Annotated in this window: 54 protein-coding genes (2 of these 54 cut by a window edge); 26 read left to right on the top strand and 28 right to left on the bottom strand. The window is 69.3% G+C overall.

Annotated elements, in window-relative coordinates:
• On the top strand, positions 1–765 hold the 3' end of the coding sequence (locus tag EIZ44_RS08395; RefSeq protein WP_037817037.1) for an FAD-binding oxidoreductase. 786 nt of this gene lie to the left of the window's left edge; 765 of the gene's 1,551 nt are visible here — the last part of the coding sequence; its start codon lies beyond the left edge, outside the window; it ends in the stop codon at positions 763–765.
• Positions 766–769: 4 nt separating this feature from the next.
• On the opposite strand, the gene EIZ44_RS08390 is transcribed toward EIZ44_RS08395, so the two are convergent.
• The 3 genes from EIZ44_RS08390 to EIZ44_RS08380 form a co-directional block, all read right to left on the bottom strand.
• Positions 770–2,185: a phytoene desaturase family protein gene (locus EIZ44_RS08390; RefSeq protein WP_134728167.1), complete on the bottom strand. Its 1,416-nt coding sequence runs from the start codon at positions 2,183–2,185 to the stop codon at positions 770–772.
• Complete coding sequence (locus EIZ44_RS08385; protein ID WP_134728166.1) at positions 2,182–3,966, bottom strand: DUF3556 domain-containing protein; 1,785 nt, start codon at positions 3,964–3,966, stop codon at positions 2,182–2,184. The genes EIZ44_RS08390 and EIZ44_RS08385 overlap by 4 nt, the downstream gene beginning before the upstream one ends.
• A gap of 74 nt (positions 3,967–4,040) precedes the next feature.
• Complete coding sequence (locus EIZ44_RS08380; protein WP_037817039.1) at positions 4,041–5,483, bottom strand: class I adenylate-forming enzyme family protein; 1,443 nt, start codon at positions 5,481–5,483, stop codon at positions 4,041–4,043.
• Positions 5,484–5,671: 188 nt separating this feature from the next.
• On the opposite strand from EIZ44_RS08380, the gene EIZ44_RS08375 reads away from it, so the two are divergent.
• From EIZ44_RS08375 to EIZ44_RS08360, 4 genes are all read left to right on the top strand, one after another.
• Positions 5,672–6,913 carry a PucR family transcriptional regulator gene (locus EIZ44_RS08375; RefSeq protein WP_134728165.1) on the top strand — a complete coding sequence of 414 codons (1,242 nt, stop codon included), beginning with the start codon at positions 5,672–5,674 and terminating at the stop codon, positions 6,911–6,913.
• Positions 6,914–7,114: 201 nt separating this feature from the next.
• Positions 7,115–7,399, top strand: coding sequence for a hypothetical protein (locus EIZ44_RS08370; RefSeq protein ID WP_037817040.1), 285 nt, complete (start codon positions 7,115–7,117; stop codon positions 7,397–7,399).
• A gap of 60 nt (positions 7,400–7,459) precedes the next feature.
• Positions 7,460–8,212 carry an SDR family NAD(P)-dependent oxidoreductase gene (locus EIZ44_RS08365; RefSeq protein WP_134728164.1) on the top strand — a complete coding sequence of 251 codons (753 nt, stop codon included), beginning with the start codon at positions 7,460–7,462 and terminating at the stop codon, positions 8,210–8,212.
• Positions 8,213–8,784: 572 nt separating this feature from the next.
• Complete coding sequence (locus EIZ44_RS08360; protein WP_037817042.1) at positions 8,785–9,642, top strand: LysR family transcriptional regulator; 858 nt, start codon at positions 8,785–8,787, stop codon at positions 9,640–9,642.
• Here the strand turns inward: EIZ44_RS08360 and EIZ44_RS08355 are convergent.
• The 4 genes from EIZ44_RS08355 to wzm all read right to left on the bottom strand — a co-directional run bounded on the left by EIZ44_RS08355 (position 9,596) and on the right by wzm (position 14,790).
• Positions 9,596–10,507: a hypothetical protein gene (locus EIZ44_RS08355; protein ID WP_134728163.1), complete on the bottom strand. Its 912-nt coding sequence runs from the start codon at positions 10,505–10,507 to the stop codon at positions 9,596–9,598. The genes EIZ44_RS08360 and EIZ44_RS08355 overlap by 47 nt on opposite strands.
• Positions 10,508–10,636: 129 nt before the next feature.
• Complete coding sequence (locus EIZ44_RS08350; protein WP_134728162.1) at positions 10,637–11,146, bottom strand: isochorismatase family protein; 510 nt, start codon at positions 11,144–11,146, stop codon at positions 10,637–10,639.
• Positions 11,147–12,151: 1,005 nt separating this feature from the next.
• Positions 12,152–13,231, bottom strand: a complete 1,080-nt coding sequence (locus EIZ44_RS08345) for a glycoside hydrolase family 3 N-terminal domain-containing protein (protein WP_134728161.1) — start codon at positions 13,229–13,231, stop codon at positions 12,152–12,154.
• Positions 13,232–13,881: 650 nt separating this feature from the next.
• Positions 13,882–14,790: a galactan export ABC transporter permease subunit Wzm/RfbD gene (gene wzm, locus EIZ44_RS08335; protein WP_134728159.1), complete on the bottom strand. Its 909-nt coding sequence runs from the start codon at positions 14,788–14,790 to the stop codon at positions 13,882–13,884.
• 58 nt (positions 14,791–14,848) lie between these two features.
• Between wzm and EIZ44_RS08330 the strand changes: the two genes are divergently transcribed.
• Entirely contained in the window at positions 14,849–16,177 is a 1,329-nt protein-coding gene (locus tag EIZ44_RS08330; protein WP_134728223.1) for a class I adenylate-forming enzyme family protein, read from the top strand.
• On the opposite strand, the gene EIZ44_RS08325 is transcribed toward EIZ44_RS08330, so the two are convergent.
• Together EIZ44_RS08325 and EIZ44_RS08320 are read right to left on the bottom strand one after the other, a co-directional pair.
• A complete protein-coding gene (locus tag EIZ44_RS08325; RefSeq protein WP_134669820.1) occupies positions 16,167–17,711 on the bottom strand; it encodes a chloride channel protein in 1,545 nt (514 codons plus the stop codon). The two genes, EIZ44_RS08330 and EIZ44_RS08325, sit on opposite strands and share 11 nt — an antisense overlap.
• 50 nt (positions 17,712–17,761) lie before the next feature.
• Positions 17,762–18,205 carry a MarR family winged helix-turn-helix transcriptional regulator gene (locus tag EIZ44_RS08320; RefSeq protein ID WP_235146747.1) on the bottom strand — a complete coding sequence of 148 codons (444 nt, stop codon included), beginning with the start codon at positions 18,203–18,205 and terminating at the stop codon, positions 17,762–17,764.
• A 250-nt stretch (positions 18,206–18,455) separates the two neighbouring features.
• Here EIZ44_RS08320 and EIZ44_RS08315 point away from each other — a divergent pair, with 250 nt between their 5' ends.
• Entirely contained in the window at positions 18,456–19,508 is a 1,053-nt protein-coding gene (locus EIZ44_RS08315; protein ID WP_134728158.1) for a reverse transcriptase family protein, read from the top strand.
• 10 nt (positions 19,509–19,518) lie between these two features.
• Here the strand turns inward: EIZ44_RS08315 and EIZ44_RS08310 are convergent, their stop codons facing one another.
• Positions 19,519–19,974 (bottom strand): hypothetical protein, encoded by a 456-nt coding sequence (locus EIZ44_RS08310; protein WP_205673073.1) that lies wholly within the window; start codon positions 19,972–19,974, stop codon positions 19,519–19,521.
• A 1,108-nt stretch (positions 19,975–21,082) separates the two neighbouring features.
• Complete coding sequence (locus EIZ44_RS08305) at positions 21,083–21,277, bottom strand: hypothetical protein (protein WP_037715467.1); 195 nt, start codon at positions 21,275–21,277, stop codon at positions 21,083–21,085.
• Between the two features lie 270 nt (positions 21,278–21,547).
• Between EIZ44_RS08305 and EIZ44_RS08300 the strand changes: the two genes are divergently transcribed.
• Entirely contained in the window at positions 21,548–22,528 is a 981-nt protein-coding gene (locus EIZ44_RS08300; RefSeq protein ID WP_167754038.1) for an MCE family protein, read from the top strand.
• Here EIZ44_RS08300 and EIZ44_RS08295 read toward each other — a convergent pair.
• Together EIZ44_RS08295 and EIZ44_RS08290 are read right to left on the bottom strand one after the other, a co-directional pair.
• Positions 22,518–23,399: a class I SAM-dependent methyltransferase gene (locus EIZ44_RS08295; protein ID WP_240691242.1), complete on the bottom strand. Its 882-nt coding sequence runs from the start codon at positions 23,397–23,399 to the stop codon at positions 22,518–22,520. The two genes, EIZ44_RS08300 and EIZ44_RS08295, sit on opposite strands and share 11 nt — an antisense overlap.
• Before the next feature lie 46 nt (positions 23,400–23,445).
• Positions 23,446–23,865: a PaaI family thioesterase gene (locus EIZ44_RS08290; protein WP_134669808.1), complete on the bottom strand. Its 420-nt coding sequence runs from the start codon at positions 23,863–23,865 to the stop codon at positions 23,446–23,448.
• An 83-nt stretch (positions 23,866–23,948) separates the two neighbouring features.
• On the opposite strand from EIZ44_RS08290, the gene EIZ44_RS08285 reads away from it, so the two are divergent.
• Complete coding sequence (locus EIZ44_RS08285; protein WP_037817063.1) at positions 23,949–24,368, top strand: MarR family winged helix-turn-helix transcriptional regulator; 420 nt, start codon at positions 23,949–23,951, stop codon at positions 24,366–24,368.
• A gap of 345 nt (positions 24,369–24,713) precedes the next feature.
• Here the strand turns inward: EIZ44_RS08285 and EIZ44_RS08280 are convergent, their stop codons facing one another.
• Positions 24,714–25,628, bottom strand: coding sequence for a proteasome assembly chaperone family protein (locus tag EIZ44_RS08280; RefSeq protein WP_134728155.1), 915 nt, complete (start codon positions 25,626–25,628; stop codon positions 24,714–24,716).
• 174 nt (positions 25,629–25,802) lie between these two features.
• On the opposite strand from EIZ44_RS08280, the gene EIZ44_RS08275 reads away from it, so the two are divergent.
• From EIZ44_RS08275 to EIZ44_RS08250, 6 genes are all read left to right on the top strand, one after another.
• A complete protein-coding gene (locus EIZ44_RS08275; protein ID WP_199817936.1) occupies positions 25,803–26,315 on the top strand; it encodes a PH domain-containing protein in 513 nt (170 codons plus the stop codon).
• Positions 26,316–26,389: 74 nt separating this feature from the next.
• Positions 26,390–27,841 (top strand): PH domain-containing protein, encoded by a 1,452-nt coding sequence (locus EIZ44_RS08270; RefSeq protein WP_205673072.1) that lies wholly within the window; start codon positions 26,390–26,392, stop codon positions 27,839–27,841.
• Positions 27,842–27,903: 62 nt separating this feature from the next.
• A complete protein-coding gene (locus tag EIZ44_RS08265; RefSeq protein ID WP_134728153.1) occupies positions 27,904–28,659 on the top strand; it encodes an IclR family transcriptional regulator in 756 nt (251 codons plus the stop codon).
• A 16-nt stretch (positions 28,660–28,675) separates the two neighbouring features.
• Positions 28,676–29,194 carry a GNAT family N-acetyltransferase gene (locus EIZ44_RS08260; protein WP_134728152.1) on the top strand — a complete coding sequence of 173 codons (519 nt, stop codon included), beginning with the start codon at positions 28,676–28,678 and terminating at the stop codon, positions 29,192–29,194.
• A 354-nt stretch (positions 29,195–29,548) separates the two neighbouring features.
• Positions 29,549–29,746, top strand: a complete 198-nt coding sequence (locus EIZ44_RS08255; RefSeq protein ID WP_037715481.1) for a hypothetical protein — start codon at positions 29,549–29,551, stop codon at positions 29,744–29,746.
• A gap of 1,368 nt (positions 29,747–31,114) precedes the next feature.
• The gene (locus EIZ44_RS08250) at positions 31,115–31,996 is read left to right on the top strand and encodes an SdiA-regulated/phytase-like domain-containing protein (RefSeq protein ID WP_338081054.1); all 882 of its coding nucleotides are present in this window, start codon (positions 31,115–31,117) and stop codon (positions 31,994–31,996) included.
• Positions 31,997–32,062: 66 nt separating this feature from the next.
• Here EIZ44_RS08250 and EIZ44_RS08245 read toward each other — a convergent pair whose 3' ends face one another.
• The 3 genes from EIZ44_RS08245 to EIZ44_RS08235 all read right to left on the bottom strand — a co-directional run bounded on the left by EIZ44_RS08245 (position 32,063) and on the right by EIZ44_RS08235 (position 35,031).
• Positions 32,063–33,334, bottom strand: coding sequence for an aminotransferase family protein (locus EIZ44_RS08245; RefSeq protein WP_134728150.1), 1,272 nt, complete (start codon positions 33,332–33,334; stop codon positions 32,063–32,065).
• A 70-nt stretch (positions 33,335–33,404) separates the two neighbouring features.
• Positions 33,405–33,689, bottom strand: coding sequence for a hypothetical protein (locus EIZ44_RS08240; RefSeq protein ID WP_037817077.1), 285 nt, complete (start codon positions 33,687–33,689; stop codon positions 33,405–33,407).
• Between the two features lie 13 nt (positions 33,690–33,702).
• Positions 33,703–35,031 carry an MFS transporter gene (locus tag EIZ44_RS08235; protein ID WP_037817078.1) on the bottom strand — a complete coding sequence of 443 codons (1,329 nt, stop codon included), beginning with the start codon at positions 35,029–35,031 and terminating at the stop codon, positions 33,703–33,705.
• 247 nt (positions 35,032–35,278) lie between these two features.
• Between EIZ44_RS08235 and EIZ44_RS08230 the strand changes: the two genes are divergently transcribed.
• Complete coding sequence (locus tag EIZ44_RS08230) at positions 35,279–35,956, top strand: GntR family transcriptional regulator (protein WP_037817079.1); 678 nt, start codon at positions 35,279–35,281, stop codon at positions 35,954–35,956.
• A gap of 2 nt (positions 35,957–35,958) precedes the next feature.
• On the opposite strand, the gene EIZ44_RS08225 is transcribed toward EIZ44_RS08230, so the two are convergent.
• Genes EIZ44_RS08225 through EIZ44_RS08215 form a run of 3 tightly spaced genes read right to left on the bottom strand, consistent with a single transcriptional unit; the run spans position 35,959 to position 37,596 of the window.
• On the bottom strand, positions 35,959–36,387 hold the full coding sequence (locus EIZ44_RS08225; RefSeq protein ID WP_134728149.1) for an EVE domain-containing protein: 429 nt from the start codon (positions 36,385–36,387) through the stop codon (positions 35,959–35,961).
• Positions 36,384–37,235 (bottom strand): NAD(P)H-binding protein, encoded by an 852-nt coding sequence (locus EIZ44_RS08220; RefSeq protein WP_134728148.1) that lies wholly within the window; start codon positions 37,233–37,235, stop codon positions 36,384–36,386. The genes EIZ44_RS08225 and EIZ44_RS08220 overlap by 4 nt, the downstream gene beginning before the upstream one ends.
• Positions 37,228–37,596 carry a VOC family protein gene (locus tag EIZ44_RS08215; RefSeq protein WP_134728147.1) on the bottom strand — a complete coding sequence of 123 codons (369 nt, stop codon included), beginning with the start codon at positions 37,594–37,596 and terminating at the stop codon, positions 37,228–37,230. The genes EIZ44_RS08220 and EIZ44_RS08215 overlap by 8 nt, the downstream gene beginning before the upstream one ends.
• Positions 37,597–37,659: 63 nt before the next feature.
• Between EIZ44_RS08215 and EIZ44_RS08210 the strand changes: the two genes are divergently transcribed.
• Positions 37,660–38,109 carry a MarR family winged helix-turn-helix transcriptional regulator gene (locus EIZ44_RS08210; protein WP_134728146.1) on the top strand — a complete coding sequence of 150 codons (450 nt, stop codon included), beginning with the start codon at positions 37,660–37,662 and terminating at the stop codon, positions 38,107–38,109.
• A gap of 1 nt (position 38,110) precedes the next feature.
• On the opposite strand, the gene EIZ44_RS08205 is transcribed toward EIZ44_RS08210, so the two are convergent.
• Entirely contained in the window at positions 38,111–39,757 is a 1,647-nt protein-coding gene (locus EIZ44_RS08205) for a thiamine pyrophosphate-binding protein (protein ID WP_167754036.1), read from the bottom strand.
• A 184-nt stretch (positions 39,758–39,941) separates the two neighbouring features.
• Between EIZ44_RS08205 and EIZ44_RS08200 the strand changes: the two genes are divergently transcribed.
• Together EIZ44_RS08200 and EIZ44_RS08195 are read left to right on the top strand one after the other, a co-directional pair.
• Positions 39,942–41,309 (top strand): WS/DGAT/MGAT family O-acyltransferase, encoded by a 1,368-nt coding sequence (locus EIZ44_RS08200; protein ID WP_037817087.1) that lies wholly within the window; start codon positions 39,942–39,944, stop codon positions 41,307–41,309.
• Positions 41,310–41,375: 66 nt separating this feature from the next.
• The gene (locus EIZ44_RS08195) at positions 41,376–42,605 is read left to right on the top strand and encodes an MFS transporter (RefSeq protein ID WP_134728145.1); all 1,230 of its coding nucleotides are present in this window, start codon (positions 41,376–41,378) and stop codon (positions 42,603–42,605) included.
• Here EIZ44_RS08195 and EIZ44_RS08190 read toward each other — a convergent pair.
• The 3 genes from EIZ44_RS08190 to EIZ44_RS08180 all read right to left on the bottom strand — a co-directional run bounded on the left by EIZ44_RS08190 (position 42,562) and on the right by EIZ44_RS08180 (position 45,420).
• Positions 42,562–43,047 carry a MaoC family dehydratase gene (locus tag EIZ44_RS08190; RefSeq protein WP_134728144.1) on the bottom strand — a complete coding sequence of 162 codons (486 nt, stop codon included), beginning with the start codon at positions 43,045–43,047 and terminating at the stop codon, positions 42,562–42,564. The two genes, EIZ44_RS08195 and EIZ44_RS08190, sit on opposite strands and share 44 nt — an antisense overlap.
• A gap of 61 nt (positions 43,048–43,108) precedes the next feature.
• On the bottom strand, positions 43,109–44,491 hold the full coding sequence (locus tag EIZ44_RS08185; RefSeq protein WP_037817092.1) for an amidase: 1,383 nt from the start codon (positions 44,489–44,491) through the stop codon (positions 43,109–43,111).
• The gene (locus tag EIZ44_RS08180; protein ID WP_439098588.1) at positions 44,473–45,420 is read right to left on the bottom strand and encodes a D-2-hydroxyacid dehydrogenase; all 948 of its coding nucleotides are present in this window, start codon (positions 45,418–45,420) and stop codon (positions 44,473–44,475) included. Before EIZ44_RS08180 ends, EIZ44_RS08185 begins: the two co-directional genes overlap by 19 nt.
• Before the next feature lie 162 nt (positions 45,421–45,582).
• On the opposite strand from EIZ44_RS08180, the gene EIZ44_RS08175 reads away from it, so the two are divergent.
• Genes EIZ44_RS08175 through EIZ44_RS08165 form a run of 3 tightly spaced genes read left to right on the top strand, consistent with a single transcriptional unit; the run spans position 45,583 to position 47,785 of the window.
• A complete protein-coding gene (locus EIZ44_RS08175; protein ID WP_037817095.1) occupies positions 45,583–46,323 on the top strand; it encodes a maleate cis-trans isomerase family protein in 741 nt (246 codons plus the stop codon).
• A gap of 46 nt (positions 46,324–46,369) precedes the next feature.
• Positions 46,370–47,095: a maleate cis-trans isomerase family protein gene (locus tag EIZ44_RS08170; RefSeq protein WP_043832785.1), complete on the top strand. Its 726-nt coding sequence runs from the start codon at positions 46,370–46,372 to the stop codon at positions 47,093–47,095.
• Between the two features lie 3 nt (positions 47,096–47,098).
• Entirely contained in the window at positions 47,099–47,785 is a 687-nt protein-coding gene (locus EIZ44_RS08165; protein ID WP_043832787.1) for a GntR family transcriptional regulator, read from the top strand.
• Between the two features lie 299 nt (positions 47,786–48,084).
• Here EIZ44_RS08165 and EIZ44_RS08160 read toward each other — a convergent pair whose 3' ends face one another.
• From EIZ44_RS08160 to EIZ44_RS08145, 4 genes are all read right to left on the bottom strand, one after another.
• Complete coding sequence (locus tag EIZ44_RS08160) at positions 48,085–48,585, bottom strand: GNAT family N-acetyltransferase (RefSeq protein ID WP_134728143.1); 501 nt, start codon at positions 48,583–48,585, stop codon at positions 48,085–48,087.
• Positions 48,586–48,638: 53 nt separating this feature from the next.
• Positions 48,639–49,106 (bottom strand): DUF4262 domain-containing protein, encoded by a 468-nt coding sequence (locus tag EIZ44_RS08155; protein WP_037817103.1) that lies wholly within the window; start codon positions 49,104–49,106, stop codon positions 48,639–48,641.
• A gap of 70 nt (positions 49,107–49,176) precedes the next feature.
• Positions 49,177–50,232: a tartrate dehydrogenase gene (locus tag EIZ44_RS08150; protein WP_134728142.1), complete on the bottom strand. Its 1,056-nt coding sequence runs from the start codon at positions 50,230–50,232 to the stop codon at positions 49,177–49,179.
• Positions 50,229–51,692 carry an NAD-dependent succinate-semialdehyde dehydrogenase gene (locus EIZ44_RS08145; protein ID WP_134669777.1) on the bottom strand — a complete coding sequence of 488 codons (1,464 nt, stop codon included), beginning with the start codon at positions 51,690–51,692 and terminating at the stop codon, positions 50,229–50,231. Before EIZ44_RS08145 ends, EIZ44_RS08150 begins: the two co-directional genes overlap by 4 nt.
• 93 nt (positions 51,693–51,785) lie before the next feature.
• Between EIZ44_RS08145 and EIZ44_RS08140 the strand changes: the two genes are divergently transcribed.
• The 4 genes from EIZ44_RS08140 to EIZ44_RS08125 form a co-directional block, all read left to right on the top strand.
• Positions 51,786–53,042, top strand: a complete 1,257-nt coding sequence (locus EIZ44_RS08140) for an aspartate aminotransferase family protein (RefSeq protein ID WP_037817109.1) — start codon at positions 51,786–51,788, stop codon at positions 53,040–53,042.
• 3 nt (positions 53,043–53,045) lie between these two features.
• On the top strand, positions 53,046–53,546 hold the full coding sequence (locus tag EIZ44_RS08135) for a DUF3830 family protein (RefSeq protein WP_037817111.1): 501 nt from the start codon (positions 53,046–53,048) through the stop codon (positions 53,544–53,546).
• A 779-nt stretch (positions 53,547–54,325) separates the two neighbouring features.
• Positions 54,326–55,711: an FAD-binding oxidoreductase gene (locus tag EIZ44_RS08130; RefSeq protein ID WP_134728141.1), complete on the top strand. Its 1,386-nt coding sequence runs from the start codon at positions 54,326–54,328 to the stop codon at positions 55,709–55,711.
• A gap of 5 nt (positions 55,712–55,716) precedes the next feature.
• Positions 55,717–56,434, top strand: the start of a protein-coding gene (locus EIZ44_RS08125; RefSeq protein WP_134728140.1) for an acetolactate synthase large subunit. The gene runs 845 nt beyond the window's last position; the window shows 718 of its 1,563 coding nt (coding positions 1–718); the start codon lies at positions 55,717–55,719; the stop codon falls past the right edge of the window.

Genomic DNA, 56,434 nt, shown 5'->3' with positions numbered 1-56,434 from the left:
GCCTGGATGCGGCTGCAAGAACGCCCTCGCTGGCAAGCGAAAGCGTCAGTCAGCTTCGCCCGGTACTCCGACGCGGTGCAAGCGACCCGGGCGATCGCCCAGTCCGGCCTCTACCCGGCGAACTGCCGTCTCCTTGACGCCGCCGAAGCGTTCCTCAACACCGGCGTCCAGGCAGACGGCTTGCTGCTGCTCGCGTTCGAGTCTGCCGACCATCCGGTGGACGCCTGGCTGGACCGCGCCCTCGAACTCACCGCCGACCACGGCGGCACCGTCACCGCCCGCCGCGGCGAGTCGGGTTCGACGTGGCGTTCGGCGTTCCTGCGCATGCCGTACCAGCGCGACGCCCTCGCCCGCCGGTCGATGGTGGTGGAGACCTTCGAGACCGCCTGCACCTGGGACGCGTTCGAGACCCTGCACGAAGCGATCACGACGGCCGCGAACGCGGCGATCGCCGAGATCTGCGGCGCGGGCGTGGTGACCTGCCGGTTCACCCACGTCTACCCGGACGGCCCCGCGCCGTACTACGGCATCTACGCGACCGGACGCTGGAGCAGCACCGTCGCACAGTGGGACGAGCTGAAAACCGCGGTGTCCGAAGCGATCCTGGCCAACGGCGGCACGATCACCCACCACCATTCGGTCGGCCGCGACCACCGCCCGTGGTACGACCGGCAGCGCCCGGACCCGTTCGCCGCCGCCCTCTCCGCGGCGAAAAACGCCCTCGACCCAGCCGGGATCCTGAACCCGGGCGTCCTTCTCCGCTGACCCGTCACCGCCGCAGATACCGCAACGCCCGCGCCGCCGCGTGGCTGCCGCACATCCCGTGCGCACCCGGTCCCGGCGGCGTGGCCGCGGAACAAACGAAATGCCCGGGGACACCCACGTCATACGGCTGCAACGTCGTCCGCGGGCCGAAAACCAGCTGCCGCAGGTCTTTCGCGCCGGTGAGGATGTTGCCGCCGACGAAATTCGGGTTCTCCGCAGCGAATTCCGCCGACGACGTCGTCACCGAACCAATGACCCGCTCCCGGAAACCCGGCGCGAACCGTTCGATCTGCGCAGTGATCGCCTCAGTAGCGTCACCGGTGAATCCATGCGGCACATGCGCGTACGCCCACACCGGATGCACATCCCCGACCGAACGCGTCGGATCAGCCAGATACTGCTGTCCCAGCAAAACGAACGGTCGCTCCGGCATCCGTCCACTGTGTACATCACGTTCGCCAGCAACGACCTCCGTCGCCGATCCTCCCAAGTGGACAGTCCCGGACGCCCGCGCTTCCGGTGACCGCCACGGAATCCCGCCCTTCACCGCGAAGTCCACTTTGAACGCGCCGGGACCGTAGCGAAACTTCTCGTACGCCCGTCGAATCCGCGGCGGCAACCGGTCGCCGAGCACCTGCGCGAGAGCGCTCGGGCCGACGTCCCACACCACCACGTCCGCTCGCGGCAGCTGCGAAACCGACTCCACCCGCACGCCAGTCTCGATCTTCCCGCCGAAGTCGGCGATCAGTGCGGCCAAGGCGTCGCTGATCGCCCGCGACCCGCCCTCGGCGACCGCCCAGCCGTGCCGGTGACCAGCGGTGAGGATGCCGAGCCCGATCGCCGACGACAGCGGACGGTCGAGCGGCCGGAACGCGTGCGCCGCCACCCCGAGCCACAGCGCACGAGCCTGGGGAGTGCGGAAGTACCGGGCCAGCACGGTCGCCGGCGCGACCGTCGGCAGACCGAACCGACCCAGCAGCAACGGATGTTTCGGCACTCGCAACAGTGGCCCGAGGATGTCCTCGCTCAGCGCGTCGTAGTTCTGCGCGGGCGAGGAGAACAGCGCTGACCAGCGACGTTCGTCCGCGCCGAGCCCGGCGGCGGTGCCGGAGACCGAGCGTCGCAGGACACCGGCGGTGCCGTCGTCGAGCGGATGCACGCAGTCGATTTCCGGCAGCCGCCAGCGCAGGCCGTACCGGTCGAGCCCGAGGTCGGTCAGCACCGGGGAGCCGACCGCCATCGGATGCGTCGCGGAGCAGTGGTCGTGGCGCAGGCCGGGGACGATCGCCTCGTAGGTGCGGGTGCCGCCGCCGATCTCGTCGGCGGCCTCCAGCACCGTCACGTCGACCCCGGCGCGAGCCAGCACAGCCGCCGCGGCGAGCCCGTTGGGTCCGCTGCCGACCACCACCGCCGTAGTCATGCCAGCACGCTGCTCGTCGTCGCCGGGCTCGCGGTCCAGGTGACGGTGAGCGGGATCGGTCCGTTCGGCAGCCACGGCTGTTCGTTGACCGCGTCGCCCACCGTCCAGTGGCCGCGTTCGATCACGCCCAGCGCCGCGTCAATCACCTGGTAATGCTGCACCTTCGAGTGGATGGCCTGCGACTCGACCCACACCACGATCCATTCGCCAGGCGCGAAGCCGACCCGCTTCTGCACCGCGTTGACGAAGCTGAGGTCGTGCAGGTGCCCGTCGCCGAAGTTGAACCCGATGATCGAGTTGCAGCCGAACTCGGCCTCGCGCACGGTCCGCGTCTCGAGGTCCGGCAGGTTCTTCGCCAGCACCGAGAACAGCCCGCGGCCCTGGCTGTGCATCGACCGCCAGGCGATCGTCTGCTGCATGGTGATCTCGGCGACCTCCGCCGGATAACCCATCGCCTGCAACTGGTCGACCTGGTTCTTCGTCGGCCGGTGCGGCAGCGTGTTCAGCTTCGCCTCGGCCCCCGGCGCGAACGCCCACAGCGCCGACGCCCAGTTGCCCGCGTACTGCCGCATAGACGGCAGGAACGACACCAGGTCCGGCCGCAGATTGCCCAAGATCGGGAAGAACAGCAGCGCGGCCGCGATCACGACGGCGAGCCAGCCCGGCGTCATGTCGCCGACGCCGTACCCAGCGCTCGCCGGGAAGCCGAGGAACAGGAAGATCGCGAGGTAGCCGAAGAGAATGTTCCACTCCAGCGGCACCGCCAGCGGGAACGTGGACGTGATGAAGAGGTGGAACACCACCATCAGCGCGACCCCGGCGAGCGTGACCCAGTGATTGGTGGAGAACAGCAAAACCAGCGGCGTGATGATTTCCACCGTCGTCCCGCCGACGTGCGCCATGAACGACGCGAGCTTCGACGGACGGATATCGTTCGGGAAATTCCGGTAATGCGCGCGCTTCAACCACTTGAACGGAACACACGGACTGTTGGACACCATCGGCGGCACCACATTCGTGAAGTGCTTGCCGAACTTCGAGACGCCCGCGCCGATCCAGACAGTGCAGATCAGCAGTTTCGCGGCGATGATCATGTTCACGAACGGCAGGAAGGCGAAGAACACCAACGCGGGCAGATACTGTTCACCGCGAGCGGCGAGGAAAATTGTCTTGTCCCGCAATCCATTCAGCACGTACAGCACGATCGGCGCGATCAGCAATGCCGGACGCACGAGTCCGGAGGTGTTGCCGGGCAATGCGGCCGACAACGCGGCGTCCGGGACACCGGGAAGCACGACCGCGGTCAGCAGTGTGGCGAGGAAAGCCAGGTACAGCAGCACATCGAAGCCGTTCCGCCGGTCGCCCGCGGTGAACGGCACACGCTTCCACGGCCGCAACCGGATCGTTCCGGGCCGCGCCCAGAACAGGATCCCGCCGGTCATCGGCTTGAACTTGCCCGCGATCGGACCCCAGGAGCCGGCGACGCCGACCGTTTCCAGGAATACCGTCCACAGCACGAGCTTTTGGTAAACCACTGGTTCGTGCCACCACGCGGCGACGTCCCAGAACGGGCCGACACCGGACGTCGCGGTCGCCAACGCGACCCCGGCCAGCACGTAGAGGAAAACCAGCTTCACCACGTACGTGGCCGGAATCATCTTGGGCGAGCCGAATCCGAACTGGACCCAGTGCAGTGCGAGTGCCTTGGTTCGTTCGAACAGTGGCTTCCGCAGGAAGGTTTCCGGATCGACCGGGGGAAAGTCCCCTGTCTTGAACCCCATTGTTCTCCGCCTTTCTCCGGGCAGCATCGACCGGGCCCGTCACTGCGGGCACGGATTTTTCTTTCAGATTCGGATCAGCTGGCCGCGGCGAGTACCCGGCGCAGCGCGGGTTTGTCGATTTTGCCGACTGGGTTCCGCGGCAGCGCGGGCACGATGTCGATCCGCACCGGCACCTTGACCCTGGTCAGCCGTTCCCGGCAGTGTGCAAGCAGTTCGGCCTCGCTCGCTGTCCTGGACGGGTACAGCGTCACGGTCGCCACCGGCAGTTCGCCGAGCACCGGATGCGGCGCGCCGACCACCGCGGCTTCCAGCACCGCCGGGTGTGCGTGCAATGCGTTCTCGATCTCCTTGGGGTAGAGGTTCTCCCCGCCCCGGATGATCATGTCCTTGATGCGGTCGACGAGGACGAGGTAGCCGTCCTCGTCGAACCGCCCGACGTCGCCGGTGTGCAGCCAGCCGTCGACGATCGTGGCGGCGGTCGCATCGGGCCGGTTGAGGTAGCCGCGCATCACGTTCGGACCGCGGACCACGACCTCGCCGGGACCATCGGTCACCAGCTGTCCTCGTGGGTCCATCAGCGCGACTTCCTGCCCGGGCAGCGGAAGCCCGACGGTGCCCGGTTTACGCGGCCCAGCCAGCGGATTCAGCGTGGAAGCACAACTTCCCTCGGACAGTCCGTAGCCCTCGACGACCACCACGTCGAACCGTTCCTCGACGCGCTGGATCAGCTCGGCGGGCATCGGCGCGGCACCGCAAACCGCCAGCCGCAGCGACGAAGTGTCCGGCCGCACGGTGTCCGGCAGACCTGCCAACCGGGCGTAAATCGCTGGCACGGCAGAGAAATACGTCGGACGGACGCGTTCGATTGTGTCGAAGAAGTCGTCGGCGCGGAATCTCGCAGTGATCGTCGAGCGGCCACCAGCGAGCAGCGGCGCGAGCACGCTGACCACGATTCCGTTGACATGGAACAGCGGCAGAATCAGCAAACTGTGGTCTGCTGGGCCGAGTTCGAGCGCGTCGACGATCATTTCGGTCATCACTCGCACGTTGCGGTGGTCGAGCACCACGCCTTTCGGCTGTCCCGTGGTGCCGCTGGTGTAGATGAGCAGCGCGACCGCGTGGTCGTCGTCGGCCACCGGACCGTCGTCGGGAGCGGCGGTCGCCAGTTCCTCGACCCGCATCGTCACCAGGTCCGAATCACCGTGTCCCACCACGACTTTCGCCCGCGCGTCGGCGATCTGGAACGAGGCTTCGCCGTCGGTCAGCTCCGGGTTCACCGGCGTGACCGCGGCACCGAGCCGCCAGGCAGCGAACAACACCACCGCGAACTCGACGCGATTCGGCAGCAGCACCGCGACGACGTCGCCAGCGCCGACCCCGCGGGCCCGCAACGCGGCCGCCGCGCTGCGCACCCGCACCGCGAAACCGGCGTTGCCGAGTTCGCCGTGTTCGTCAGCGAGACACGGCCGGTTCGGGTTTCGCCGGGCCCGTTCCTCAGGCAGCGCCGCGAGGTGCATCGTCGAAGTCCTTTCCCAGTGCGGCTCAGGTGGGAAATGACGGTAAGGACGGGCCGTGACCCAGGCCATAGGCCGCAGAACCGAAGGGTCCGCCGGTCGTTGTGCCGGGGTCACAACCGCCTGCACCGAGGGGGTGAACGACGCCGCTCGCCTGTCGCTGAGGCGGTCCGGTGGTTACCCTGACCGCCATGTCCGACGCCGTCGACGCCGTCGTGGCCGAGATCGCGCACGCCATCGACGCCGACCTCGCCGCCCGCACCACCGAACTCACCGACTGGTTCGTCGAGATGATCCCGGAATTCCGGCACGACGAGACGGTCCGCAAGCTCATGATCGCCAGCACCTCGGCGAATCTGGTCGCGATCCTCGACATGCTGTCGCATTCCATCCCGCTCGACCGGATCACCGTCCCGCCCGCCGCGGCCGAGTACGCGCGCCGGTTCGCCCAGCACGAGCTGTCACTGGAGGCGCTGCTGCGCGCGTACCGGCTCGGCGAGCACCGGTTCGAGCAGTGGGCGATCGAGGCGCTGGAACGGCAGCCGAACATCGACACCCAGCTGGCGCTCGCGGTGCTCGCCGAACTGTCGCGGCGCACCAACCGCTACATCGACCAGGTCATCGAGGGCCTGATCGACATCTTCGAAACCGAACGCCGGCGCTGGAGCAGCCGCACCGGAGCCGCACGGGCGGCGCAGATCCGTCTGGTGCTCGATTCGGACACGCTGACCGAGGACGCCGCGCAGCAGTTGCTCGCCTTCCCGATGCGGCAGTGGCACTGCGCGGCCGTCGCGTGGCTGCCCGCCGAGGGCGCGGGCGAACTGCAGGCCGCGGCGCGATTGCTCCAGGAGGTGTGCGGGCGAGGTCCAGCCCTGACCATGCTGGCCGACGACCGCACACTGTGGAGCTGGACAGTCAGCACGGAACGTGACGACATCGAGGTCGAACGCCTCCACTCGGGCGTGACAACCATCGGCGGCGGCCTGCGACTGGCCCTCGGCGCGCCCGGCTACGGGCTGGCCGGATTCCGCGGCTCCCTGCGCGAGGCGGTCCGGGCACGGGCGGTCGCGGAGACCGACGAGGACCAGAGCCAGAACGTGGTGCTGTTCGACGACGTCGCGATCGCCGCCCTGCTCACCGAACAGTCCGACGACGTCTACCGCTGGATCGCGCGCGTCCTGGGAGACCTCGTCGCCGACGATCCCGGCACCGAGCAACTGCGCGAGACGCTGCGAGTCTTCCTCGACACCGACGGCAGCTACACGCACGCCGCCGCCCGGCTGCACCTGCACAAGAACACCGTTCACTATCGCGTCCGCAAGGCCGAGGAACTGTGCGGACGACCGCTCGCCGAGCATCGGCTGGAAGTGGAAGTCGCCCTGCGTGCGGCCACTTCGCTGCGCAAGCGGCTGCCGTGGAACGAGCCCGGCTGAGCCGTCAGTCCATTGTGGATTCTTTTGCCTTCGCGCGGCGCCGTGTTAGCCTGTCGCCGTGCTGCGCCTCATGACGTCCGAGCGACTCGTAACCCGGCGCGCCGGCTGAACCAGGCTGCCGGCGCGCGATGCCGGTATGCGGTTTTTGCTTCGGGACCTGGCCCTTCTTTCCCTCGCCAGAACTTCCTCCCGGAGTACGCCATGTCCTTGAGCACCTTTTCCTCCGCCCCGTACACCTCGGCCCCGGCGATGTTGGTCCGCCGCCGGATCGCGACGTACTTCGTCGGCGGCATCGACCAGATCCCCGCCTTGGTCGCGACGCTGACCCAGCACGGGAAGCTGATCCACGAGCTGTCCGTCGACGTCCGCGAGGGAGTCCGGGAAAGCAGCATGGTCAGCACGGTCCTGGTCAGCCCCGACGCACTCGACGCCCTGCTGGACGCGCTGCGGGCCCTCTCGTCGGTCGTCTCCGCCGAACTGGCCTGATCCCGCCCGCCCCGCGACCCGGCGGCAGACTGGGGTCCCCACCAGCGAAAGGCACCCCACATGCGATTGGCGGACAAGATCGCCCTGATCACCGGCGCTTCGAGCGGCATGGGCAAGGCAGCAGCCCTGACCTTCGCCCGCGAAGGCGCGACGGTCGTCGTCACCGACGTCGAAGACGCTGACGGCACCGCCGTGGCCGAAGAGATCCGCGCCAACGGCGGCCAGGCCGAATACCGCCGCCTGGACGTCACCGACGAAACTTCCTGGACCACCGCCATCGCCGCCGTCCTGGCCCAGCACGGACGCCTCGACGTGCTGGTCAACAACGCCGGCATCAGCGGCACCTTCGACCCCGACCTGACCAGCACGGCGTTCTACGACCGCCTGCTGCAAGTCAACGCCCGCGGAGTGTTCCTGGGCATCAAACACGGCGCCGCGGCGATGTCCGGCCGAGGCGGAGGTTCAATCGTGAACCTGACCTCGATCTCGGCGTCCATCGGACAAGTCGGCGTGCATCTGGGATACGCCGCCTCGAAAGGCGCGATCAAGTCGATGACCACCACCGCAGCCGTCCACTATGCGGCCGAGGGCATCCGGGTCAACGCGGTAGCCCCCGGTTTGCTGCCCCCGATGCGAACGTCCCGCGGCTCGACGGATCCGGTGTGGCGGGCGAAGCAGGTCGAGGGCGTGCCGATGGGACGGACTGGGGAGGTGCAGGAGGTCGCTGACGTGATCCTGTTCCTGGCCTCGGCAGAGTCCTCGTATGTAACCGGAGTGGAAATCCTGGCTGACGGGGGTTATACGGCCCAGTAGGCGGCTGTTTTGGACGCTGGGGCTCCTGAGGGAGGCGGCGGGAGTCCCAGCGCCGTGAAGGTGACATCGTGCCGCCGCCTAGCCGCTGTCTCGCACCGACTCCTGTTTCGGCCTGGGCTTCCCCGACCCGCCCTCTGACCACCGCTTGTCCCTCGCCCAACCGGCGCTCAGGACCTTCCGACCCCTCCGCCTCGCGCCGATCCCAGCGGCCGATCACGCCCGCTCCGAAACGGCCCCGATTCGCCCACAGGTCATCGCTGGCCTCGCCCTCCGACACCCGCCTCCTCCCGCAGCCCCTCCGCCTCACGCCACCTCGTCCCACCGCCTCGCATCACCTTCTCCCGCTGCTCCTCCGCCTCACGCCACTCATCCGCCTCCCGCAACGCCTCCTGCCTTCCTCCGCCTCGCACCAGTTCCTCCAGTCCTCCAGCCGAGCCCTTCGCACCCACCCCTGCCCACCATCGAACTCCGCTGCCGTGATCCCCGCATCTGCCTCAACCGGCCGTCACCGACCGGCCCGCGCGGTACGTTCACCGGACCACCCCCGGGGTGGCGAGACGGAGGCGAAGCCGGTGGAACTGAGGCAGGTCGAACACTTCCTGGCGGTAGTCCGGCACGGCAACTTCACCCGCGCCGCCCAGGACGTGCACGTCGTGCAGTCCGCGCTCAGCGCGTCCATCCGGAAGCTCGAAGCCGACCTCGGCGCGGAACTGTTCGACCGCACCACGCGCCGGGTCACCCTCACCCCCGCGGGCGAGGCCCTGCTGCCGCTGGCCCGCCAAATTGCCGCGGACGTCGACTCCGCCCGAGGCGAGGTAGCCGCCGTGACCGGCCTCGCGCGCGGCCGGGTGTCGATCGGGACCATCCAGACCCTGACCGTCATCGACCTGCCCGCGAAGCTGGGCGAATTCCGCGTCCGCTACCCGGGAATCCGGCTGCGCGTCCGGGAAGGCACCATCCCCGGGCTGACCGCAGCAGTGTCCGACGGCGAACTGGATCTGTCCTATGTGGGCGGTCCGCTGCCGGAGGAGCTGGCCGAATTCGCCAGCTGGCAGCAGAACCTGGTCCTGCTCACCCACCCCGGACACCGCCTGTCGCCGCGCCGCCGAGTCCGGCTCGCGGAACTGGACGGCGAACCTTTCGTAGATTTCACCGGCAGCGGCCTGCAAGCCCTGGTTGACCGAGCTTTCACCGAGGCCGGTGTCCGCCGCGATCAGGTCTGCGAGGCGACAAACGTCCCCCTGCTGATCGACCTGGTCGCGGCCGGCCTAGGCGTCACCGTGGTCCCAGAGCAGGTCGCCGCCCGGTCCGGGCTGCCGTTCGCCCACCTCACCCAGCCAACGCTGTCCCGCACGATCTACCTGACCGGCCGCTCGGCAAACCTCACCAACCCGGCGGCACGGGCGCTGCTGGCCCACCTCCTCGCCTGACCCCGCGCACCGGCGCGAGCACCAACGCGAACCCAACCAACCCCAACACCAGAGCGACGGTCGTCAACCCGGTAATCCCGGCAACGAACGCCAACGCGAACGCCCTCCCGCCAAACCGCCGCAGCAACCGGACAACATCCCGAGTAGCTCCGTCGACCTGCTCGACCTCGACTGCCAGGTTGATGCTGGCCGCCGAGCCGACGTCAGTCGCAGACCCGGCGCTAACCGCCGCCTCGACGCCGACCATCGGATTGGCGCTGGGCACCCGGCGGTCGCTCGCCACCGGCTCACCGCAAGCCGACGGGTCGACGTTGGCCACCAAGTCGCCGTCGGACGCAGGCTCGGCACTAGCCACCAATTCGACGTCGGCTGCAAGCCCGGCGCTAGCTACCGATTCGGCACCGGCCGCAGATTCGGGGCCAGCCGCAGATTCGATCTCGGCCACAAACCCAGCTCTAGCCACCGACCCGATCTGGTACGCAAGCCCGGTGCCAGCCACCGACTCGACGTGCGCCGCGGGCTCAGGGCTCGCCACCGGCCCGACGCCGACTGCCGACTCGACCTGCGCCGCGGACTCGGGGCTCGCCACCGGGCCGACGGCCGACACGTCACGCGTCGCCTCATTGACGCTGGCCGCCACGCAATCACCCGCCGCCGCGAGGGTGGCGTCCTCAGGTGCGCTCCCACGCTCGTCTGTCGCGCCGAGGGCAGCGCCGCATGGTGCGATCCCGCGGGCGTCCACGTCTCCCCCACCGACTAGGCCGGTTTCGGTGTCGGCGGACCGGTCCGTCGACACGTCGCCGTCGAGGTGCCGGTCGTCGTTTCGGCCGGAGTTCTCGGCGGGATCGTCAGGCGCAGACGTCATGCGCTGAGTATTGGCGTGCGTCGACCTCCCAGTCCAACACCTGTTTTCGCTGCGATTCAGCGATGAAATCGATCGCCCGCGCGGAGGCGGATCGACGTGACAGTCGCCGTCGGCTCGACGGCACCAGGGTCAGGCAAAGACCACCTCCTCGCTTCCGACCAGCTTCACGCCTGCCGTGGACAGTTCCTCGTTCACGCGGGCGCTCTCCACGGCGGCGGAGAGTTCGTTGTCGTACGTGGCGTGGGCATCCTGGACCAGCGTGACTTCATGACCTCGGTTGAGGGCGGCCAAGGCGGTGGCTCGGACGCAGAAGTCGCTCTGCATTCCGACCACGACCAGCGGGGTCGACTCCGGCAGCAGGGAGCCCAACTGTGTGTCAGCGAAGGAGTCGGGTGTCTGTTTGTCGACTACGTGCTCGCCGGGGCGGACCTCGTGCACTAGTTCCCAGCCGGAGGTCCCAGGCACGTCGGGATCGTCGCCGGTGCCGTTGTTCCGGATGTGCACCACCTGCGCGCCCGCGGCCCGCGCCCGTTCCAGGACCTGCGTGATCGCGGCGACGATTCGGTCGGCATCTGGTACGGGGGTGGGCGGGAGAAGCATGTTGTTCTGGACGTCGATGAGAAGCAGCGCGGGAACCATGCCGGAAGCATCTCAGCGGGCACCGACAAAAACTGGGCCTCGGCGTTCGCCCACAAGGATGAACACAGGACGAGGCTTTCGCAGTGGTCCGACGGCACAGGTATCTGGAGGGCGGCTCCTCGGCATCGTCAAGCTGGCCCCGGATTCGTGCGCGCTACGAGTCTCGCCGTTCCCGGGCGGATTCCTGCTGGGGCGACGGTCGTGGATGCCGCATCGGGCGTTGCCGGGCGACTGGGTAGCGCGCCAGGGGGTGCGCCTCGTCCAATCGGTGGCGGGCGCGGCGGGGTACGTCGTCCGATGGGGAGACCCAGCGGCGCGTCGAGTCGTCAGGCGGGGAGGTTCGCGGAGCATTCGGCGGCGGAACGGCAGAGCGACGCCGGGCGGCGCGGCGCAGGAAAACTACGGCCAGCACCACGAACACCGCGGCGACGGCCACCAGGAGCCACCAAGCTTGCATTCGTCCTCCCGTCGTGGGTGGGTCGCACGCAAGGGTGCCCGTTCAGCCTGAGGACAGCGCGATGTCCACACCGCCGGGTGTCACCGGAACGGGGGTTGTTTGCTGGATAATCGCGGAGTTGCCGGACGGGTCCTGCGTTACCGACGCTAACAGCGCCGCATAACAACGAGGCTTCCGCTAACAGCTGCCGCATAACGGCGGGCTTCGCAGCGAAGCACACGGACGGGCCGTGAGGAGGCAACGCTCCGGGTGCGAAGAACCTCGTCGGGCAGCAACTCTCGCGGAGTTTGGCATCGAGAGCGACCCGTCACGCAACAAGGATGTCGGCTGGAATGGAAAACACGCGACTCGTGACGCTGAGCGCCTGAACTCGCAGCGACGCCGAGGCCTCCACCCAAAAATCTCGTCGGAGGGCGTGTTCAGGAACGGCGCGTCCGGGTTCTACGTCCTCGGCACGGTCGTGCTGACCGCAGCGGTCGGCTCCTGGGTGGTGTCGAAAATCTGGCGCACGGTTTCACCGCGTCCCGCGACATCCACCCGCGGACGACTCACTTCACCCCATCCCGAAGCGCCGAAACCCGATCTACCGCCGCAGTGAAATCCGCGCTCGGCAGGGATCCGTCCGACAACCCGGCGGCCAGCGCGGAAGCGGCATCGTCCCCCTGGCTCACGTCTCGGGCCGAGGCCAGGATCAGGTCCATCCCCGCCTTCGCGGCCAGCACCGCGCGGTTTCCCGGTCCGCCATAGGACTTCAGTGCGCCAGCTTCCAAGGCATCCGTCACGGTCACCCCGGCGAAGTTTGTCTTGGTTCGGAGTTCCTGCACGGCCGTCGGCGAGAGTCCGGCGGGGCGGGAGGCGTCCAGAGCTGGGTACGCAGCCCACGAGAGCATCACGAGCTTCACGCCAGCGTCGACGACTGGGTGGTAGGGAGCCTCGTCCTTGGCACGCAGTTCGGACAGGGGCACGTTCAGCGTCACCGGGCCGACGTCCGTGTTGCTTCCGGCGGGGACTGCGCCCAGGCCGGGGAAGTGCTTGGCCGTCGCGGCGACGCCTGTCGACTGCTGTGCCGTGACGAAATCCCGGCCCAGTGCGCCGGCCACCTGAGGGTCCTGGCTGTAAGAGCGGCCGTATTTGTCGATGAAATTCCCCGGTTGGCGGTAGACATCCAGAACCGGCGCGAGGTTGACGTTCATACCTACCCCGGCGAGGTTCTGGCCCGCACCAGTACCCGCGGCTTTGGCTGCGGCAGACGGATCCGCGGACTGGGCTACCTGCTTCTCCGACAGCACGGGTTCGCCGGGCAGCCGACGGACCTTGCCGCCTTCCTGATCGGTCATCAGCAGCAACGGACGGTGCACCGGGCTTTGCGCGTTCGCGTCCCGGAATTGTCGTACCACGTTGGTAATCTGCTGGGAGCTTGAGATGTTTTCGCCGAAGAAGATCACGCCCGCTGCCTCGCCGGCGCGGATTCGTTGCAGCAACGAGGCTGGCGGCGTCAGACCAGGATAGGAGTAGATCACCCGCTGCCCGGCCAGTTGCCGCGGCGTGAGTCCAGAGGGAGTGGCGGCGACCGTGCTCATCGCGAGCACCGTCACGGCCATAGCCAGCAATGCCTTCCGACGCTTCATGCGACCTCCGTTCGCGAGCCCTAGGACAACGCTAACCCCCGGCGGGCGGGCGTGCTCAGCTGCCGATGGGGGTTAGCGCGGCGAACGAGTTCGCGGTGAGGCGGAAGGATGGCGGGCAATACGATAGGAGGCGGGCTCGGGCAACGCGATGGCTGGCGAGCTTGGACAGAGCGACAGCTGGCGGGCTCCGGCAGAGCGACAGTCGGCGAACTCAGACAAAGCGATAGCTGGTGAGCTCGGGCAGAGCGATAGTTGGCGGGCTCCGGCAAAGCGATAGATGACGGGCTCGGGCAAAGCGGCAGTCGGCGGGCTCCGACAAAGCGACAGATGACGGGCTCGCGCAAACGACAGTCGGCGAGCTCCGACAAAGCGGCAGATGGCGAGCCTGGACAAAGCGACAGTCGGCGGGCTTGGGTGCGCGGCGGGTCGTTCGCATGCCCGCGCCTGGCCAGGACCGAGCAGAGCTGGGCGTCCCGGCTCCCGGCTCCCGGCTCCCGGCTCCCGGCTCCCGGCTCCCGGCTCCCGGCTCCCGGCTCCCGGCTCCCGGCGACAGTGCAGCAGCTCGCTGCTGCCCGCACCCGCGGACGCCGCCAGTACCGGCACCTGGCCGTTCCTCGCAACGAACCACTCCGACAGTCCTCAATGGACAATCAAACCCAGTAAGCCACCCGAGCCCGGTAATTGCGCAGCACCAGCATCGCCAGCGACCAACCGACCACAGTCACCACACCGGCGACCAGCCAGTGCGTCCAGCTTTGCTGCTGCCCGACCAGCGGCGCGCGCACGATCTCGACGAAGTGGTAAACCGGATTGAGCTGCAGCAAATTCACCGCGAGCGACCCGAATCCTTCGTGCGAGGTCTGGTTCATCGCCCGGACCTGGTCCATCGACCACATGATCGGCGTGGCGTAGAAGAGCATCGTGATGAAGCTCTGGATCACCGGCGGGATGTCGCGGAACCTCGTCGACACCACGCCGAACAGCAGCACCACCCACGCACCGTTCAGCACGACCAGGGCCAGTGCGGGCACGGCGAGCAGCATTCCCCAGCCGAGTCCGGGATGCAGCAACGCGTATCCCTTGTCCACCAAACGATACGGGTGCGAGAGCTTGCCGAAGAAGATCGCCAGCACTATTACGTACACGACGAGGTTGTGCGCCAGATACAACGCCTGCCGCCACACCGTGCGCAGCGCGTACACCGACACCGGAGCCGGCAGCTGCTTGATCATCCCTTCGTTCGCGATGAACGTTTCCGAGCCTTCAACGATGCAGCCGTTCATGAAGTTCCACAGGATGAGCCCGGTGGTGATGCTCGGCAGCAGGGTCGAGATGGAAGTGCCGAACAACGCGGAGTTCACCACGCCCAGCGCGAGCGCGGTGACTGCCATCCCGACAGTGATCCACAACGGCCCCAGCGACGAACGCCGGTAGCGCTGCTTGATGTCCTGCCACGCGAGCAACGCCCACAGTTCCCGGGCACGCAACCCGGCCTGCAGATCAGCGAAGGCTCGACGCCAGCTTCTCGGGTCCGCGTCGATCGCGGGCGGAGCGGTCATGACGACGAACCTAGCCGCGATCGCCGTTCTCGGCCAACACGCGACTACGGTGTGCCGGGTGAGCTTTTTCCTGTCCCGCGTCCTTTCCGCACTTCGTGACGGCGGCGACACTGTGCTGTTCCACCACGACGACACCACCATGACGTACCAGGCGGCGGCAGACCTGCTGTCGCGGCTGTACAGCGGACTTGCCGAGGTACGCGGCATGGTGGCGATCGACGCCGCCAATCGGCCGGAAGTGGTGCTCACTCAGCTTGCCGCGCAGCTGCGGGGGCTGGAAGTCGTGCTGATCGCGGCGTCCGCGAGCCGTCCGGCGCGAGCGGCGGCGCTCGCGGCGACCGGGGCGACCTTGCTCACCGATGTCGAACTCGACACACTCGCCGCGGCACAACCGTCTATTCCGGACACTTTGCCCAATAGCGTCACGGCGATTTTCCCCAGCGGCGGCACCACCGGCACACCGAAACTGATCCGGCACAGCGGGATCTACGATGGCGTGGCCCACATCTTCCAACCGGACGGCACCAAAACCGCGCTCGTCACCGCGCCGCTCACACACATGACCGGCAACGTGGCCGTTCTGGGCGCGCTCTGCTGCGGCAACACCGTGGTACTGCACCGGGAGTTCAACGCCGAGAAGCTTCTCTCCGATGTGGAGTGTCATCGCATCACGACGCTTTCCCTTACCCCTCCCCGACTCGCCGCCGTACTCGACCATCCACAGCTGTCCACTACGGACGTATCCAGCGTGCAGCAGCTTTCCCTCGGCGCTGCACCGCTGCCGCCGAGCCGGTTGGCCGAGGCGCTCAAGGTGTTCGGTCCGGTCGTCGGACAGGGCTACGGGCTCACCGAAGCGCCGATGATCGCCAGCATCTCCGCGGACGAAGTCCTTGCCCGGCCGGAACTCCTCGGTTCCGTCGGCCGCATCGTGCCCGGGATGGAGGCCCGGATCGAGGACGGCGAAGTGCTCGTCCGCGGACTGTCCATGATGGACGGCTACCACGGACAGCCGCCGATCGGCGACGGCTGGCTGCGCACCGGCGACCTCGGCCGCTTCGACGAGGACGGCTACCTCTACCTCGAGGACCGGATCGACGACGTCATCGTCACCGGCGAGCACGGCACGAAGGTCTCCTCGACCACAGTGGAGCACGCACTTCTCAGCCACCCCAAGGTGAAAGCCGCCGCGGTCGTCCCCGCACCGGGCCCGGACGGAACCCTGCTGCACGCCGTGGTGGTCGCCGAAGACACCACCGCTGACGAACTGCGCGACCAGGTCCGCGCCGAACTCGGCGGCGAGCACTTCGTACCGTCCACTGTGGAGTTCAGCGACGAGCTGCCGCTGACCCCAGTGGGCAAAGTGGACAAACAGCGGCTCAAGCGCTGACCGACCGGCCCAGCAACCGTTCCCGGTGATGTTCCTCGTGCAGGTCCCGCCGCCGGGCATGCAGCAGCTGCGCCAATGTCACCTTGCCGAGCACCCGCGACGGATCATGCCGGTCGACCACCAGCGCCTGCGTCGTGTGCCCGAGCGCCAGTTCGTTCGCAACGTCGCGCAGAGTGTCGTCCCCGAACACGACGACATCAGCCGACATCTGCACGTCCGGTTGGTGCGTCATCACTTCATGCACGAAGAACGTCTCAAGTGGATCAGTTGTGTACTCCCGAGTGAGGTGCAGCCGACGCCGCGCGATCTTCTCCGTGAGCACAGAACGCTTGAGCAGCAACACCGAAAGCGCGTACGCCGAGAACGAGGCGACGACGAGCGGCAGCAGATAACTCCACGCGTGGGTCAGCTCCAAAGTGAACACAATGCCGGTGAACGGCGACCGCATCACGCCGCCGACGACCGCGGCCAGCCCGCACGTCGCCCAGAACCCGGGCGCGACGTGCGGCAGCAAACCGCCTTCCGCGGCGCCCAGCGCGGCGCCGATCATGAACACCGGCGCCAGCACGCCGCCGGAAGTCCCTGATCCCAGAGAAAGCGCCCAGATCAGCGTTTTCACAACCAGGATCCCGACGATCAGCGACGCGGTCGCGTGCCCGGTGAGCAGCGTGTCGATCACGTCGTAGCCGACGCCGAGCGCGTGCGGTTCGATCAGGCCGCCAATGCCGATCACCAGGCCGCCGATCGCGGGCCACCACATCCAGTGCACGGGCAGCCGTCCGAAAAGATCCTCGGCGAAGTAGACGAGCGCGGTCGCGCCGATCGCCAGCAACCCGCCGGTCAGACCGGGGACGAGCGCGAGACCGTCGGCGGCCGGGCCGGGGTTGGCCCCGGTGAACGGGACCCCGAAGACCGGTCCGGTGCCGAGCAGGAACCCGCGGCACACCGTCGCGACGCACACCGCGGCAGCCACCGGAACCAGACTGCGCGGCCGCCACTCGAACAGCAGCAACTCCACCGCCAGCAGGACGGACGCGAGCGGTGCGTTGAACGTCGCCGCCATCCCGCCCGCGGCACCGGCGACCAGCAGCGTCTTGCGTTCGTCCGCCGACAGCTTCAGCAGCTGCGCGAGGATCGAACCGACCGCGCCGCCGGTCATGATGATCGGCCCCTCGGCCCCGAACGGACCACCGGTGCCGATGCTGACCGCCGCCGACACCGGCTTCAGCACCGCGACACGCGGGGCCACCCGGCTGCCGCCGGTGAGGATCGCTTCGATCGCCTCCGGCATGCCGTGCCCGCGGATCTTCTCCGAGCCGTAGCGCGCCATCAGGCCGATCACGAGCCCGCCGACGACCGGCGCGAGCAGCACGAGCCACCACGGGTGGTGCTGCGCGCCCGGCGCGACGAGATCCGTGGCGACGCGTTGGTAAAAGACCAGGTTGGTGATCAAGCCGATGAGCTTGAGCAGGGCGAACGCCGCCACCGCCGCCGCGCCGCCCACCGGCAGCGCGATCGCGGTGATCAACAGCATTCGAGGATTGACTGCGAAGTCGCCGAGGTGCGCGGCCCGCGCTGGAACCTTCACAGCCGGCCCGGTCCCGCCGTGGGCACGCCCGGTGCCGATTCCGCCGCCAGGACCAGGTCGCGGACCGCGGTCGAGACCGCCTCGTTCCGCGCGGCCGGGATTTCCGTCAGCAGTTCGGACAACGCGCGCTGGCGTCGGCCGACGACCCCGGCGACGACCTCACGCCCGGCAGCGGTGACCTCCATGGTCACCACCGTGCGGCGGTGCTCGTCCTCGCCGCGCACGACGTACCCGTGCGCCTCGAGCTTGTCGGCCAGCCGGGTGACCGACGACGCGTTCACGCCCATCGCCTCGGCGAGCCGGGAGCACGGCACGCGTCCCAGGCTGTCGAGCACCACCAGCAATCGCACCTGCGGGAAGGTCACGCCGCGCGGGGCGGCGTGCGCGCTGTCCCAGGCCACGGCCACGAGCACGCGAGTCAGCCGCTCGAGATCGGCCACGTCATCCGACAAACCTTGCATAGTGCAAAAGTTGCTATAGACAAGGCTTCAGGTCAAGGGTGTGTTCGGTCACCAGGGGTTCCTCCCCGGGCGCCGGTTTTGTCGGTGATCTTGGCTAGGGTGGGGTCCGGCGACGCGGAGGTGAGCCGGTGGAGCACCACCCACTCCGGGGCAACCCCGGGGAGCAGCACGACACGTACCCACAGCGCCCCGCGCAGCGGCGGCACGCTCCGCGTGCGAGACAGCGCGGATGAACGGAGAACGAGTCGCCTCCGCGTCGCTGCTCGAACCGATGCCGGTGTGGCGATGGCCGGTCGCCCGGTGGACCACGTTCGACGAATGCGCCGCCGCCCTCGACCTCACGCCGGGCGAACTGTCCTGGTTCGCCGACGAACGCGGCTGGCACCGGCGGTCCCGGCCGGTGCTGCGGCATTACCGCTACCGCTGGATCCCCACGTCCACCGGCGGCGCGCGGCTCATCGAACAGCCGAAACCCCGGCTGGCCGAGGTGCAGCGCCGGGTCCGCAGGCACGTCCTCGACGCGCTGCCGGTCCACGAGGCCGCGCACGGTTTCCGCCGCGGCCGCTCGATCCACACCTGCGCCCGTCCGCACTCCGGGCAGGACATGGTGGTGCGGCTGGATCTGGCCGGCTTCTTCCCGACCGTGACCGCGACGCGGGTGCGGTCGCTGCTCGACTTGGCCGGTTACCCGCCTGCCGTCGCGGCCGCCATCGCCGGGATCCTTACGACGCGCACGCCGGTCGACGTCCTGCGCTCCGCGCCCGCCCGATCGGCCATGCTGGGCCATCTCGCCGGCACGCACCTCCCGCAAGGCGCGCCGTCGTCGCCTTCGGTCGCCAACGCGGTCACCCATCACCTGGATCGCAGGCTCTCCGGCCTCGCCGACGTGCTGGGCGCGAACTACACCCGCTACGCCGACGATCTGGCCTTCTCCGGCGACGCGAGCCTGCCGCTGCACCGGCTGCTGCCGGGCGTCCGGCGGATCGTGACCGACGAGGGCTTCCGCCTGCGCGACGACAAGACGTCAGTGAAACCGGCTTACCGGCAACAGCGCGTCGCCGGATTGGTGGTGAACGCCGCTCCGGCCGTCGCCCGCGCCGAGTACGACGAACTGCGGGCCCTACTGCACAACTGCGCCCGCACCGGCCCGGCGCCGCAGAACCGCGCGGAGCACCCGGACTTCCGCGCGCACCTGCTGGGCCGGATCGCGTGGGTCAGCGCCACGAACGCGACCCGCGGCACGAAATTGCGCGGCCTGTTCGACCGGATCGACTGGTCGTGAACGCGCCGGTTCAGACCGATAACAGGCTGAGATTCCGCTCCATCTCAGCCCACCATCCGGCCGCCGGAACATCCCGCGGCTGAATCATCGAGGCTTTGACCAGAATGTCGGGCCGGTTTTCTCGCCAAGCGTAGGAAAAAAGCTCGTCATAATGCACCCGGGGAAGCCATCCCTGTTCCCGGCCCGCTTCCAAACGCATGAGCTGCCGAGCAAGATCCATGCTGCTTCGCTCACAACGGCGAAACGCGCTCGAAAACCTTTGCACGGCCGCCGCGTCACCCCGCCGAACCGCCTGGCAGGCAAGGAAAAGCGCCGTCACGGCCAGGACGTCCGACCGGTACACCCCGCCCTCCGCCGCCAGATGTTCCGCCAGCTGAAAACTGCGCTTCCGCCGCCCCAGGCGCACCATTTCCGCCAGAGCTCGCTGCTGCCGAATGAGATATTCGTCTTCCCACAGGTTCTGCACAGCGTTTCCTCCCCTGCGCCCGGTCCCGACCCAGGCCGCTTCCCGGTACAGGATGCTCCACCAGGGTGACAGATACGTCGGCGACACTCAGCCGTTCGGAGCAAAATATCACCCGGGGGCATCGACAGTACCCGACCGCGCAAGTCCGGGAATCCTTGTTGTGCCTCAGGAATCGGGCCACTCTGGGTGGTTGACGGGAATTCGGGGCGTGGGCCGGTTTCCGCAACGGACTCGCGGCTTGGGTCGGGTTGCCGGTGCAGATGGGTCGGGTTGCTGCGGAATCCGCATTCTTTGGGTGACTGGCCTTAGTGGACACCCGCGCGTGGGCGGGGTGGTGATTGCGAAACGCTTTCATGGCAAGGGCTTGTTGCCTGCAAGCGGAGCGGGCCTCCGGGCGGTTCGTGTCTTGGTTGCCTTGGGCGGCATGGTTTTCGGGTTTGATTTACGGGCTCGATTTCACCCGTTTGGCGCAGTCGGGGGCGCGGGATCGGGGCGGTGGGCTGCTCTCAGGCGAGCGATGAAGCGTTGGGAGGGAAGGCTTGCGCGCGGAAGAGGTCCGGCACGCGGCAGCCGGGCGACACGGAGAGCGGGCGAAGCTAGTGGCGGCCAATTGGCGGCCCGGCAACGTGAAGAAGTTTGCGGTGCCAGGGCTGAGTTTGCTCAGGCACGATCCAACCCCGCCAGATCCCGTCGGGAACTGAGTTGCTCAGGCAAAGACGCAACCCCCACCGGGCACCGGGCACCGGGCACCGGGCACCGGGCACCGGGCACCGGGCACCGGGCACCGGGCACCGGGCACCGGGCACCGGGCACCGGGCACCGGGCACCGATGGTCGTTCAGCCAAGCTGCAGCCCCGCAAGGTCGCCAGGCGCGCTCAACCGCCCGGTCAGCCCGTCGCTGACCGAACTCCCGGCGGGGTTACCCCACCCGCCAGTGTCGAAACCCCCGCATCGAACGCCGGGCCGTCCAGCCCGTCAGAACCCGGCGGCGGCCAGCCCAGCCCTCCCCAGGGCCAGGCTGGCGCATCAGACAATCCCGCGACCGGCCCGCACCGGCAGCGGCGTCTTCCCCCGGAACCTCGGGACAACCCGGCGGAACCGGAGCGCCTCAGGCGACCTCGGTGCGGCTGCCGCCGGGGGCGTGCAGCCCCAGCATGTCCAGCAGCAGGGCGCATTCCTGCGCGTCCTTGGCCCGCGACGCGACGGCCAGCGCTGCCTTGCGGCGGCGTTCCTCCTGCCGGGCCGCGTCCGTGTCGTCCACGAGGTCTGGCGCCGGGTGCAATCCGGTGGTCAGGTCTCGCATGGTGGCTCCTCCCCGATCGGCGTGGGCGCGGGTTGTCCGCGCTCCCTGCACACCCCTTCAACGGCCGACCCGCACCGGATGTTCCGATGACTCCGGTCACGTCAGCCAGTCAGGCCAGAATGGCACACGACGGGAGCCGCCGGGTGCGACGCCGGAAACGGGCCGTGCGCAGGGCGGGAAGTCCAAGCGTCCTAAGTGGACACAGCGGGAAAGCGCCCATTCGGGTGGCGTGAGTGGCCTCACCCGGCCGGGCGAGCCACTATCCACGCTGTGCATCCCGACCGGCGCCCCGTGCGCACCGCTCTCGTCGGGTTGACCGTGCTCGTCCTCGGCGTCCTCACCGCGCTCCAGGCGCCGAATCTGCCGATCATCGGCGACGGCACGGCGTATGCCGCCGAGTTCAGCGAGGCCGCGGGGCTCCAGACCGGCAACGACGTGCGGGTCGCGGGGGTGAAAGTCGGCCGGGTGTCGGAGGTTTCGCTCGACGGCGCGTCCGTCCGGGTGTCGTTCCGGGTGTCGGGGGCGTGGCTCGGGGACCGGACATCCGCGTCGATCCGGATCAAAACGTTGCTCGGGCAGAAGTATCTCGCGCTCGATCCGGTCGGCGTCGGGTCGCTCGATCCGGACACTCCGATTCCGCGCGACCGGACCACGGTTCCGTATGACGTCCTGCCCGCGTTCCGGCAGCTGGCCACGACCGTCGACGCCATCGACACCACTCAGCTCTCACAGAGCTTCCGCGCCATTTCCGACACGTTCGCGCACACCCCGGCCGACGTCCGCGCCACGCTGACCGGACTGTCGCGGCTGTCCGATTCCCTCTCCGCCCGCGATACGAAACTGGCTCACCTTTTGGCTCAGGCACGCACGGTTTCCGCCACTCTCGCCGACCGCGACACCCAGCTGACCCGGCTTCTCACCGACGGCAACCAGCTGCTGGACGAGGTACAGAAACGCGAATCGGTTATTCAGTCACTGCTCGACGGAGCCCGCCGGTTGAGCAGCGAGGTGTCCGGACTCGTCGCCGACAACGACCGCGAACTGGGCCCGGTGCTCGCCCAGCTCGACCAGCTCACCGCGTTGCTCGAACGAAACCGCGTCTCGCTCGCGGACGGAATCCGCGAACTGGCCCCGCTCGTCCGCTTCGCCGCGAATCTCACCGGCAACGGCCGATGGATCGACGGTTACCTGTGCGGCCTGATCCTTCCCGCGATCGGACCGGTCAACGAGCACGGCTGCTTCAGTCCATGAGCCCCGGCCCGCCGGTGATCCGCACGGTGACCTGGTTGTCGTTGTACGTGTAGGCCTCGTAAGAGAACTCGACGCCGGTCTTCTCGACGTGCTCGGTCCACGCCCGGTACTCGTGCCGTTTCCAGCCGGGGAAGTTGAAGAACTCGTCGAAGTGCACGATGCTGCCGACGCGCAGCCGCGGGCCGACGTTGTCCAGCACCGTCTTCGCCGAGCTGTAGAGATCGCCGTCGACGTGCACGAAATCGACCGGACCGGAGTGCTTCTCGAGGAATCCGGGCAGGCTGTCGGAGAACAGTCCGACGACGAGTTCGGCTCCCGGCACGTCGGGCAGATCGTCGCGGGCGAAGGCACCGGCGGGCATGCCGTTGAGCCACGCTTCGGGCAGGCCGTCGAACGAATCGAAGCCGTACACCTCGGTCGCCTCGCGCGCGGCGGCGATGGTGCGCAACGTGTTTCCGGACGCGACGCCGAACTCCAGCGCCATCCCGCCGGTGGGCGCGAGGGAAAGCGCATATTCCAGTGTTTCCTTCGGGCTGCCGAAATGCTGTGCCCCGATCAGGCTTTCGCGCGCGAAGACGTTGCTCTCCAACGCCGCGTCCTGATCGCCGGCGTACACGATGTCGCGACGGCTGCGGATCTCGAACTCGACCACGCGGTCCAGCAGGCGGTCGCCCTGCCTAACGACCTCCGACCGCAGGTCCTCGCGCGTCCGTTCCAGTTCCGCGCGCAATTCCGCGCGCAGTTCGGTGATCTGCTCGGCGTGGGGATCGTGCAGGCGGGCCGCGGCCCGGCGCAGCACCAGGCCGGCCTTCCGGCGCAGCGCAGGGCCCAAAGTCCTTGTCGTCAGCCGATCTTGGCTTTCCTGGTTCATCCCGGGACGATAGCGGACAACCGGAAACCCGTCCGAACTGCCCGGTCTACCCGGAAGCCGCCGACCGCCTGACCACCGCGGATCCTTGTGCCGCCGCGCATAACGTCGCGTTTCCTTCTCCGTCCACTGTGTACAGATCACAGCGGCACGTTGCCCGCGAACGGCTTGCTTGGACGACCGTCGCTTCCGCCCGCAGCAGCACGCCGTCCGCGGGCACGAGGTAGTCGATGGAAAAGCCGCTCGTCAGCAATTGCGGACCGAGCACGGTTCCGGCGGCGAAGGTGAGCGCGTTGTCGGCGGCGTAGGCGAGGACGCCGCCGTGCAGATAGCCGTTCTGCTGCCGCAGGTCGTCGCGGACGTCCAGTTCCAGCACCGCCCGTCCGTCGCCGAATTCCTCGATCCGCGCGCCGAGCAGAACGCTGAACGGTTGCGCGGCCAGCCCGGCGCGCGCGAAGTCTATGTCCATTTTCAGTCCTCACTTCAGTAGTGAAGTACTTCAGTAGTGAAGTGAGGATGGCGGCGCGGAGAGAACACTGTCAAGATCCCCGCATGGCCGCCGACGAACGTCTTTTCTTCCTGCTGCAGAGCGCGGCGCACCGGCTGCGCGTCGAGGGCGACCGCCGCTGCCTCGCCGCGGGCGGCGTGACGACCGCGCAGCTCGGCGCTCTGCTCGCGGTGCACGACCAGCCCGGGCTCACCCAGCGGGAATTGGCCACTGAGCTGGGCCAGCGCGAATCGGCGATCACCGCGATGACCGGACGGCTGGTCGACGCGGGGCTGATCGTCCGGCAGCAGCATCCGGAACAGCACCGGGCGCTGGTCCTGGACCTGACGGCGGAGGGGAACGCGACGATCGCCCGGTTGCGGCCGGTGATCGAGTCGTTCAACCGCGAGTTGCACGCGCTGCTCGGGGACGCGTTCGGGCCGACCAGCGAGGCGTTGCGGTATCTCGCTGGCTGGCCGGGCTGACTCGGCCCCAAGCCACGCTCATACGGCGCACGCTGGGTGAACCCGCTGGCCGGTGCGCCTCCTCGCGACGCGACTGTGCGTGAGGGGAACCCTGACGGAATCAGATTCCCTGAGGGGCCCCCTCACGCACAGTCGCGGAAGCGCGCCGGGCAGCGTTAGGGGCCGGTCCGGGTGCCAGGCCGCCCAACGCACCGGCTAGCTTCACCAGATGTCACCCGCCACACGCGCCCCCGCAGCCTCGCGGCAACGTGCGGGCCGCACCATGTCCGGTGTGGCGATCATGGCGGCCCGGCTCTGGTGGGCTTGGCAGACGGTCCGGTCCGCAGGCGTTGCTTACCTCGCGGCTCAGCGTTCGGAGCCGTCCCCGCCCTGTTCGGCGAGGAATCGTTCGAACTGCGAGCCCAGTTCGTCCGCGGTCGGCATGTGTTCCTGCGATTCGGCGAGCAGGCTGTGCCCGGACGCTTCGGTGAACGTGTCGTACTGACGTTCCAGCGCGCGCACCACGTCGGCGGATTCCTCGGATTCGGCCACCTGACGGTCGATTTCCGCCTTGGCCACCTCGGCCGCGGTGCGGAGTTCGCCGTCGGGCAGGCGCAGGCCGGTGGCCTTGCCGATCGAGTCGAGGATCGTCAGCGCGGCGGCCGGGTAGGTCGACTGCGCCAGGTAGTGCGGCACGTGCGCGGCGAAGCCCATCGCGTCGTGGCCCCATTCGCCGAAGCGGTACTCCAGCATCGCGGCGGCGCTGCCCGGGACCTGCATGCGGTTCGGCAGCGGCTGGTGCTCGCCGACCAGGTGTTCGCGGGTCGCGTGCGCGGTGACGCCGAGCGGGCGCGTGTGCGGGGCGCCCATCGGGATCCCGTGGTACCCGACGGTGAGCCGCACGCCCCAGCGCTCCACCAGCTGCCGCACGGCGGCCGCGAACAGCTCCCATTCGCGGTCCGGCTCAGGGCCGGACAGCAGCAGGAACGGGATGCCGTCGTCGTCGTGCAGCAGGCGCACGACCAGCTCGGGGGCCTCGTATTCCTCCCAGTGGTCGACCGCGTAGATCATCGACGGGCGGCGCGACCGGTAGTCGATGAGCCGGTCGACGTCGAACCGCGCGATGACCCGGTTCTCCACCTCGCCGGCAAGGTGGTCAGTGACCAGCTGCCCGGCCGACCCCGCGTCCATGAAGCCCTCGAAGAAGTGCAGAAGCACCGCTCCGTCCAGGTCGGGGACGTCCGAGTCCACCTCGTACAGTTCCTCGGGATCGAGTCCCACCGGATCCTCCTGCTGCTCGCTTGCACGGACGTACGCGATACAACGCGGCCCGGCTGCGAATCCATCCCGCGCGCGGCCGAAATAGTAACGCCCCGCACTCACCAGCCACCCCGGATCGGGGCATCGTGACACTTGTCGTGGGCATCGACCCCCGCGCTCAGGCACTCTGAGCACGTGAACATCGAGGAATCCACCACGCTTGAACTGCGGCTGCGCCCGCCCGAACACCGGGTGAGCCGCCGGGCGATCGGCCACTGGGCGGCGTCCGCGGGGGCGGGCTGGCTGCTCGTGCTCGCGGTGCAGGCGGTGGTGGTCGCGACCGCGGACGACCCGCCGTCGTGGCTCACGGTGACGCTGCTGCTCTCCTGCGTGCTGACCCCGCTGCATCTGCTCGTCATGCCGCAGTGGCGCTACCGCGTGCACCGCTGGGAAGTCACCGGCGAGGCCGTCTACACCCAGTCCGGCTGGCTGAAGCAGGAGTGGCGGATCGCGCCGATCTCGCGGATCCAGACCGTCGACGTCGAACGCGGCCCGCTGGAGCAGCTGTTCGGGCTGGCCCGGCTCACCGTGACGACCGCGTCCGCCGCCGGGCCGCTGCGCATCTCCGGACTCGACCGCGACGTCGCGGTCGCGCTCGCCGACGAGCTGACCCGCACCACCCAGGCCGTGCGCGGGGACGCAACGTGAACGCGACCGCACCCTCCGCACCCGTCTCGGCCGAAGGCGCCGGCGACGCCCCCTGGCATCGTCTCGATCGCCGGATGTTGTTGATCCGCCCGGTTCTCGACCTGGTGAAGTCGCTGCCGGTGCTCGTCGGCGCGCTGGTGCTCGGCCACGGGAACTACTGGCAGTGGATCGGTCTCGTCGCCACCGCGGTGACGATCGGGGTCGGCATTTCGCACTGCCTCACCTCGCGCTATCGCGTCACCGCGACCCAGATCGAATGGCACACCGGATTGCTGCTGCGCAAGCAACGCGCGATTCCGCTCGATCGAATCCGTACCGTAGACGTGCTTTCGGAACCGAAACATCGGCTTTTCTCGCTGTCTGCGGTACGAATCGGTACCGGACGCCATGATCACGGAAAAGGTCCGGGCAAGGACCAACTGGTGCTCGACGCGGTCACCCGCGCCGAAGCGCAGCGGCTGCGGACCTTGTTGCTGCACCGGAAACCGGCGGAAACCGAAGCGGCGCAACCGCCCGAGTCGCTCGTCGCCGAGGTCGACAAGCGCTGGGTGCGCTACGCACCGTTCACCTTGTCCGGACTCGCGGTGGTCGCCGCGATCCTCGGCACGGTCTATCACTTCGCGCACGAACTGCACTTCGATCCGACGAGTTTCGGGCCGCTCCGCGACCTCACCGCCCGCGCGCTCGAACAACCGGTGTGGCTCACCGTGGTGCTGGCCGCGGCCGGGCTGCTCGTGCTGGTGTCGGTGCTGTCGGTCGGCGGATACGTGTTGTCGTTCTGGAACTTCCGGCTCACCCGCGAACCCGGCGGCACGCTGCACATCCGGCGCGGGCTGATCACGACGCGGTCGGTGTCGATCGAGGAAGACCGGTTGCGCGGCGTCGAGATCAAGGAACCGTTGCCGCTGCGGATGGTCGGCGGCGCGAAGTGCGTCGCGGTCGCGGCCGGACTGCGCGAGGGCAAGGGCGCGGACCGCGGCGGCGGCCTGTTGCTGCCGCCGGCTCCTGCCGGGAAAGCCCGGGAGATCGCGAGCGAGGTGCTCGGCGAGGACTTCGCCAATGTCCCCCTCGTGCGGCATTCGCGGCGCGCGCTGACCCGCCGGATCACCCGCGCCGTGTTCGCCGTGCTGGCGCTTTCGGCCGCGCTGTTCGCGCTGGCCCGGCTCGATGTCCTGCCGGAATGGCCGTGGCAGGCCGCGCTGGTGCTGCTGCCGTTCGCGGTGCTGGCCGGCTTCGACCGGTACCGCTCGCTCGGCCACGCGATCACCGGCCGGTATCTGGTGACCCGTTCCGGGTCGCTGGCCAGGGCTACGGTCGCGGTCCGGCGTGACCGGCTCACCGGGATCGTCGTGCAGCAGTCGCTGTTCCAGCGGCGGGCCGGGCTGGTCACCGTCATCGCCCCGGTCGCCGCCGGCCGCGGGCACTACCGCGTGCTCGACGTGGAGCAGGGCGCCGGGCTCGCGCTCGCCGACGCCGCCGTTCCCGGATTGCTCACGCCGTTTCTTGCTGTGTCAGAAAAACCTTGACCTGTGGTAATTTACCGACGCGTTCGTGACTGAATTCGGTGCTCCTACGGAGAGGTTTCAGGATGTCTGAACCCGGACTCCGTCGCACGGCCGGCGCCAACAGTTCCCGGAAAGTGCTCCAGTTGCTGTTGTCGTTCACCGAACAGCGCTGGGAGGCCAGCGTGGCGGAACTCGCCGAGGTGGTCGGCAGCCCGGTCGCCACCACCTACCGCTACGTGCAGTTGCTGAAAGAGCTGCAGCTGCTCGAGGAGTCGCGGTCCGGGCGGTACCACCTCACCAGCCGGGTCATGCCGCTCGCGCGCGCTGCCCGGCTCGCGAACGACCTGGCCAGGGTGGCGCGGCCGCTGATGGAGGAGGCGGTGCGCGAACTCGGCGAGACCGTGCTGCTGTTCCAGCACTTCGGCGACGTCGCGGTGTGCAGCGACCGGGTGGAATGCGACCGCCCGATGCGGTTCACGTTCCAGCCGGGGCACTCGATCCCGCTCGGCGTCGGCGCGACCGGGAAGATGCTGCTCGCCCTCCTTCCCGACGGCGAACGCGAACGCCAGGTCGCCCGGATCTCCGCGGAACGCGGCGCCGAGGTGCGCGACGACCTCAAGGACGCGCTGGCCAACCGCTACGTGCAGAGCTGGGGCGAGATCGAGGACGGCGTGTGGTGCTGCTCGGTGCCCGTCGACGTCGACCGGCACCGGCCGAGCGTGCTGACGTTCGTCGGGCCGGCCACCCGCATCGGCGACGCGGAGCGCGAACGGGCGATCATGGCGTTGCGCGGTTACGCAGGGCAGATCGCAAAAGCGATTTCCGAGTACTCCGTGTAGCCGTAAAGTCGGGCCGGTGATCCGTCTCGCTGTCCCCGCCGATCTTCCTGCGCTGCCTGACCTCGAACGTGCTGCCGGAGAACCGTTCCGGGCCGTCGGCATGACCGAGATCGCCGATGACGCACCGCCTTCGGTCGACGAGCTCTCCGTGTTCCAGTCCGCGGGCCGCTGCTGGGTTTGGGACGACGGCGGGACGATCGCGGCGTACGTGCTCGCCGATGAGGTCGACGGTTTCGGTCATGTGGAACAGGTTTCGCTGCTGCCGAGCCACGCGCGCCGCGGATTGGGGCGGGCGCTGATCGAGATGGTCGGGGCGTGGGCCGGGGAGCGCGGGTTCTCCGGGTTGACGCTGACGACGTTCGCCGAGGTGCCGTGGAACGCGCCCTACTACGAGCGACTCGGGTTCCGCGTGCTGGCCGACGAGGAGCAGGGACCGGCACTGCGGGAGATCCGGCGAGCGGAGATCGCACGGGGGCTGGACCGGTGGCCTCGAGTGGCGATGATGCGGTCTGCCCGCGTTTCTGGTGTGGGGTAAGCGGTTTCGGCGCTGTTCGGGCTGATTCCGTTGGGGTCGCCCGCGCCCGGATCAGTCCGACAGTCCCGCGTTGGGGCAAGCGAGCTCACGACACTTCCGACCCGCTCCGGCCGCTGCCGGAACTTCACTCGCCGCCGCTCGCCTCGTCGGCCAACCCGACGATGTCTCGCGGGTTTTTCTTGCCGGGCTGGCGGTCTTTCCGCGTCAGCCGCGCGTGGGTCGCTCGGGAGGGGGACCTGGATTGCCGCGGGAATCGAACACGTGTTCTACTGGATGGGCCGGCCCCGGAGGGGGAAGCTCCGCGGGCCGGCACCCAGGCAGAACGTGTCCGTCGATCGATCCCCAGGAGGCAGTGTGGCGGTCAAGATCACCCACCTCGCCAGTGGTCAGCAGGTCCGCTTCGCGAACGCGGACGGCGCCCGCCGCTATGCCGAAATCATGGGCGGCGGAGTGGACAAGTGGCGGTTCACGATCGTCCCCGGGGACAGCGGCGCTCCGGGGATGCCCGCGGCGGTCGTCAATGTGCCGGTGTGGCGGACTGTGGCTCGGTGAGTTCGGTCCCGGCGATGGGCGGCTGTCACCGGCAGATCGACGGCTCCCGATGAGTGCGGTCCGGCAACGGGCGGCTGTCACCGGCAGATCGACGGCTCCCGATGAGTGCGGTCCGGCAACGGGCGGCTTTCGCAGAGGGCTCGGTGGCTTCCGGTGATCGCGGCCCGGCAACGGGCGGCTGTCACCGGCAGATCGACGGCTCCCGATGAGTGCGGCCCGGCAGTGGACGGCTGTCGCCGAAGGCTCGACGACCCCCGGTGATTGCGACCCGGCAGCGCGCGGCTGTCGCCGAAGGCTCGGTGGCTTCCGGTGATCGCGGCCCGGCAACGGGCGGCTGTCACCGGTGGCTCGACGGCTCCCGGTGAGTGCGGTCCGGCAACGGGCGGCTGTCACCGGTGGCTCGACGGCTCCCGGTGATTGCCGCCCCGCGACCGGTGCCGCTCCCCCGACGGCTCCCCGGCGATCGTCGCCCGGCTATCGGCGATCCTCTCCGATGGCATCCCGTGGTCGCCGTCCAGCGACCGGCAGCACCGCCCGACGGCTCCGCGCGATCGCAGCCCGGCGATGAGCGGCTGGCACCGGCGGCTCTCGGCGATTCCCGCCCCGCGACCGGTGGGGCTTCCGGTGACGCCCGGCAATTGCCGTCCGGCAACCGCCGCTCAGTGGGCGTCGCAGCGGCCATCCGCCTGATGCGATTTCCGCTCGGTGCCAGTCGCCAAGCAGCGGTCCCGGCGGTGCCCGGCGATTCCCGTCCGGCGACAGGCGGCGCTCCCCAGTGACGCCCGGCAGTTGCCGTCCGGAGACCGCCGCGCAGCGAGCGGCACAGCGGCCATCCGTCTGACACGGCCCCACTCGGCGACGGTCCCCGAGCAACTGTCCCGGCCACCCCGCACAAAGGTCACCGAACTGTCCGGTGACCGTCGCCAAGCGGACCTCACCCGGTCACCACTCAACCGCCGCCCGGAAACCTCCCCGAGAGGCCGTTTGCCCGTCGACAGCACGGTAATCGACCGACACACCACCGTCGTGCCGGTCAGCGGGACAACGTCACCTGCTGTTTGTTGCTTACCGGCCACGCTGTGTGCTCCACTGTCGATCACCCACTGCTGTAAGTCCCGCGTCTGCGGGACCGCCGCTTGTCAGCAGCGACCACCTCGGCACGGTCCTGCGATCCGTGCCCGACGGACAGAAGGAGCGGCTCCTTTGCTTGCGCACCAGCGTGGAACACATCTGCGTGGAAACAGTCGGCGTGGAAAAATCCGGGGCACCGTCGCGTTGGCGGTCCTCGCGCTCGCGGTCGGGGCCGGTGCGGCTCACGCGGCGCCGGCGGCTGCCCCGAAGGCTACGGCGTGGCCTGGCGGGTCGAAGGTGGCCATCGCCGACGACTCCGGGGTTTTCGGCAGCAACCTCAGCGGCGTGTCGTACGAATCGCCCACCGTGTTGTGGGCGGTGAAGAACGGCCCGAGCACCCTGTACCGGCTCGTCCAGGACGGCGCCAAGTGGCGGCCCGACACCGCCAACGGCTGGTCCGAGGGCAAGTCCATGCACTACTCCGACGGCAGCGGCGACCCGGACGCCGAAGGGGTCGTCTTCACCCCGGACGGCGTCTTCACCGCCACCGAGCGCGACAACGACGACGGCGACACGAGCAAGCCCGCCGTGCTTCGGTACGCGACCTCGGGATCGGGCAAGTCGCTCAACGCGACCGGGGAATGGGATCTCACCTCCGACCTGCCGTCGGTCGAGCCCAACAAGGGGCTCGAGGCCATCTCCTGGGTCCCGGACTCGGCACTCACCGCGCACAAATTCCGGGACGAGCACACGAAAGCCGCCTACAACCCGGTGAGCTATCCGAACCACGGGACCGGCCTGTACTTCGTCGGGCTCGAGGACAACGGGAAGGTCTACGCGTACGCGCTCGACCAGTCCGGGGGCAAGTACACGCGCGTCGCCACCATCGACAGCGGGTTCCCGGCGATCATGGATCTCGAGTACGAACCGTCGACCGGCCACCTGTGGGCCGAATGCGACAACACCTGCAAGGGTCGCACCAGCACGCTCGACGTCAACTCCAAGGGCGCGTTCGCGGCCACCGCGCAGTACGACCGCCCGTCCGGGATGTCGAACTACAACAACGAGGGCTTCGCCATCTCGCCGACCTGCGCGAACGGAAGCAAGCAGGTCGTGTGGTCCGACGACGGCAACGACGACAACCACGCCCTGCGCACCGGGACGCTCTCCTGTAAGTAGTCCTTTGTAGACAGACAACTGCGGCGGCACCGGAAACCCCGGCGCCGCCGCAGTGTCGTAAGAGCGTCAGTTCTTCAGCAACCGGTCCAAGGCCCGCGGGACGGCCGTGGCCAGCAGGTCGAGCTCCGCCTCTTCGGCGACCAGCGGCGGCGACACCGCCATCCCCTTGCCGAGCGAGCGCACGATCACGCCCTCCTCGAGCAAGAACTTGTGCAGCCTCCCGGGCGCGCCCGGGTCCGCGGCCAGCAGGTCCGGCGCGAGTTCCACCGCGGCCAGGAATCCCAGCCCGGCCCGGACCTCCGCCACCGCCGGGTGCCCGACCGCACCGGACAGCGCGTCCGCGAGCGGCTTCTCCAGTGCCTTGCCGCGCGGGATGATGTCGTCGCGCTCGTAGATGTCCAGCGTCGCGTTCGCCGCGGCGCAGGCGACCGGGTGCCCGGCGTACGTCGCGCCGTGGCGCAGGATCGGCGCGCCCGGACGGCCGGTGAAGAACGGCTCCGCCACGTGCGGCGCGACCAGCAGCACGCCGAGCGGGATCGTCCCGCTCGTCACGCCCTTCGCCGTGGTCACCAGGTCCGGCTGCACCGACCAGCGGTCGATGCCGTACCAGGTGCCGAGCCTGCCCCACGCGCAGATCACGCAGTCCGCGACGAACAGCACCTCGTGCTTGCGGCAGATCGCCGCCACTTCCTCGATGTAGCCGTCCGGCGGAAGCAGCACGCCGCCCGCGCCGATGACCGGTTCGCAGAAGAACGCGGCCACCCGTTCCGGCCCCACGCGGAGGATCTCCTCCTCCAGCGCCGCCGCGTTGTCATACGGCACCTGCGAGAAATCCGCGGCGGGCGGGCCCCAGCCCTCCGCGTTCGCCGGAATCCCGGCCGCGGCGGTGCCGAATCCGTGCGTGCCGTGGTAGCCCTGGGTCCGGCTGATGACGTGGGTCTTGTCCGGACGTCCGGTGTGGACGAAGTAGGACCGCGCGATCTTCACCGCGGTGTCCACCATGTCGCCGCCGCCCGAGCCGAGGAACACCTTCGACCCCGGCACCGGAGCCAGCTCGGACAGCCGCGACGCCAGCTTCAGCGCGGGTTCGTTCGCGACGCCGCCGAAGAGGTTGTACGCGTCGAGCTTCTCCAGCTGCTCGGTCACCGCGCGGGTGATCTCGGGACGGCCGTGCCCGAGGTTCGAGTACCACAGCGACGCGGAGGCGTCGAAGTAGCGGCGGCCCGCGTCGTCCCAGACATAGGACCCCTCGCCGCGGGTCACCACGAACCGGTTTCCGTCGACCGCGCCCATGTCCGCGAACGGGTGCCACAGCGGGTTCGGCTGCTGGTCCGGCATTGCTCCTCCTCGGGGTCGGCTCAACCGGCCGGGCGCCGCGGGGAGCGGCGACCGGCCGCCGCCGCCCTTTCTACCCGCCCGGCCGGGGATCGGCGAACCGCGACCCCTCGACGCGCGCCATCGCGGAACCCCGCAGCCCGTGGGCCCGATGGCTCCGATGGCGCTGACCCCGGCCGGGCAGACCAGGCGCCTGCCGCCGCGCCGGACGGCGGCAGGCCAGCTCGCCCTTGTACAGCTCGGCGGCGCGGACCAGATCGGCGTAAGCCTCGACGTGGATCCGGTTGATCGCGTCGTGCGCTTCCCGGGCGGCCGCGTCGAGCCACGCGCAGTAGTCGCTTCGGGTCTGGGTCCGCATCGCGCGCCCCCGCTCAGACGTTTTCGACGGTGGTTGCCTGTGCGTTGGCGGGCGCGGAGCTCAGCGACGCGCCCTTCCGGTCCTTGACGAAGAAGCTGGTGACCAGGCCGATCAGCGTCATCACGGCGAGGTAGCCGCCGACTGCGTAGACCGTGCCGGTGCTGGTCTGCAGGCTTTCGGCGATGGTCGGCGCGAACGCCCCGCCGAGCACCGCGCCGATCGCGTACGAGATCGCCGCGCCGCTGTAGCGGACTGTCGTCGGGTACATCTCCGCGTACAGCGCCGACTGCGGGCCGTAGGTGAACCCGAGCCCGACCGAGAACAGGAACAGCGCCACCAGGAGCAGTCCGACGTTGGCCGTGTTGATCAGCGCGAAGAACGGGAACATCCACGCCAGCTGGATGACGAACCCGATCCGGTAAGTGCGGACACGGCCGATCCGGTCCGCGAGCCAGCCGCCGACGAGGGTGCTCACCAGCCAGGCGACCGCGGACAGCATCACCGCGATCAGTACGGTCGACCGGCCGAGGTGCAGGGTCTTCGTCGCGTACGACTGCACGTATCCGCCGGTGGTCATATACCCGACGGCGTTGTTGGCCGCGAACAGCAGCGCGCCCGCGACAACCAGCTTCCAGTGGTGCCGGAACAACTGCACCAGCGGCATGCTCGAGCGCGCCTTCTTCTCGCGGACCTCCTCGAACACCGGGCTTTCCGCGACCCGCGACCGGATCATCAGTCCTGCGACGATCAGCACCACGCTCAGCAGGAACGGGATCCGCCAGCCCCACGCCAGGAACTGCTCCGGCGAGGTCAGCGCGGTGACCAGCGCGAGGACGCCGTTGGCCAGCAGCAGCCCGATCGGCACGCCGATCTGCGGGAACGCGCCGTAAAGCCCGCGCCGTTCGGCAGGCGCGTGCTCGACCGCGAGCAAAGCCGCACCGCCCCATTCGCCGCCGGCCGAAAGCCCCTGCACGATGCGCAGCAGCACCAGGATGATCGGCGCCCACACCCCGATCGACGCGGTGTTCGGCACCAGGCCGATCAGCACCGTCGAGATCCCCATCAGCAGCAGGGTGAGGATCAGCATCGCGCGCCTGCCAAGGCGGTCGCCGAGGTGTCCGGCGATTACCGCCCCGATCGGGCGGAAGAAGAAGCTGATGCCGACCGTCGCGAACGACACGATCAGCGCGTCCTTGCCGAGGACCGCGAAATACTGCGTCGCGAACACCAATCCGGCGCAGATCGCGTAGATGAAGAAGTCGAACCATTCGATAGTCGTGCCGACCATCGCCGCCAGGACGACGCGGCGGTGCTCTCTGCTGATCCCGGACGTGCGCGGCATCGCGCCTCCCCTGCTGACAGTGCTTCAGGCCGTGCCAGATCGTATATAATCAGCTGCCATCCCGACAAGCCTCAATCAGGTAACTGAGCAGGACTTTTGTCTACAGCGGTCGAAACTGGCAGCGTGCCCGCGCATTCCATCCAATGGCCACAGCGGGCAGATGGTATATTATTTAGCAGAGCGAACGGACCGGTTACGGTTGCCTGGACACCCCGCCGCGGCGGGTGGCGAAGGGGAGGCGACAGGGATGTCCACCACGCACGAGCAGGCGGGGCTGAGCAAGAGCCAGCACACGTATCAAGTGCTGAAGTCCCGGATCACCGCGGGCGAATACCCGGCCGGGCACCGGCTTGTCCTGGGTTCGCTGGCCAAGGAATTCGACGTGAGCACGGTTCCGGTGCGGGAAGCGGTGCGGCTGCTGCAGGCCGAGGGTCTCGTGCACTTCGAACGCAACGTCGGCGCGACCGTCGCGGCGATCGATCCGGTCGGCTACGAGCACACGATGCAGATGCTCGCGATCGTGGAAAGCGCGGCGACCGCGCTCGCCGCGCCCCATCTGACGGCCGACGACCTCGCCGAGGCGGGCGAGCTCAACGACCGGATGCGCGCCGGCCTCGGCCAGCTCGAACCGGTCGAATTCACCCGGCTCAACCACGAGTTCCACGAGGTGCTCTACACCCGCTGCCCCAATCCGAGCCTGGTCGACCTGGTCAAGAAGGGCTGGGCCCAGCTCGCCACGATCCGCGATTCGACCTTCTCGTTCGTGCCCGCCCGCGCGCTCGCCTCCGTCGCCGAACACGACCAGCTGCTGGACCTGATCCGCTCCGGTTCCGGGGCCGAATGGATCGAGCACTGCGCGCGGGCGCACCGGTCAGCGACGCTGGACGCGTTCCTCAGCTGGGACGCGGACGCGCACCACAGCTGACGTCACGCGGTCATCCGCGCGAGGATCGCCTCGAAATCCTCCTGTGGCACGGGAAACAGGCCGCGGCGAAACGGCAGGCCCCAATGCGCGGGGTCGGTGACAAACGACAACTGGCCGACCAGCGGCTTCGCGTCCACCCGCGCGCAAGCGTGGAAGGAAGCCGCGAGCCGCCACGGCCGGAAGTCGTCGCTGACGTAGGCCTGGTAAGGCTTTTCGCCGGTGATGGTGGCCCACGCGGTGAACTGCCGGACCGGCGCGCCGCCCTGCAAGCTCGTGCGCGGCGAGTAGAAAATCATCTCGTCGCCGGGACGCGGCTGCCGAAGACGTTTGCCCGCACCGTGATCCGCCTGGGTGAAGCCACCCTCGACGGCGGCTTCCACGTGGTCAAGGCTGACGGTGTTGATCCAGAAGCGCTGGGCAGAGGCGTTCACTTCGCGGTCAGCCCTTCGACCAGACCGGTCGTCGGCCTGCCGAGGAGCCGGGAAAGATCGTCACCAACCCGCGCGAAAACCCCGGCGGCAATGGTTTCGTCCAGACTGACCAGGAAATCGGCCAACTCGTCGGCCATCCCCGTTTTGCGGAGCAGCGCCCGCAACTCCTCGGGAGTGACCGGCTGATAAGCGACTTCACGCTCCAGCACCACCGACATCGCTTCGGCAATGTCGGCGTAGGTGAAATCCGTGTCGCCGGAGAGGTTGTACGTGACGTTGTCGTGCCCTTCGGTGGTGACCACGACGGCCAACGCCTCGGCCAGATCCTTCCGGCTGGCTGCCGCGACAACGGCGTCACCGGTCGCCGCGGCGAGAACGCCGGTGAAGCGGGGGCCAGCCAGCGACTGGACGTAGTTTTCGATGTACCAAGTGTTCCGCAGGATCGTGCACGGCACGCCGGAATCGACAAGGGCCTTCTCGGTCGCCCGGTGATCCGCGTTGATCTCGAACCGGTCGTCGTCGGCTCGGACTCCGCTGGTGTAGTAGAGATGCCGGACGTTCTTCGCGGCTTTGATGACCGACTCGTGCTGCGCGAGGCGATTCTCGTCGCGGCCCGAGATCAACACGATGTCCGCATGCCGCGCGACCAGGTCCGCGACGCCAGCCTCATCCGACAGGTCGACGGACGCGGCACGGAACCCGGCGGACGCGAGTTCCGCGAGACGCGCCGGGTTGCGTCCGGCCGCGGTGATCGTCTCGGGACTCCTGCCCCGCTCGACCAGCGCGTCCAGGACATGCTGGCCGAGTGCTCCGGTAGCCCCGAAAACGAGGGTGCTCGCCTCAGCCACGGTCGTGGAGGGTGACGTGGTAGCCGTCGGGGTCGGCGAAGGTGAACGTGCGGCCGAAGGGACCGTCGATCGGCGCGGAGACGATGGGGTGCCCGTCGGCGACGAGCGCGTCGTGAATGGCCTGGACGTCGGTGGCGAGCAGCCAGACCGCGGCGCCGATGCCGGGCTGCGCGACGGAGGCGAGGTCAGTGCCGGGAACGACCTCGCGGAGGGCGAACGCGATCGGCTTCGTCTCGAAGACGACGGCGTGCGGCGGTCCGGCCGGCGAGCGGACGAGGCCGAGGTAGCGCTCGTAGAACGCCTGGGAAGCGTCCAGGTCACGGGCCTGGAGGGAGAGGAAATCGGGGCCGATGGCGGGCACGGTGCTGCTCCTTTTCTTCGTGTCAGGTTCCTGACACGAGCCACTGTATGTCAGAATCCTGACATGAGTCAAGACGGGGCCGGGGTCGACCTGGACAAGTCGCTGGGCTACCTGCTGAAAGAGACGTCGAGCGCGTTGCGGGCGGCCATGGAGGAGGTGCTGCGTCCGCTCGGGATGACGGTGACGCACTACTCCTGCCTCGAACTGCTGGCGCAGCGGCCGGGCCTGTCGAATTCCGAACTCGCGCGCGGCACGTTCGTGACCCGGCAGTCGATGAACGTGCTGCTCCAGGCCCTGGAGCGGGACGGTTACGTGACCAGGCCCGCGGAAGCGCCCGTCGGGAAGGCCCTTCCCGCCCGGCTCACGCCGCGCGGACGGCGGAGCCTGGAGAAGGCGAGCGCCGCGGTCCGGGCCGTCGAGGTCAGGATGCTGTCCGGGCTGACCGAGGCCGAGCAGTCGGACGCGTTCCGGATCCTGCGGAGCATGGCCAGTTCCCTGCGGGACGGCGGATAGCTCAGCCGCGCGGTTTGCGGTACCAGCGCGGCGAAGTGTTCAGCGGCGGCTTCAGTTTCGCACGCACCACCAGCACGTTCGGCTCGTCCGACTCGACGAATTCGCTCAGCAGACGGCGGAACGCGCGGCCGAAGCCGGACACCCGGTCCGCGTGCACGCCGAACGAACGGGCCAGTCCGACGAAATCCGGGCTGTCCCAGTCGACCCCGCGGTGCGGCAGTCCTTCCTGGTCCTGGTCGAAGCGCAGCATGCCGTAACCGCCGTCGTCGACGACCACGACCGTCACCGGCAGCTGTTCCTCGGCGAGCGTCGCCAAATCCCCTACCGCGTATAGGAAACCGCCGTCGCCGGTGACGCACAGAACGCGCCCGCCGCCCGCCGCCTCGGCCGCCGCGCCCGCGCCGAGCGACGCCGGGAAGCCGTAGCCGAGCGTGCCCCAGCCCATCGGGTACGCCAGCCGCCGCGGCGCGCGGACCCGGTGGAAGCCGCCGATCCAGTATCCGGCGACGCACATGTCCGTGACGATCGTCCCGTCCGCCGGGAGCACTTCCTCCAAAGTGGACAGAAAATCGGCGGCCTGCGGTTCCTCGTCGCGGATGCGCCTGCGCACCCGGCGGCCGATCCCGGCCAGCCGCGCGGTCAGTTCGTCCAGGCCGGGCCGCGTATCCGGATGCAGGGATTCGACGACGCGGCGGGCGTCGCCGACCAGGGTGACGTCCGGCCGGTAGTTCTTCGCCGCGTCGCCCGCGTCGACGTTGACCGCGATCAGCTTCGGCGGCGCGGGCATCTGCCAGTTCTGCGTCATCAGGCCGTCGAAATCGGTGCCGATCGCGAGCACCACGTCGGCCTCGTCCCACAGCTGCCCGACCTCCGGCGCGTGCACCGGATTCGGGGCCAGGCAAGGATGTTCGGGCGGAAGCAGGCCGCGCGCGCCGAAGGTGGTGACCACCGGTGCGGCCAGCCGTTCAGCGAGATGCCCGATCGCTTCGCCCGCTTCGGAGCGCAACGCGCCGCCGCCCGCCCAGATCAGCGGACGGCGCGCGGACGCCAGCAGCTCCGCCGCGCGCGGCAGATCCGGCAGGTCGAGCACGCGTTCGGCGGGCGGCGCGGGCGGTTCGCGCGGCGGCGTGGTCTCGCGGAGGAAATCGGTCGGAATGCCCAAATACACCGGACCGCTTTGCGGCATCAGCGCGAGCCGGGCGGCGCGGTGCAACGTCGCGGCGATCTGGTCCGCGCGGTGCACCGTGAAACCGGCTTTCGTCACCGGGGCGAACATCGCCTGCTGATCGGAGGTTTCGTGCAGCACTCCGCGCACGACACCCGGACGGCGCAGCGTCGACGGAATGTCCGTGGCGATCACCAGCACCGGAGCCGCGGACGCCATCGCTTCGCCGACCGCGCCGAGCGTGTTCGCCGCGCCGGGTCCGGTGGTCACGAGCGCGACGCCGAGTTTTCCCGTCCTGCGCGCATAACCGTCGGCGGCGTACCCCGCGGTCTGTTCGTGCCGGACGTTGACGAGCCGGATCCCGGTGTCCGCCAACGCCTCCCACAGCGGCAGGTTGTGGACTCCCGGCAGGCCGAACACCACCTCGGTCCCGAGAGCCGTGAGCGCGTCCCCCAGCTGCTGAGCTCCAGTCCGTCCTGCCACGCCAGCGATGGTATCCGCCTCGCGTAAGCAGCTGCAGACAACGTCACCGGACAGGGGTTGTCATCGCCGCGCGGCCCCGCTGTCCCCCGTCCGGCCGCGAGATCTGAGGCGCCGCCTTTTTCGTGCGTACACTCCGGGTGCCGGGGACGCCGAGGTCCCCGCGGCAGCGGAAAGGGGTGGCCGAATGCCGTTGATGCCGGTGACCGACTCGATGTTCCTGATGGTCGAGACCCGCGAGCACCCGATGCACGTAGGCGGGCTCCAGCTGTTCCGCAAACCCGACGGCGCGGGCGACGACTATCTGCGCGACCTCCGCCGCTCCCTGCTCGAATCGGACAACATGCGCGGCGTGTTCCGGATGCGGCCGAGCCGTCCGGTGAACACCGTCGGGCACGTGCGCTGGTCGCGCGACACCGATCTGGAACTCGACTACCACTTCCGGCACTCCGCGCTGCCGCAGCCGGGCCGGATCCGCGAACTGCTCGAACTCACCTCGCGCTGGCACAGCACGCTGCTCGACCGGCACCGGCCGCTGTGGGAAACGCACCTCATCGAAGGACTGCGCGACGGCCGGTTCGCGGTGTACTCCAAGATCCACCACGCGCTGATGGACGGCGTTTCGGCGCTGCGGCATCTGCAGGGCACGCTCTCGGACGATCCCGCTGACCTGGACTGCCCGCCTCCGTGGGGTTCGCGCGACAAGCCGGCCGCGAACCGCAACGGCCGTGCTTCCGCGTCGCCGTTCGCCCTCGTGGGCAAGACGTTCGAGCAGGTCGCGGGCATCGCGCCGGCCGCGGCGAAGGTGGCGCGCGAGGCGTTCCGCGAGCACCGGCTCACGCTGCCGATGCAGGCGCCGAAGACGATGCTGAACGTGCCGATCGGCGGCGCGCGCCGGTTCGCCGCGCAGTCCTGGCCGCTCGACCGGGTGCGCGAGGTCGCGACGGCCGCGGGCGTGTCCCGCAACGACGTGGTGCTCGCGATGTGCGCCGGCGCGCTGCGCGACTACCTGATCGAACAGAGCGCGCTGCCGGACGCGCCGCTGGTCGCGATGGTCCCGGTGTCGCTGCGCCGCCGCGACTCCGGCGACGCGACCGGCAACAACATCGGCGCGCTGCTGTGCAACCTCGCCACCGACCTGACCGATCCGGCGCAGCGGCTGGCCGCGATCTCGGAGTCGATGTCGAACGGCAAGAAGCTGTTTTCGCAGCTGTCGCCGCTGCAGACGCTGCTGCTGTCCGGGATCAACGTGGCCCAGCTGGGCGCGTCGCCGATCCCCGGGGTCGTCGGCAACACGCGGCCGCCGTTCAACCTGGTCATCTCGAACGTGCCCGGCCCGCGCAAGCAGATGTACTGGAACGGCGCTGCACTCGACGGCATCTACCCGGCGTCAGTACTGCTCGACGGGCAAGCCTTGAACATCACGCTGACCAGCAACGGGGACAATCTCGACTTCGGTGTCACCGGATGCCGGCGCAGTGTCCCGCATCTGCAGCGGATCCTGACGCATCTGGACACCGCGCTCGCCGAACTGGAGTTCGCGACCCGGGGGTAGCGCGGACACTGGATGGCGCCGGAGACGGCGTGGTTATTCGATTGACAGCCGCGGGAGGCTCGGCCGGTGAGCCTCCTGGAGCCGTTGCGGCACCGCAGTTTCCGTGCCCTCGCCGCCGGGCGGACGCTCGGCACCTTCGGCAATTCGGTCGCTCCGGTCGCGCTCGCGTTCGCGGTGCTCGACCGCACCGGGTCGGCGGTCGATCTCGGGCTGGTCGTCGGGGCGCGGTCGCTCGCGAACGTGCTGCTGCTGCTTTTCGGCGGCGTGCTCGCGGACCGGCTGCCGCGCGCGGTGATCCTCCAGGGCACCGAGATCGCGGCGGGGCTCAGCCAGGCGCTGATCGCCGCGAGTGTCCTTTGTGGATTCTCCTCGGTCCCGTTCCTGATCTCGCTGAGCGTGGTCAACGGCGCGGTCTCGGCGATGTCGCTGCCCGCCGCGGCGGCGATCACCCCGCAGACCGTGCCGCGCGACCTGCTGGCCCCGTCGAACGCGCTGCTGCGGCTGCTGGTCAACGGCGGTCGCATCGCCGGGGCCGGAGTCGCCGGGGTCGCGGTGGCGGCGGTCGGATCCGGCTGGGCGCTGGCGGTCAACGCGCTGCTGTTCTTCGCCGCCGCGCTCGCCTACCACGCGGTCCGGCTGCCGCGCGCCGAACGAGCGCCGGGCAGCAGGCCGATCGCCGATCTGATCGCCGGATGGCACGAATTCCGGTCCCGTACCTGGGTGTGGGCGGTGGTGGCGCAGTTCGCCGTCGTCAACGCGGCCGGGTTCGGCGCGCTCACGGTCATCGGGCCGGTGGTGGCGGACGAGACGTTCGGGCGGTCCGGGTGGGGACTGGCAATGGCGATGCAGACCGCGGGCGCGCTGCTCGGCGGGCTCGTCGCCGCGCATTGGCAACCGCGGCACGCCTTGTTCATCGGGGTGGCTCTGGTGACGATGGACGCGCTGCCGGCACTGACGCTCGGCTGGTGGCCGTCGCTCGTCCCGGCGCTGATCGCGATGCTGGTGGCCGGGCTGGCGATGGAGCAGTTCAGCGTCGCCTGGGACGTTTCGCTGCAGGAACACGTCCCGCCGGACCGGCTCGCCCGCGTGTATTCCTACGACATGCTGGGGTCGATCGCCGCGATGCCGCTCGGGCAGATCGCGGCGGGTCCCCTCGTGCAGCACTTCGGCCGCGAAACGGTGCTCGTCACGTGCGGGGTGCTGGTCGTCGTAGCCACCGGGCTCGCGCTGTGCAGCCGGGAGATCCGGCAGCTCACGAACCGGCAGGCGGCACCGGTCGCACCGACAGGAAGTTGACCGCGCTCGCGCTGAACACCAGCTCGTCGTCGCCGTTGAACAGTTCCATCTTGGTGCGCACGAGACCGCGGTCGGGCTTCGACTTCGACAGCCGCGCCTCGGTGACGGTCGCCCGCATCCGCAGCCGGTCCCCCGGCCGCACCGGACGCGGCCAGCGCAGTTCGTCGACGCCGGGGCTGCCGAGGCTCGCGACCGACGACAGGTAGTGGTCGGCGAACATCCGCATCATCAGGCTCGACGTGTGCCAGCCGCTCGCGATCAGCCCGCCGAACGGGCCCTCCTTCGCCGCCACCGGGTCGACGTGGAAGCTCTGCGGGTCGTACTTTTCGGCGAACTCGACGATCTCCGCCTCGGTGACCGTCGTGTCGCCGAACTCGTACACCGATCCCTCGGGGTAGTCCTCGAACCAGCGGTCGTCGATGGGCACGGTGAACTCGGTCATGCGGGACAGCCTGCCACAGCTCGTCACCGGCGAAACGTGCCGAGAGTCTCCCCAGCGGACGTCACGGCGCGGCCCAGGGCCGGACCTCCTCGAGCAGCTTCGCCACCGCCAGCACCAGGTCGTCCGAATGCCGGGGGCCGACGATCTGCAGACCCACCGGAAGGCCCGATTCGGTGCGCCCGGCCGGGACGCTGATCGCGGGCTGCTGCGTCATGTTGAACGGATACGTGAACGGCGTCCACTCCGGCCATTCGGTCATCCCGCTGCCCGGCGGCACGTCGTGGCCGGCCTCGAACGGCGGGATCGGGACGGTCGGCGTGAGCAGCACGTCGTAGCGGGTGTGGAACTCGCCCATCAGGATGCCGAGCGCGGCGCGTTCCGCGGTGGCGTCGAGGTAGTCGCCCGCGGAATAGGTGCGGCCCTGTTCCCACACGCGGAGCAGGCCCGGGTCGATCCGCGACTCGCTGCCCGGCGGGAACGCTTCGAGGGACTTCGCCGCGCCCGCGGACCACAGCACGTCGAAGGCGTCCTTCGGGTCGGCGAATCCGGGGTCGGCCTGCTCCACCTGCAGTCCGGCGTCGGCGAGGGACTGCACCGCGGACTGGACGATCGCCGCGACTTCCGGGTCCACGTCGGCGAAACCGAGCGTCGGCGAGTACGCGGCGATGAGCCCGCGCACGTCGCGCCGCACTGCCTCGCGGTACGCGCTGATCGGCGGCGCGAGCCCGGTCGGATCGCGGTGGTCCGGCAGCGCGAGGACGTCCAGCAGCAACGCCGTGTCGTCCACGCAACGCGCCATCGGCCCGGCGTGCGCGAGCGGGCCGAACGGGCTCGCCGGGAACAGCGGGACCCGGCCGTGCGTCGGCTTCATGCCGACGATCCCGCAGAACGACGCGGGAATCCGGATCGAGCCGCCGCCGTCGGTGCCGACGGACAATTCGCCCATCGCCGCCGCGACCGCGGCCGCGCTGCCGCCGCTGGACCCGCCCGCCGTCATCCGCGGGTTCACCGGATTGCGCGTGATGCCCGCGAGCGCGCTGTCGGTGACGCCCTTCCAGGCGATCTCCGGCGTGGTGGTCTTGCCCAGCACGACCAGGCCCGCCTCGCGCATCCGCGCCATCACCGGGCTGTCGACCTCCCACGGCTGGTCGGCCGGGATGCTCGTGGAACCGCGCAGCGTCGGCCAGCCCTGGGTGAGGAAGATGTCCTTGATCGACGCCGGGACGCCGTCGAGCGCGCCGATCGGATTCCCGTCGCGCCAGCGCGCCTCCGCCGCTTTCGCCTGCTCCAGCGCGCGCTCGGCGTCGACGAGGCAGTAGGCGTTGACCTCGCCGTCGCGGTCCTCGATGTTCTGCAGGGCGCTCTTGGTCGCCTCGACCGGCGACAGTTCGCCGGTGGCGTAGGCGGCGACGAGTTCGCTGGCGGTCAATTCCCGGTCGCCCATCCGGCGCCTCCCTGCGATTCGGACGGCACGTAGCCGAGCCGTTTGTCCACGACGTTCCAGAGCGGTTCCCCGGCGAGCCAGCGCCGGAAGTTCCCGGCGAACACCTCTACCAGCGTCCGCCGCCAGCCGAGGAAGTCCCCCGACATGTGCGGGGACAGCAGAACGTCCGGCATGGTCCACAGTGGACTCTCGGCGGGCAGCGGCTCGGTTTCGAAGACGTCGAGCGCGGCGCCGGCGATCTCCCCCGCCTGCAGCGCCGCGATCAGATCGGACGTGACCACCAGTTCGCCGCGCCCCACGTTGACGAACCGCGCGGACGGTTTCATCGCGGCGAACGCGGCGGCGTCGAACATGCCCTTGGTCTGGTCGGTGAGCGGCGCGACCGCGACGACGTAGTCGAACTCGGGCAGATACCCCGTCAGCCCGGCGGATTCGCGCACGACGCCGAAATCCGGATCCCCGACCCGGGCCCGCCGCCCCGCCCCGGACACGCGCATCCCGGCCGCGCGCAGCATCCGCGCGATGGCCCTTCCGATCGGTCCGGTGCCGACCACCAGCACCTCCCGTCCGGCGATCCGCTCGGTCTCGCGGTGCTTCCACGTCCCGGCGCGCTGCAGGTCGAGCGAACGCGCGAAATCCTTGGCGAACGACAGCACGACGCCGAGCACGTACTCGGCGATGGCGTCGTCGAACACCCCGCGCGAGTTCGTGAGCACGACGTCGCTCTCGCGCAGCCCCGGGAACAGCACCGGGTCGACGCCGGCGCTCGCGATGTGCAGCCACTGCAACCGGTCCGCGGCGGGCCAGGCACCGGGGACGGCCCCGGACAGGAAGTCGTAGACGAAAAGCGCGTCCGCCCCGGCCAGCGCACCGGCGAGGCCGCGCTCGTCGGTGTAACGAACTACCGCCGCGTCTTCGATAGCGGCCATGTCCGGTGGATGGTCTGCCCCGCAGAGCACTGCCAGTACGGGGTTTTCCGGAGCGGTCACGATTGACACGGTAAAAGTGGCTCGTATGATTGTCAACAATCCGAGGACCACCCCCGGAGCACCGGACGGGCATCGGCACAGGCGTATTCCGGAGGCTGAACCTTGGATCTGGACTTCCTCGCGTTCGAGGGCCCGCTCGCCCAGCGCGGCATCGGCGTGATCGCGCCGTTCGACCTCGCGCTCGAGCGCGAGCTGTGGCGCTGGGTGCCGATGGAGGTGTCGCTGCATCTCGCCCGCACCCCCTACGAACCGGTTCCGGTGAGCATGGAGATGGCGCAGCTGGTGAGCGACAGCAGGCACCTCGCCGCGGCCACGCGCGACGTGCTGCACGTGGAGCCGGAGGTGGTCGCGTACCTGTGCACCTCGGGCAGCTTCGTGAACGGCATCGACTACGAACGCTCCCTCACCAAGGCGATCTGCGACGCGGGCGCACCCGACGCGGTCACCACGTCCGGGGCGCTGGTCGAGGTGCTGCACCAGCTCGACCTGCACCGGGTCTCCGTGCTCACGCCCTACGACGCCGATCTCACCGGCAAACTCCACGATTTCCTCGGCGAGGTCGGCGTGACCACGGTGTCCAGCGACCACCTCGGACTGGGCGGCGGCATCTGGAAGGTCAGCTACCGCACCATCGCCGAGCGGATCCTGGCCGCGGACCACCGCGACGCCGAGGCGATCTTCGTCAGCTGCACCAACCTCCCCACGTTCGACCTGATCGAACCGCTGGAAAAGGCGCTCGGCAAACCCGTGCTGACCGCCAACCAGCTGACGATGTGGGCGTGCCTGCGCCGGATGCAGCTGCCCATCGTGGGACCCGGCCAGTGGCTGCGGGAGGTGTCTTGACCGGCCCCGCTAATATTGTCGACAATTTGCGCATCCCGGAGGTTTCGTGACCACGATCGGCTTCATCTACCCCGACCACGCGGCCGAGGACGACTACCCGCTCGCGGAACAGCTTCTCGGCGGCTCCGACGGCGACATCAGCCTGCCGGTCGCGCACATCTACGGCACCGACCTGCACGCCGTGCCGGAACTGCTCGACCTCGGCAGCGAAGCCCGGCTCGCCGAAGGCGCGCGGCTGCTCGCGAAACACCAGCCGGAAGCGGTGGTGTGGGCGTGCACGTCCGGCAGCTTCGTGTACGGCTGGGACGGCGCGCGCAACCAGGCCGACCAGCTCGCCAAGGCCGCCGGAGTGCCGGCCTCGAGCACGTCGTTCGCCTTCGTGCACGCGGCGAAAGCCCTTGGCGTGCAACGAGTCGCGGTGGCCGCGAGCTACCCCGACGACGTCGCGCGGCTGTTCGTGGACTTCCTCGCCGCGGGAGGCGTCGAGGTGCTTTCGATGTCGAGCGCCGACATCGACACCGCCGCCGAGGTGGGCCAGCTCGCCCCCGAGGCCGTGGTGGACCTCGCGGTAAGCCACGACCACCCCGACGCCGACGCGGTCCTGGTGCCCGACACCGCGATGCGCACGCTCGGCGAGATCACCGACATCGAGGCCAAGCTCGGCAAGCCGGTGCTGACCGCCAACCAGGTGACCGTGTGGGAAGGCCTGCGCCTGACCGGCACGACCCGGCTGGTGCGTTCGCTGGGCGCGTTGTTCCGGACGAGGGGCTGACCCGTGGTCGCACTGCCGGACATAGAGCCGGTCAGCCGGGAATCGACCGCCGCCGTGATCGCGCGCCAGCTGCGCGACGCGATCATGACCGGCGCGCTGCCGCCGGGCACCCAGCTCGGCGAAACCGACCTGGCCGCCCGCTTCCAGGTCTCGCGCGGCCCGCTGCGCGAGGCGATGCAGCATCTCGTGTCCGAGGGTTTGCTGCGCAGCGAACGCCACCGGGGCCTGTTCGTGATCGACCTCGAACCGGAGGATGTCTTCGACATCTACCTCGCCCGCTCGGCGGTCGAACGGGCCGCCCTGCTGTGCGCGTTCCGCGGCGACCGCGAGGCAGTGGCGGCGATGCTGGAACAGAACGTGGCCGACATGGCGGCGGCCGCGGACGATCCGGCCGCGCTGTCGGAGGCTGACCTGCGCTTCCACGAGGCGCTGATCAACGCCTCCGGCAGCAAACGGCTGGTGCGGATGGCCCGGACGCTGCTGATCGAGACGCGGATGTGCCTGACCCTGCTGCAGAGCACGTATCAGGGCGTGGAGGACCGGCTGGAGGAGCACACGAGGATCATCGAAGCCCTTCGGTCGGACGACGAGGAGACGGCGCTGCACCTGCTGGACGCGCACATGGAGGACGCGATCAGCCGGTTGCTTCCGGGGCGGAGCCTGAAGGGCGGGGTCGCGGTTTCGGAGTGAGGCGGGCGGGTTTTCCGGACGGCTGCTTCTCCGCCCTCGCACCGCAGGGAGCACGCCACTCACCCCGCGCTGCCCGATTACCGCATGAGCACACGTAATACGCGCTCGGCGGATGGCGACGCGGTCGTCTCCGCACCTGACCGGACCGCTTGCCCCCGTGGTGGCGAACCGCACGGCGGTCCGTTCCTCGCGAGCGAACCGGTGCAGCACGAAGCTGGAAGCGCGACCGGGCAATGCGAGCAGCAGCAACGGAATGGCTAAGTCCGCACCGCTCCGCCGTGGCGACCAGGAGATGCGGCTCAGCTCGCCGACGACTCCAGCGTGATCCAGTACCGCCGCACCGGCCCGTGGTCGGTCTGACGGGTTTCCTCCAGCACACCGCCCGCGCGTTCGATCGTCTTGGCGGACGCCAGGTTCTCCCCCTCGCACACCAAGAGCACGCGAGACAAACTCAGCCGCCGGGCTTCGGGCAGCATCTGGTGCAGTGCCCAAGAAGCGAGACCACGGCCGCGCGCGGACGGACGGAGGCCGAAGCCCAGGTGCCCAGCCCACCGAACGTACGAGGCCGGTCCAGCGCGCAGGGCGATTCCGCCGAGCACCTGTCCGTCCTCGACCAGCCAGCGGTACACACCGCGGTCTGCGGTCAAGGAGCCGACCCAGGCTGCGAAGCCAGCAGGAGAATCGACCTGATCCGACGCGGACAAGCCGAAGCCGTCCTCGTGCAAGCCCGGGCCCCATTCGCGATGCGCTTCCAGCCACGAGCGGTGCAGGCGAACAGTGGGGGCCAGCAGTTCGGGCATGCTTCGACACTACCGGCCGCCGGCACGGAAAACCCTGCAACAGCAACAAAAACTCACGCACGACGCACCCCCAGCACGGGCTGTCCGCCGCGGCCGGAGTTGTACTGCGGAGACCACGGGAACCAGCCCGCCGGGTCGGCGTACACCAGCTGTCTGGCTTCGATTCCCGTGCCATAGCAGCACACCGCGATGTCCAGGTGCGCCGCCGGAGCACTGAGCTGGACGATTTCCACCCGGGGCAACCGGGGCAGCAGCCACTGCTGCCCGGGCACCGGCGGGCCGGTGTGCAGCGAGTGTTCGGCCGCGGCGTTCAGCAGCCGCACTGCCTGGTGTGGCAGCAATCCCGTGACAACCAGCTCGGGCAGGCCCTGCACGGTCAGGCCCGCGGTGTACGCCCAGGGCGGCCGGGAACCTGTTCCCAGCACGCCCTGGACGCACCAGCCGTGCTCCCTGATCTCGTCGAGCACCTCGATCAGGTACTGCTCCTCCGGTCTTTCCGGTTCCTCGCACCTCTGGCACATCGGCTCCTCCTCCCCTCGGGGACCCGTCGGCGGGTCAGGGAAGAGTCAACCGCGCGGCACCGACGAAAAATCAGCGGAGCGAAGCGGCCACCGCGGTGCCGAGCGCGGTTGTGGTAGCGGTTCCGCCGAGGTCGGGGGTGAGCGTTTCGCCCGCGGTCAGCACCTCGTCGACCGAGGCGCGGATCGCTTGTGCGGCAACGGTTTCCCCGAGGTGCTCCAGCAGCATCGCCGCGGCGAGGATCTGTGCGACCGGGTTCGCGATGCCCTGTCCGGCGATGTCCGGAGCACTGCCGTGGACCGCCTCGAACATCGACGGAAACTCACCTGATGGGTTGATGTTTCCGGACGGGGCCATGCCCAGTCCGCCGGTGATCGCGGCCGCGAGGTCGCTCAGGATGTCGCCGAACAGGTTCGACGCCACCACCACGTCGAGCCGGTCCGGAGCCTGCACCATCCGCGCGGCGAGAGCGTCCACATGGCACTGTTCCGCGCGGACGTCCGGGTACTGGCCCGCGACCTCGGCGAAAATCTCGTCCCAGTACGGCATCGAGTGAATCAGCCCGTTGGACTTCGTCGCCGACGTGACGTGCTGAGAACGCGTGCGCGCGAGTTCGAAGGCGTACCGGATGATCCGTTCCACCCCGACCCGCGTGAACACCGACTCCTGCAGCACGAACTCGTCCGGCCGCCCGGCGTTGTGCCGTCCGCCGATCTCCGAGTACTCGCCCTCGGAATTCTCCCGGACGATCACCATTTCCAGCTCGTCGGCCTTCCGCCCGGCCAGCACCGAGGACGTCCCCGGCAGCAGCCGCACCGGGCGCAGGTTGACGTACTGCTGGAACGCCCGCCGCAACGGGATCAGCAGGCCCCACAACGAAACGTGGTCCGCGACGCCGGGGAAGCCGACCGCGCCGAGCAGGATGCCGTCGAACCCCGACAGCTGCTCGACCCCGTCCTCCGGCATCATCGCGCCGGTCTTCGCGTACCGCTCGCAGCTCCAGTCGAATTCGGTCCATTCCAAGGAGAATCCGTACTTGTCCGCGGCGGCGTCGAGAACCCGGCGCGTCTCGATCGTGACGTCGACCCCGATCCCGTCGCCGGGGATGCTCGCAATCCGATGGGTCACAGGTTCACCGCGATGTACTTGGTCTCCAGGAATTCCTCGATGCCGACCGTGCCGCCCTCGCGGCCGAGACCGGACTGCTTGACGCCGCCGAACGGGGCCGCCGGATTGGACACGATGCCCTGGTTGAGGCCGATCATCCCGGCCTCGAGGCGTTCCGACACCCGCAGCGCGCGCTTCAGGTCGCTGGTGAACAGGTAGGACACCAGGCCGAATTCGGTGTCGTTGGCCTTCTCGACCGCCTCGTCCTCGGTGTCGAACGGGGTGATCGGCGCGACCGGGCCGAAGATTTCCTCGCTGGCCAGCCGGGCGTCCACCGGAACGTCCGTGAGCACAGTGGCCGGGTAGAAGTGCCCGGGACCGTCGACCCGCGAGCCGCCGGTGAGCACCCGCGCGCCCTTGTCCGTGGCGTCCTTGACCAGTTCGGTCACCTTCTTCACCGCGGCCTCGTCGATGAGCGGGCCGACCACGACGCCTTCGTCGGTGCCGCGGCCCATCGGCAGCGCCTGCATCCGCTCGGTGAGCCGGCGGGAGAACTCCTCGGCCACGCCGCGCTGCACGTAGAACCGGTTGGCCGCGGTGCACGCCTCGCCGATGTTGCGCATCTTGGCCTGCATCGCGCCCTCGACCGCGGCGTCCAGGTCCGCGTCGTCGAACACGACGAACGGCGCGTTGCCGCCCAGTTCCATCGACGTGCGCAGCACCTTCTCCGCGCACTGTTCCAGCAGCTTGCGCCCGACCCCGGTCGAGCCGGTGAAGGACAGCTTGCGCGCGCGTCCGTCGCGGATCAGCGGCTCCATCACGCCGCCCGCGTCCTTGGTGGTGACGACGTTCAGCACGCCTTCGGGCAGTCCGGCGTCGGCGAGGATCTGGGTGAGCGCGAGCATCGACAGCGGCGTCTGCGCCGCGGGCTTGATGACCATCGTGCAGCCCGCGGCGACGGCCGGGCCGATCTTGCGCGTGCCCATCGCCATCGGGAAGTTCCACGGCGTGATGAGCAGCGTCGGGCCGACCGGCTGGCGCGCGATCAGGAACCGCCCGTTGCCGTTCGGAGCCACCGCGTAGCCGCCGTCGATCCGCACCGCTTCCTCGGCGAACCAGCGGAAGAACTCGGCGGCGTAAGTGATCTCCCCGGCGGCCTCGGCCAGCGGCTTGCCCATTTCCAGCGTCATCAGCAGCGCCAGCTCGTCGCGGCGCTCGATGAGCTTGTCGTACGCGCGGCGCAGGATCTCGCCGCGCTCCCGAGGGGCGACGGCGGCCCAGTCGGCTTGTGCCGCGACGGCCGCGTCGAGCGCCGCGAGGCCGTCCTCCGGCCCGGCGTCCGCAACCTGGCACAGCACCTCGCCGGTGGAGGGGTCCTGTACGTCGAAGGTCTTGCCGCTGCGCGCGGAGACCCACTTGCCGCCGATGAAGAGTTCCTTGCCGACCGCGCTCACGACGCCGTTCTCGGTGATCCCGCTCATCCAGCTCGCTCCTGTTCCTGTTGTCCCGAACTCATGCTATGGATATTGTCAACAATCGACAACCGTCTCCACCCGCACCCAGGAGGGCGCCGCATGGCCCAGCTTTCCCCGCTGCTCAAGCAGGCAACGCCCGTCGTCGTCGACCACGGTGAAGGGGTTTACCTCTACGACGTGGACGGGAAACGTCATCTCGACTTCACCGCGGGCATCGGGGTGACCAGCACCGGCCACTGCCACCCGCGCGTGGTCGAAGCCGCGCGCGAGCAGATCGGCAAGCTCGTGCACGGCCAGTACACGACAGTCATGCACAAACCGCTGCTCGAACTGACCCGCAAGCTCGGCGACGTGCTGCCGTCCGGGCTCGATTCGCTCTTCTACGCGAACTCCGGCAGCGAGGCCGTCGAGGCCGCGCTGCGGCTGGCCCGGCAGGCGACGAAGCGGCCGAACGTCATCGTGTTCCAGGGCGGTTTCCACGGCCGCACGGTCGCCGCCGCGACCATGACCACCTCCGGCACGCGGTTCAGCGCGGGCATCTCGCCGCTGATGTCCGGCGTGCACGTCGCGCCGTTCCCGTACGCCTACCACTACGGCTGGGACGAGGAGACCGCGACGAAGTTCGCCTTGCGCGAGCTGGACTATCTCTTCCAGACCGTCTCCGCGCCGAACGAGACGGCCGCGTTCTTCATCGAGCCGGTGCTCGGCGAGGGCGGCTACGTCCCGGCCAACACCGAGTTCATGGCCGGGCTGCGCGAACGCGCCGACCGGCACGGGATCCTGCTGGTGCTCGACGAGGTACAGGCCGGGTTCGGCCGCACCGGCAAGTTCTGGGGCCACGACCACTTCGACGTCCACCCGGACGTCGTGCTGATCGCGAAGGGTCTCGCGAGCGGCTTCCCGCTGTCGGGCATCGCCGCTTCGGAAGAGCTGATGGCGAAGGCGTACCCGGGGTCGCAGGGCGGCACGTACGGCGGCAACGCCGTGTCGTGCGCGGCGGCGATCGCGACGCTCGACGTCATTCAGGACGAAGGCTTGGTCGAGAACGCCGCGGAGCGTGGCCGTCAGCTTCTCGAGGGCGCGCGCGTCATCGCGGACAAGACGCCGGCTATCGGCGACGTACGCGGTCTCGGGCTCCTCGTGGGCACTGAGTTCACGACAGCGGACGGCGAACCGGACACGGCCACCGCACAGGCGGCACAGCAGGCAGCTGCCAAGAGCGGACTGCTGTTGCTCACCTGCGGCGCGTACTCGAACGTCGTGCGCATGGTGCCGCCGCTGGTCGTCAACGCGGAACAAGTCGACGACGCGCTGCGCATCTGGGGCGAGGTCGTCACGTCGGTCACGGGGAGCTGAAGCATGGCGCGCTACATCACCATCAGCCTCGACAAGCGCGGCGTCACCTGCCGCGCCCGGCTGCTCGACGACGAAGCACCGCGCACCTGCAAGGCGGTGTGGGACGCGCTGCCGCAGAGCGGTTCGGCCTACCACGCGAAGTACGCGCGCAACGAGGTCTACACGCTCGTGCCGCCCTTCGCCGAGCCCAAGCCGGGCCGCGAGAACCCGACCATCACCCCGATTCCGGGCGACGTCGTCTACTTCGGATTCGAGGCATGGGAAATCGGCAATCCCGCGTACGGCTACGACGAGGGCAGCGAGGCGCACAGCGACCAGGGTGCCACGGATCTCGCGATTTTCTACGGCCGCAACAACCTGCTGATCAACGGCGACGCGGGCTGGGTGCCCGGCAACGTGTTCGCGACGATCGAGGAGGGCCTGTCCGAGATGGCCGAGGCCGCGCAGGATCTGTGGCTGCGCGGCGTGGAAGGCGAGACGCTGTCGTTCGCTCGCGCTGACTGACAGTCGCTCCAGGGCCGGTTCCTCCACTGCGGAGGGACCGGCCTTTCGCTTGCCCGGATCGAGCCGGATTGTCTCTCCGGAGTGAAGCCAGGTTAACCCTCCGCGATCATGAACCCGACCCGAGATTCGCGGCCGGACAAGGGATCCAACCCTGATGATCACCCGGCGGTGTGAACCTCGGCAACTCACCAATCGTGGCTTCGCGTTCACCGGTTCGAGGGGCCGCGCCGCCCGGTTGCCGCAGTGCGCGTCTGCTACCCAGGGTGATCGGAGCCAAGGTTCACTACGAACCGTGGCGAAGAGTCCACAGTGCACCCCCGGCGGCAAACCCGAAAGCCTTACATGTTTAACATGGGAAGATTCCCCGGCCGCCGATCCCTTGCCAGCACAGGGAAATCCGCGTTTTGACACCGCGAGCGGGCCGGTGGAAATCTGCGATGGCTCCTCGCGAGAGCACCAAGGAAGAACAATCCGAACAAGGAGCCCCTCAATGCAGATGTTCACCCAGCACGTGCACCACGGCCACGACCTGATCTCGGGTCTGCTCGCGCACCTGGCGCACGTGCTCGGCTGGCTCGTCTGACCGGCACCGAGGATTAACCCAGGGGCCGGCCTGTTGGCGCGGGCCGGTCCCTGCTTGGGTTCTCTCCCTTCCTGGCCACGCGCGCGGCGTGGCCTTTTTCGTGCCCGCGTCGGCTAACGTGAAAACTATTCATGGCCAGCCTCGGACCAGAACGGCTAGGCTGCGGCCACGAAGCACGCGCGCACGAGGGAGTGGCATGAGCGAGATCGCTGCACAGCTGGCGGGGGCCGTCGGAGCGGGGAACCTGCTGACCGGTGACGCGATTTCCGACGACTACGCGCACGACGAGGCGCTCAGCACGCCGGGGCAGAAACCGGCGTACGTCGCGAAACCCGCCACCGCCGAAGAGGTCTCCGCGCTGGTGAAGATCGCCGCCGCCGAGGGCGTCCCGGTGACCGCGCGCGGGTCCGGCAGCGGGCTGTCCGCCGCGGCGCGACCGGTCGAAGGCGGGCTGCTCGTCTCGTTCGAGCGGATGAACTCGGTGCTCGAGATCGACACCGGCAACCACGTCGCCGTCGTCCAGCCGGGCGTCACGCTGGCCGAACTCGACGCGAAGACCGCCGAACACGGCCTCACCTACCCCGTCTATCCCGGCGAGCTGAGCGCGAGCGTCGGCGGCACCGTCGGCACCAACGCCGGCGGGATGCGCGCGATCCGCTACGGCATCACCCGCGGCAACGTCTCCGGTTTGCAGGCGGTGCTCGCGACCGGCGAGATCATCCGCGTCGGCGGCCGGATGTCGAAGATCTCCAGCGGCTACGACCTCACCCAGCTGATCATCGGCTCGGAGGGCACCCTCGCGCTGGTGACCGAGGTGATCGTGAAGCTGCAGCCCCGGCTGCCGCACGGCGCGACGGTGCTGGCCCCGTTCGACGATTTCGAACAGGTGATGTCGGCCGTGCCGAAGATCGCCGCGAGCGGTCTCGCCCCGCAGATCCTCGAGTACATCGACAACATGACGATGGCCGCGATGGTCTACAACGACAAGCTCGAACTGGGCGTCCCGGCGGAAATCCGCGACCGGACCCAGGCGTATCTGGCCGTGGCGCTGGAAAACCGGGTGGCCGACCGGCTCGGCGAGGACGTCGAAGCGCTCGGCGAACTGCTCACCGAACTCGGCGCGATCGACGCGTACGTGCTCGAAGGCGGAGCCGCCCGCAAGCTCATCGAAGCCCGCGAAAAAGCCTTCTGGAACGCCAAAGCCGCGGGCGCGGACGACGTGATCGACGTGGTGGTGCCGCGGACCGCGATGCCGCAGTTCCTGGCCAAAGCCCGCGAGCTGGCGATGGCCGCCGGCGGCGGCGCGATCGGCTGCGGCCACGCCGGCGACGGCAACGTCCACCTGGCGATCTTCTGCAAGGACCCGGACACCCGCTCGCAGCTGCTGACCGACATCTTCGGTTACGCGTACGAACTCGGCGGCGCGATCTCCGGCGAGCACGGCCTCGGCCGCACCAAGACCAAGTACTACGCCAAACTCGAAGACCCGGCGAAGCTCGATCTGCTGCGCCGGGTCAAGGAAAGCTTCGACCCGGCCGGGATCCTGAACCCCGGCGTTCTGTTCGCGCAAACCGGAAAGTGAGCACAGTGAGCACGCTCAACGGCGCCCAGTCCCTCATCCGCACGCTCGTCGACAGCGGGGTCGACGTGTGCTTTTCCAACCCCGGCACGTCGGAAATGCATTTCGTCGCCGCGCTCGATTCGGTACCGGAGATGCGCGGGGTGCTCGCGTTGTTCGAGGGCGTCGTGACCGGTGCCGCGGACGGGTACGCACGGGTCGCCGGCAAGCCCGCCGCGACACTGCTGCACCTCGGTCCCGGTCTCGGGAACGGCCTGGCGAACCTGCACAACGCGCGGCGCGCGCACACGCCGGTGGTCAACGTGATCGGCGACCACGCCACCTATCACAAGCAGTACGACGCCCCGCTGGAGTCGGACATCGACGCCATCGCGGGCTCGCTCGAGGGCTGGGTTCGCCGGTCCGGGCACACGAAGGACGTCGGCGCGGACGCCGCGGCGGCGGTCGCGGCGGCACAGGACGCCCCGGGCCGGGTCGCGACGCTGATCCTTCCCGCCGACGCGTCGTGGGGCGAGGGCGGCGAAACGTGCGAGCCGATCCCGCCGCGCGTGCCGCAGACGGTCGACTCGACAACCGTGCAGAAGATCGCGGACGTGCTCGGCAGCGGTGAGCCGGTGGCGTTGCTGATCGGCGGGTCCGCCTGCCGTGAAGCCGGTTTGCGCGCGGCCAGCCGGATCGCGGCCGCGACCGGGGTGAAGGTGCTCGCCGAGACGTTCCCGGCGCGGC

Source organism: Amycolatopsis nivea (assembly GCF_004522235.1).
GTDB classification, from domain to species: domain Bacteria; phylum Actinomycetota; class Actinomycetes; order Mycobacteriales; family Pseudonocardiaceae; genus Amycolatopsis; species Amycolatopsis nivea.
The sequence above is the reverse complement of the archived record's forward strand: the minus strand, read 5'-3'. Positions and strand labels throughout refer to the sequence as shown.

Excerpts from the sequence above, each read along its gene's own strand:
- EIZ44_RS08390 (WP_134728167.1), bottom strand. The coding sequence starts at position 2,185 with ATGACTACGGCGGTGGTGGTCGGCAGCGGACCCAACGGGCTCGCCGCG.
- EIZ44_RS08200 (WP_037817087.1), top strand. The coding sequence starts at position 39,942 with ATGCCGTTGATGCCGGTGACCGACTCGATGTTCCTGATGGTCGAGACC.
- EIZ44_RS08190 (WP_134728144.1), bottom strand. The coding sequence starts at position 43,047 with ATGACCGAGTTCACCGTGCCCATCGACGACCGCTGGTTCGAGGACTAC.
- EIZ44_RS08380 (WP_037817039.1), bottom strand. The coding sequence starts at position 5,483 with ATGCACCTCGCGGCGCTGCCTGAGGAACGGGCCCGGCGAAACCCGAAC.
- wzm (WP_134728159.1), bottom strand. The coding sequence starts at position 14,790 with ATGACCGCTCCGCCCGCGATCGACGCGGACCCGAGAAGCTGGCGTCGA.
- EIZ44_RS08305 (WP_037715467.1), bottom strand. The coding sequence starts at position 21,277 with ATGCGAGACCTGACCACCGGATTGCACCCGGCGCCAGACCTCGTGGAC.
- EIZ44_RS08290 (WP_134669808.1), bottom strand. The coding sequence starts at position 23,865 with ATGGACATAGACTTCGCGCGCGCCGGGCTGGCCGCGCAACCGTTCAGC.
- EIZ44_RS08160 (WP_134728143.1), bottom strand. The coding sequence starts at position 48,585 with ATGCCCGAACTGCTGGCCCCCACTGTTCGCCTGCACCGCTCGTGGCTG.
- EIZ44_RS08385 (WP_134728166.1), bottom strand. The coding sequence starts at position 3,966 with ATGGGGTTCAAGACAGGGGACTTTCCCCCGGTCGATCCGGAAACCTTC.
- EIZ44_RS08180 (WP_439098588.1), bottom strand. The coding sequence starts at position 45,420 with ATGGCCGCTATCGAAGACGCGGCGGTAGTTCGTTACACCGACGAGCGC.
- EIZ44_RS08270 (WP_205673072.1), top strand. The coding sequence starts at position 26,390 with ATGTTGTTGATCCGCCCGGTTCTCGACCTGGTGAAGTCGCTGCCGGTG.
- EIZ44_RS08375 (WP_134728165.1), top strand. The coding sequence starts at position 5,672 with ATGTCCGACGCCGTCGACGCCGTCGTGGCCGAGATCGCGCACGCCATC.
- EIZ44_RS08350 (WP_134728162.1), bottom strand. The coding sequence starts at position 11,146 with ATGGTTCCCGCGCTGCTTCTCATCGACGTCCAGAACAACATGCTTCTC.
- EIZ44_RS08355 (WP_134728163.1), bottom strand. The coding sequence starts at position 10,507 with ATGACGTCTGCGCCTGACGATCCCGCCGAGAACTCCGGCCGAAACGAC.
- EIZ44_RS08155 (WP_037817103.1), bottom strand. The coding sequence starts at position 49,106 with ATGTGCCAGAGGTGCGAGGAACCGGAAAGACCGGAGGAGCAGTACCTG.
- EIZ44_RS08130 (WP_134728141.1), top strand. The coding sequence starts at position 54,326 with ATGAGCGAGATCGCTGCACAGCTGGCGGGGGCCGTCGGAGCGGGGAAC.
- EIZ44_RS08230 (WP_037817079.1), top strand. The coding sequence starts at position 35,279 with ATGTCCACCACGCACGAGCAGGCGGGGCTGAGCAAGAGCCAGCACACG.
- EIZ44_RS08315 (WP_134728158.1), top strand. The coding sequence starts at position 18,456 with ATGAACGGAGAACGAGTCGCCTCCGCGTCGCTGCTCGAACCGATGCCG.
- EIZ44_RS08140 (WP_037817109.1), top strand. The coding sequence starts at position 51,786 with ATGGCCCAGCTTTCCCCGCTGCTCAAGCAGGCAACGCCCGTCGTCGTC.
- EIZ44_RS08235 (WP_037817078.1), bottom strand. The coding sequence starts at position 35,031 with ATGCCGCGCACGTCCGGGATCAGCAGAGAGCACCGCCGCGTCGTCCTG.
- EIZ44_RS08185 (WP_037817092.1), bottom strand. The coding sequence starts at position 44,491 with ATGGGCGACCGGGAATTGACCGCCAGCGAACTCGTCGCCGCCTACGCC.
- EIZ44_RS08345 (WP_134728161.1), bottom strand. The coding sequence starts at position 13,231 with ATGAAGCGTCGGAAGGCATTGCTGGCTATGGCCGTGACGGTGCTCGCG.
- EIZ44_RS08325 (WP_134669820.1), bottom strand. The coding sequence starts at position 17,711 with ATGCTGTTGATCACCGCGATCGCGCTGCCGGTGGGCGGCGCGGCGGCG.
- EIZ44_RS08145 (WP_134669777.1), bottom strand. The coding sequence starts at position 51,692 with ATGAGCGGGATCACCGAGAACGGCGTCGTGAGCGCGGTCGGCAAGGAA.
- EIZ44_RS08285 (WP_037817063.1), top strand. The coding sequence starts at position 23,949 with ATGGCCGCCGACGAACGTCTTTTCTTCCTGCTGCAGAGCGCGGCGCAC.
- EIZ44_RS08240 (WP_037817077.1), bottom strand. The coding sequence starts at position 33,689 with ATGCGGACCCAGACCCGAAGCGACTACTGCGCGTGGCTCGACGCGGCC.
- EIZ44_RS08370 (WP_037817040.1), top strand. The coding sequence starts at position 7,115 with ATGTCCTTGAGCACCTTTTCCTCCGCCCCGTACACCTCGGCCCCGGCG.
- EIZ44_RS08210 (WP_134728146.1), top strand. The coding sequence starts at position 37,660 with ATGAGTCAAGACGGGGCCGGGGTCGACCTGGACAAGTCGCTGGGCTAC.
- EIZ44_RS08135 (WP_037817111.1), top strand. The coding sequence starts at position 53,046 with ATGGCGCGCTACATCACCATCAGCCTCGACAAGCGCGGCGTCACCTGC.
- EIZ44_RS08245 (WP_134728150.1), bottom strand. The coding sequence starts at position 33,334 with ATGCCGGACCAGCAGCCGAACCCGCTGTGGCACCCGTTCGCGGACATG.
- EIZ44_RS08365 (WP_134728164.1), top strand. The coding sequence starts at position 7,460 with ATGCGATTGGCGGACAAGATCGCCCTGATCACCGGCGCTTCGAGCGGC.
- EIZ44_RS08295 (WP_240691242.1), bottom strand. The coding sequence starts at position 23,399 with ATGAACCAGGAAAGCCAAGATCGGCTGACGACAAGGACTTTGGGCCCT.
- EIZ44_RS08265 (WP_134728153.1), top strand. The coding sequence starts at position 27,904 with ATGTCTGAACCCGGACTCCGTCGCACGGCCGGCGCCAACAGTTCCCGG.